Here is a 57,077-nt window from a genome sequence, read left to right as displayed (position 1 = left end):
CGCAGGGCCGGGTGGGCGCCGGCGGCGACGAGGTCGGCGACGGCGGACTTCGGGTCGCGGCCGGTCACGAGGGACTCGCCGACCAGGACCGCGTCGGCGCCGGCGTTGGCGTACGCGATGAGGTCGTGCGGCCCGCGGACGCCGGACTCGGCGATCTTGACGATGCCGGCCGGGATCTCCGGGGCGACCCGCTCGAAGGTGGAGCGGTCGACCTTGAGGGTCTTGAGGTTCCGCGCGTTGACGCCGATGATCCGGGCGCCCGCGTCGACGGCGCGCTCGACCTCGTCCTCGTCGTGGACCTCGACCAGCGGCGTGAGGCCGATGGACTCGGCGCGCTCGATGAGGGAGACGAGGGCCTCCTGCTCGAGGGCGGCGACGATCAGGAGCGCGAGGTCGGCGCCGTAGGCCCGGGCCTCCCACAGCTGGTACGCCGTGACGATGAAGTCCTTGCGCAGCACCGGGATGTCGACCCGGGCGCGGACGGCCTCCAGGTCGGCGAGCGAACCGCCGAAGCGGCGCTCCTCGGTGAGCACGGAGATGACGGCGGCGCCGCCCGCCTCGTAGTCGGCGGCGAGACCGGCCGGGTCGGCGATCGCGGCGAGTGCGCCCTTGGACGGGCTGGAGCGCTTGACCTCGCAGATCACGGTGACGCCCTCGCCGCGCAGTGCGGCGACGCCGTCCTTGGCCTGCGGCGCCTTGGCGGCGCGCTCCTTGAGCTCGTCGAGGGAGACCCGCGCCTGCCGCTCTGCGAGGTCGGCGCGTACGCCTTCGATGATCTCGTCGAGCACACTCACGCGAGAGGCCCCCTTCCGGGACGGTGATGGTGACGGTCGTGTGGATGAACCAGGTTCAGCCACGTCGATGGTATCCGCCCGAGGGCCCGGGACCCGCATCCGGCCGACGTGCGTCCCATCTGCTGGGACTTCCCCGGGGAGGTCATGGGGCGAGCGCGGAGCCGAAGGGGAGGTTCCGTACGACGCTGAAGAGGGCGAGAACGGCGCCGATCCCCCAGGCCCGGGCGGGGCTGATCGCGACCCTCATGGGCACGGCGCGTACGGCGCGAATCAGCCACACGGCCATGAGGACGGCGAAGAGGCCGTAGCCGACGACGGCGAGGGCGTTGGCGCCGAAGGCGGCGGTGAGGTCGCCGTGGATGAAGGCGTGGGCGCTGCGGAGGCCGCCGCAGCCGGGGCAGTACAGGCCGGTGAAGCGGAGGAGCGGGCAGACGGGATAGTGCCCGGGTTCGTTGGGGTCGACGGCCCCGACGTACGCGAACGCGGCGGCGACACCGGCGAGCGTCCCGAGCGGCGCGAGCAACCGCACCCCGAGCGCCCGAGGCGCCCGCCGGGGCGCCTGAGGCGCGAACGGGCCCCCAGGAGCGCCCACGGGCGCGTACGGGCCGTCCGCGCGCACGGGAGCCCCGGACGGCACCGGAGCCGGCCCCAGGCGCTCCGAGGCCTGCCCGGGCGGCACCGGAGGCGGACCGGGCGGCACCGCGTCCGGGCCCGGACGCGCCGAAGCCTCACACGGCGGCACCGAAGCCCCGCCAGGCTGGTCCGTGGCGGGGTCGTCGTGCTTCGCGGGCGTCGGCTTCGGGTTCACGCGGTGATTGTCGCGCCTGACGCGCGAAGGCGCAGCCCGGCCCCGCCGGACTGCGCCTTCGCGCGTGTCGTGTGTGCCGCTGCCGTCAGGCGCGTGCCTTCAGCGTCGCCGCCTCGCGGGCCGCGACGACCGCCGCCGACTCCTTGGGCATGCCCATGCCCGCCACCTTCATCGCCAGGCCGACCACACCGCCGAGGACGACGACGGCCATGCCGGCCCAGAAGCCGGCCGTGTTGGCGGCCACCATGAAGACTCCGGCGATGCAGAAGCCGATGAAGGAGATGATGACACCGGTCCAGGCGGCCGGGGTGTGTCCGTGGGCGCTGCCCGCCATGAGTTGCTCCTCGTTGCTGTTGCTCGGTGGTGGCTCGAAGGTGAGGTCTCGCGTGCGCGGACACTCGTGGTTCATTGTCCCGCACACAGGGGCGCGAGGATGAATCGGGGTGGCCCGACGATCACGCGTCGTGTCCGCCGCGGGCACCCGAGGCGCGTGCGACCCCGGGGTCAGTCCTCGCGGGTCGGGTCCTCGCCGCGGTCCAGGGCCTTCCACAGGTCCTCGGGCCGGTCCGCCGCCGTGCGGGGCGTGGGGCGCCCGGCTCGCGGGGCGCCCGCACGCTCGTAGCGGCCGCCCATCGCCGGCCAGCTCGTGCCGAAGCGCAGCGCGAGCAGCCCCGCGACGAGGATCAGCAGCGCGCCGCCGGCCGTGATGTACGGCCAGGCGGAGTGGGTGAGGTGGGCGACGGTCGCCGAGGTGTCGCCGGAGATCCGGGCGGCCTCCGCGTCAAGCGCGCCGCTGTCGGACGCGCCGAGGAACGCGGCCGCCGCCGCGCCCGCGCCGCTGAGCGCGAGCAGGCCGGCGACCAGGGTGCGTCCGGTGCGGCGGACGGCGAAGACGGCGACGAGCGCGGCGAGGCCGACGATCGCGAGCGCCGTCGGTACGCCCGTGACGGCGCCGCCGTCGGCCTCGACGGGCACCGTGCCGCCGCCGACCGACGCCGTGCCCTGGGCCCAGATCTGGCCCGAGGACAGCAGGACGACGGTGGCGCCGAGGGCGCCGAGGAGGAGAGCCGCGGCGAGGCTGCGGCGGCCGCCGGGCGCGGCGGCGCCGCCGCCCGCGCGAGCGGCTCGGGGCTGGGGTACGGGAACAGCACTCACGTACCCCACTATCCCTTACGCCGTCATGACGCGTTCATCCGGTTGGCGGTGTGTACGGCACGGAGCACCGCCGCGGCCTTGTTCCGGCACTCGTTGTCCTCGGCGACCGGGTCGGAGTCGGCGACGACACCCGCTCCGGCCTGCACGTACGCGGTGCCGTCGCGCAGCAGGGCGGTACGGATGGCGATGGCGGTGTCGGAGTCGCCGGCGAAGTCGAGGTAGCCGACGCACCCGCCGTACAGTCCGCGCCGGGACGGCTCCAGCTCCTCGATGATCTGCATCGCGCGCGGCTTCGGGGCGCCGGAGAGCGTGCCGGCGGGGAAGCAGGCGGTGAGGACGTCGAAGGCGGTGCGGCCCTCGGCGACCCGTCCGGTGACGGTCGAGACGATGTGCATGACGTGCGAGTACCGCTCGATCGACATGAAGTCGACGACCTCCACCGAGCCGGGCTCGCAGACCCGGCCGAGGTCGTTGCGGCCGAGGTCGACGAGCATCAGGTGCTCGGCGCGCTCCTTGGGGTCGGCGAGCAGCTCCTCGGCGAGGTCGTGGTCCTCCTGCGGGGTGGCGCCGCGGTGCCGGGTGCCGGCGATGGGGTGGACCATCGCCTGCCCGTCCTCGACCTTGACCAGGGCCTCGGGGCTGGATCCGACGACGTCGAAGCCGTTCTCGAAGCGGAAGAGGTACATGTACGGGGACGGGTTGGTGGCCCGCAGCACCCGGTAGACGTCGAGCGCGGAGGCGTGGCAGGGGGTCTCGAACCGCTGCGAGGGCACCACCTGGAAGGCCTCGCCCGCCCGGATCCGCTCCTTGATGTCCTCGACGGCGTCCTGGTAGGCCGGGCCGCCCCAGAGCGCGGAGAACTCGGGCAGTTCGGAGGGCGGGAGGGCGACGGGGACGGAGGCGACGGGGCGGGCCAGGTCGGCCTCCATCGCGTCGAGCCGGGTGACGGCGTCGGCGTAGGCCTCGTCGACGCCGGTCTCCAGGTCGTTGTGGTTGATCGCGTTGGCGATCAGCAGGACCGAGCCGTCCCAGTGGTCCAGGACGGCGAGGTCGCTGGTGAGGAGCATGGTCAGCTCGGGCAGCTCCAGGTCGTCGCGGGTGGAGTCCCCGATGCGCTCCAGGCGGCGGACGATGTCGTAGCCGAGGTAGCCGACCATGCCGCCGGTGAACGGCGGCATGCCCGAGGCCAGGTCGCGCGGGGTGTGGAGGGTCTCGACGGTGGCGCGGAGGGCGGCCAGCGGGTCGCCGTCGGTGGGGACGCCGACGGGCGGGGTGCCGAGCCAGTGGGCCTGCCCGTCGCGGACGGTGAGGGTGGCGTCGCTGCGGACGCCGATGAAGGAGTAGCGCGACCAGGAGCGGCCGTTCTCGGCGGATTCGAGGAGGAAGGTGCCGGGGCGCTCGGCGGCGAGCTTGCGGTAGAGCGCGACCGGGGTGTCGCCGTCCGCGAGGAGCCGGCGGCTGACGGGAATCACACGGCGGTCGGCCGCCAGCTTGCGGAAGGTCTCGAGATCCATGGCGCCAGACCCTACTTGCCCAGGGGCAGGACGTCGGCGTCGAAGCAGGTCCGCGCGCCGGTGTGGCAGGCGGCCCCCACCTGGTCGACCTTGACGAGCACGGTGTCGGCGTCGCAGTCGAGGGCGACGGACTTGACGTGCTGGACGTGGCCGGAGGTGTCGCCCTTGACCCAGTACTCCTGGCGGCTGCGGGACCAGTAGGTGCAGCGGCCGGTGGTGAGGGTGCGGTGGAGGGCCTCGTCGTCCATCCAGCCGAGCATCAGCACCTCGCCGGTGTCGTACTGCTGGGCGATGGCCGGGAGGAGTCCGTCCGGGCTGCGCTTGAGGCGGGCGGCGATGGCCGGGTCGAGATTGCTGCTCATGGGGCCATTGTGCCGTGGGCCCGGGGTATGCCCAGGTGGGCGTCCACTGGGCGGACCGCGGTCCGCGGTCGTACGCTGGCGGGCATGTCGACCCATGCCAAGCGTGAACGCCTTCTGCTCGCCGACCTGTTGGAGGCGGCCGGGCCCGATGCTCCGACGCTCTGCGAGGGCTGGCGGACCCGGGATCTCGCGGCCCATGTGGTGGTGCGCGAGCGCCGCCCGGACGCGGCCGCGGGAACGGTCGTGCCGGCGCTGAAGACGCGGCTCGACCGGGTGCAGGCGGAGTTCGCGGAGAAACCGTACGAGGAGCTGATCCAGCTCATCCGTACGGGGCCGCCGCGGATGTCGCCGTTCACCATCAAGCAGGTGGACGAGGGGGCGAACGTCGTCGAGTTCTACGTCCACACGGAGGACGTACGGCGCGCCCAGCCCGACTGGTCGCCGCGCGAGCTGGACCCGGTCTTCTCGGACGCGCTCTGGTCCCGCCTGGAGAAGGGCGCCCGTCTCCTCGGCCGCCGGGCCCCGGTGGGCCTGGTGCTCCGCCGCCCGAACGGTCAGACGGCGGTCGCGCACAAGGGCACCCCGGTGGTGACGGTCTCCGGCGAACCGGGCGAGCTGACCATGTTCGTCTTCGGCCGCCAGGACGTGGCGAAGGTGGAGCTGGACGGCGACCAGGACGCGATCGAGCGCTTGCACGACACCAAGCAGCTGGGGATCTAGGCGGTACCCGGGCGCTTGCCGCCCGGGAGCTCCGCCCGGCGCAGGGCGGTGACGGACAGGCCGTACACCCCGCCCAGCGCGCAGATCGCCGCGCTCGCCACGAACACCGGGCCGAGGCCCCACAGGCCGACCGCCGCGCCCGTGAGGGGGTAGCTCAGCGGGGCGAGGCCCAGGCTGACGAAGCTGGTCACCGCCGTCACCCGACCGAGGTACGCGGGGTCGCACTCGGTCTGGGTGAGCGCGCCGCACAGGGCGCCGCTGAGCCCCGCGAGCAGGCCCACGGAGAGCGCGAGGGCCACGGCGAACGGCAGCTCGGGCACGTACGCGAGGGCGCCCAGGGAGGCCGCGCCAAGGGTGATCGTCCAGCCCAGGACCGCCCCGGCGCGGGGTATTCGGCCCCGCACGGTCAGCAGCAGGGACGCGGCGCCCGCTCCCGTACCGAATCCGGCGAGGACCCAGCCGATGCCGGAGGCGCCCCAGCCGCGCGCGTCGGCGAGGAGGGCGAGGCCGACGTTGAGGGGGCCGACGAAGCCGAGGTCGCTGAGCGCGACGACGATCATCAGCGGGCCGAGGACGCGGTGCCGGCGGAGGTAGCGCAGGCCGTCCGTGAGGTCGCGCAGGGCCGTGCCGTCACGGGACGGCCCGCCGCCCGGCAGCGGGGCGATCCGCAGCGCGAGGAGCAGCGGCAGGGAGGCCGCGAAGAGGAGCCCGGCGACTCCGAACGCGGCGGCCGGCCCGCCGAGGGCGACGGCGAAGCCGCCGAGCGGGGCGCCGAGGACGAGCGCGCTCCGCTGGGCGAGGCCGCGCATGCCCTGGACCCTGGCGAGCTGGTCGCGGGCGGCGATCCGGGGCGGAAGGGCGCCGACGGCCGGCAGGAAGAGGGCGTCGACGGTGCCGAAGACGAGGGCGACGGTGGCGAGCACCCAGAGGGTCGGGCTGCTCAGCAGGAGCAGTCCCGCCACGCCCAGGACGACGAGGCAGCGGACGGCGTCGGAGACGATGACGACGCGGCGCGGTCCGAAGCGGTCGGCGATCACTCCCCCGCCGAGCATGAGCAGGGCGCGCGGGACGGCGCTGACGGCCATGACGAGCCCGGCCTGGGCGGGCGTGCCGCTGCGGACGGCGGTCCAGGAGAGGGCGAGGTAGTAGACGCTGTCGCCGAGGGTGGAGGCGGAGTACCCGCCGAGCCAGCGCAGGACGTTGCCGTCGCGGTGGGCGGGGACGGCGGCGGGCGGGGTCGCGGTGGCTGTCATGAGCGGTAGGGGAAGCCGTGGAGGTGGACGGCCACGTTCTCGCGGCCCTCGGTGTCGCCGGCCGCCTCGGCGGCCCGGGCGCGCTGGTCGTGCTTCCTGAGGACCGCCTCCAGCTCCTGGCCGAGGTCGGTGAGTTCGGCGGCGGTCATGCGGGGCAGCCACTCGGCGCTGACGGAGGCCGAGCGCCACTCGGCCGACCAGGTGAGCCGCTCGTCGAGGAAGCGCTCCAGGAGCGAGGCGCGCTGGTCGTTGATCGCGCGGCCGAGGGCGTCGCTCGCGGCGATCAGCTCGGGGGCGCCGCGCATGTCCTCGTCGTGGATGCTCAGCCCGTACGAGCTGGGCCGCCACCAGCGCTCGCGGCCGTCCGCCGACTGGGTCTCCGCCTCCTCGATGAGCCCGTGGTCGGCGAGCTTGCGCAGGTGGTAGCTGACGAGCGAGACGGCCTCGTCGACCTGGTCGGCGAGCTGGGAGGCGGTGGCCGTACGGGCCACGAACAGGGCTCGGTAGAGCCTCATGCGCAGCGGGTGCGAGAGGGCCTTGAGGGTGCCGAGGTCCGTGATCCGGCGACTGTCGGGCGAGGTCATGAAGCAACCGTAGATGCGAGAGAAAACTTGCGCAAGAGAAATTGCGCAACCAATCTTGCGCAACTGATCCTGTGTATCTGGTCCTGCGTGTCTCGTCCTGCGCATCCGACGGCATCCGGCAAAGAGAAAGGCCCCCGCCGGACGAACCGGCAGGGGCCCACGCCTGAGACGACTCAGCGGACCGGGTGGCCCGCCTCCCGCAGCGCGCCCTTGACCTCGGAGATCCGCAGGTCGCCGAAGTGGAAGACCGACGCGGCGAGCACCGCGTCCGCGCCCGCCTCGATGGCCGGCGGGAAGTCGGCCAGCCTGCCCGCACCGCCCGACGCGATCACCGGCACGGTCACGTGCTTGCGCACGGCCGCGATCATCTCCGTGTCGTAGCCGTCCTTCGTACCGTCCGCGTCCATCGAGTTGAGCAGGATCTCGCCCGCTCCCAGCTCGGCGGCCCGGTGGGCCCACTCGACGGCGTCGATGCCGGTGCCCTGGCGGCCGCCGTGCGTCGTCACCTCGAAGGAGCCCGATGCCGTGCGGCGGGCGTCCACCGAAAGCACGAGCACCTGGCGGCCGAAGCGCTCCGCGATCTCTCGGATCAGCTCGGGCCGGGCGATGGCCGCCGTGTTGACGCCGACCTTGTCGGCACCGGCGCGCAGCAGCTTGTCGACGTCCTCCGCCGAGCGCACCCCGCCGCCCACCGTCAGCGGGATGAAGACCTGCTCGGCGGTGCGGCGCACCACGTCGTAGGTCGTCTCCCGGTTGCCGGAGGAGGCGGTGATGTCGAGGAAGGTCAGCTCGTCGGCGCCCTCGGCGTCGTACAGCTTCGCCATCTCGACGGGGTCGCCCGCGTCCCGCAGGTTCTGGAAGTTGACGCCCTTGACGACCCGGCCGTTGTCCACGTCCAGGCAGGGGATCACCCGTACGGCGAGAGTCATGACGCCTCACTCCTGTACGCCTCGACCTCGACCTCGACGACCAGACTCGGGTCGACGAAGCCGGACACGATGATCATCGAGGCGGCCGGGCGGACGGCGTCGAACAGCTCCTTGTGGGCGCGGCCGACCTCGTCCACGTCCCGTGCGTGGGTGATGTACATCCGGGTCCGTACGACGTCCTGCGGGCCGAGGCCGAGCTTCTTCAGGGCGTCGAAGGCCACGTTGAAGGAGTTGATCGCCTGCTCGTACGGGCCTCCGCCGGCGATCTGGCCGCCGATCACCGACGTACAGCCGGCGACGAGGACCAGGCCGTTCGGCAGCTCCACCGCGCGGGAGTAGCCGAACTGCTCCTCCCAGGGCGCGCCGGTGACGACCTTCTTCACGCCGTCGGTCATACGGCAGCCACCGCCTCCAGCGCCTCTTCCAGGGTGAACGCCTTGGCGTACAGCGCCTTGCCGACGATCGCGCCCTCGACGCCCAGCGGCACGAGGCCGGACAGGGCGCGCAGGTCGTCCAGGGACGACACGCCGCCGGAGGCGACGACGGGCTTGTCGGTGGCCGCGCAGACGTTCTTCAGGAGCTCCAGGTTGGGGCCCTGCAGGGTGCCGTCCTTGGCGATGTCGGTGACGACGTAACGGGAGCAGCCCTCGGAGTCGAGGCGGGCGAGCGTCTCGTAGAGGTCGCCGCCGTCGCGGGTCCAGCCCCGGCCGCGGAGCGTGGTGCCGCGCACGTCGAGGCCGACGGCGATCTGGTCGCCGTGCTCGGCGATGACCTTGGCGACCCACTCGGGCGTCTCCAGGGCGGCGGTGCCCAGGTTGACGCGGGTGCAGCCGGTGGCGAGGGCGGCGGCGAGCGAGGCGTCGTCGCGGATGCCGCCGGAGAGCTCGACCTTGATGTCCATGGCCTTGGCGACCTCGGCGATCAGCTCGCGGTTGTCGCCGGTGCCGAAGGCGGCGTCCAGGTCGACCAGGTGCAGCCACTCGGCGCCGGAGCGCTGCCACGCGAGGGCGGCCTCGAGCGGGGAGCCGTAGGAGGTCTCCGTACCGGACTCGCCGTGCACGAGACGGACGGCCTGGCCGTCACGGACGTCGACGGCGGGAAGGAGTTCGAGCTTGCTCACAGCGTTCCGATCCAGTTCTTCAGCAGCTGGGCTCCGGCGTCGCCGGACTTCTCGGGGTGGAACTGGGTCGCCCACAGCGCGCCGTTCTCGACGGCGGCGACGAAGGTCTCGCCGTGGGTGGCCCAGGTGACCTTGGGGGCCCGCATGTTCGGGTTGCCGACCTCCAGGGTCCACTCCCGCACTCCGTAGGAGTGCACGAAGTAGAACCGGGCGTCGGCGTCGAGGCCCGCGAACAGCTCGCTGTCCTCGGGCGCGTCGACGGTGTTCCAGCCCATGTGGGGCACGATCGGGGCCTTCAGCGGCTCGACCGTACCGGGCCATTCGTCCAGACCCTCGGTCTCCACGCCGTGCTCGATGCCACGGGCGAAGAGGATCTGCATGCCGACGCAGATGCCCATGACGGGGCGTCCGCCGGAGAGCCGACGGTCGACGATCCACTCGCCGCGGGCCTCCTTGAGGCCCTTCATGCAGGCGGAGAAGGCGCCGACACCGGGGACGAGCAGTCCGTCGGCGTTCATCGCCCTGTCGTAGTCGCGGGTGATCTCGACGTCGGCGCCGACATGGGCGAGGGCGCGCTCGGCGGAGCGGACGTTTCCGAAGCCGTAGTCGAAGACGACGACCTTCTTGGACGGGCTCACAGTGCTCACTCCCAGATTCCCTGGATCCGCAGGACGCCCGCGACCAGGCACATCACGGAGGCGACGGCGAGGAGGACGATCACGCCCTTGGGCAGCTGCTGCTTGGAGAAGGAGTACACACCGCCGGCGAGGAAGAGCCCGACGACGATGAGGATGGTGGAGAGGCCGGTCATGGAGTTAGAGCGCGCCCTTCGTGGAAGGCAGGATGCCGGCCGCGCGCGGGTCGCGCTCGGAGGCGTAGCGCAGGGCCCGGGCCAGCGCCTTGAACTGGCACTCCACGATGTGGTGGGCGTTGCGCCCGTACGGCACGTGGATGTGGAGCGCGATCTGGGCCTGCGCGACGAAGGACTCGAAGATGTGCCGGGTCATCGTCGTGTCGTAGGAGCCGATCATCGGCGCCATGTTCTCGGGCTCGGTGTGCACCAGGTAGGGACGGCCGGAGAGGTCGACGGTGACCTGGGCGAGCGACTCGTCCAGGGGGACGGTGCAGTTGCCGAAGCGGTAGATGCCGACCTTGTCGCCGAGCGCCTGCTTGAAGGCGGCGCCGAGGGCGAGGGCGGTGTCCTCGATGGTGTGGTGCGAGTCGATGTGCAGGTCACCGTCGGTCTTGACGGTGAGGTCGAAGAGCCCGTGGCGGCCGAGCTGGTCGAGCATGTGGTCGTAGAAACCCACACCGGTCGACACGTCGACCTTTCCGGTGCCGTCGAGGTCGATCTCGACGACGACGGAGGTCTCCTTGGTGGTGCGCTCGACTCTTCCTACGCGGCTCATGCGCTCTGCTCCTTCGGGGGCGTGGGGGTGTCCCCCACAAAACACTGCAATTCACGGACCGCGTCGAGGAACGCGTCGTTCTCTTCAGGGGTGCCGGCGGTGACCCGCAGCCAGCCCGGTACGCCGTTGTCCCGGACCAGGACGCCCCGGTCGAGGATCTTCTGCCAGGTCTCGTGCGAGCCCGCGGCTCCGTCGAAGCGGCCGAACTGGACGAAGTTGGCGTCGGAATCGGTGACCTCGTAGCCGATCGCGCGCAGCTCGCCGACCAGGCGGTCCCGCTCGGTCTTGAGCTGTTCGACGTACCCGAGGAGCGTATCGGTGTGCTCCAGGGCGGCGAGCGCGGTGGCCTGCGTGACGGCGGACAGGTGGTACGGCAGGCGGACCAGCTGCACGGCGTCGACCACGGCCGGGTGGGCGGCCAGATAGCCGAGGCGAAGCCCGGCGGCGCCGAAGGCCTTGGACATGGTGCGGGAGACGACGAGGTTCGGGCGGCCCTCGATCAGCGGCAGGAGCGAGTCCCGGTGGCTGAACTCGACGTACGCCTCGTCGACGACCACCAGCGAGGGCTTGGCGGCCTGGGCGGCCTCGTAGAGCGCGAGGACCGTCTCGGCCGCGACCGCCGTGCCGGTGGGGTTGTTGGGCGAGGTGATGAAGACGACGTCGGGACGGTTCTCGGCGATCGCCTTCTCGGCCGCCTCGACGTCGATGGTGAAGTCCTCGTTGCGCGGTCCCGAGATCCAGCCCGTGCCGGTGCCGCGCGCGATGAGCGCGTGCATCGAGTACGAGGGCTCGAAGCCGATGGCCGTACGGCCGGGGCCGCCGAAGGTCTGCAACAGCTGCTGGAGGACCTCGTTGGAGCCGTTGGCGGCCCAGACGTTCTCGACGGCGACGGGGTGCTTGCCGGTACGGGTGAGGTAGCGGGCGAGCTCGGTGCGCAGCTCGATCGCGTCCCGGTCGGGGTAGCGGTTGAGGCCGCGGGCGGCCTCGGCGACCCGCTCCGCGATCCGGGCCACCAGGGGCTCGGGCAGCGGGTAGGGGTTCTCGTTGGTGTTCAGCTGGACGGGGACGTCGAGCTGGGGCGCGCCGTACGGGGACTTGCCGCGCAGCTCGTCCCGGATCGGAAGATCGTCAATACCGGTCACTTGCTCTCAGGCACCTTCCATCCGAACCGCGCCTTGAGCGCGGCGCCGTGCGCGGGCAGGTCCTCGGCCTCGGCGAGCGTGACCACGTGGTGGGTGACGTCGGCGAGGGCGTCGCGGGTGTAGTCCACGATGTGGACTCCGCGCAGGAAGGACTGGACGGACAGGCCGGAGGAGTGGCAGGCACAACCGCCGGTGGGCAGCACGTGGTTGGAGCCGGCGCAGTAGTCGCCGAGGGAGACCGGCGCCCAGGGGCCGACGAAGATCGCGCCCGCGTTGCGGACGCGCTCGGCGCGGGCGGCGGCGTCGGCGGTCTGGATCTCCAGGTGCTCGGCGCCGTACGCGTCGACGACCTTGAGGCCGTCCTCCAGGTCGTTGACGAGGACGATCGCGGACTGCTTTCCGGCCAGGGCCGGGACGATCCGGTCGTCGATGTGCTTGGTGGCGGCGACCTGGGTCTTCAGCTCGACCTCGGTGGCGGTGGCCAGTTCCTCGGAGTCGGTGACGAGGACGGCGGCGGCCATCGGGTCGTGCTCGGCCTGGCTGATGAGGTCGGCGGCGACGTGCACGGGGTCGGCGGTGGAGTCCGCGAGGATCGCGATCTCGGTCGGGCCGGCCTCGGCGTCGATGCCGATGCGGCCGGTGAAGTACCGCTTGGCGGCGGCGACCCAGATGTTCCCGGGCCCGGTGACCATGTTGGCGGGGGCGCAGGACTCGGTGCCGTACGCGAACATCGCGACGGCCTGGGCGCCTCCGGCGGCGTACACCTCGTCGACGCCGAGCAGCGCGCACGCGGCGAGGATCGTCGGGTGCGGCAGACCGCCGAACTCCTTCTGCGGCGGGGACGCCAGCGCGACGGACTCGACGCCCGCCTCCTGCGCCGGGACCGCGTTCATGATCACGGAGGAGGGGTAGACGGAGCGGCCGCCGGGCGCGTAGAGACCGACGCGCTGGACGGGGATCCACTTCTCGGTGACCGTGCCGCCGGGCACGACCTGGGTGGTGTGCGTCGAGCGGCGCTGGGCGCGGTGGACGATCCGGGTGCGCCGGATGGACTCCTCCAGGGCCTCACGGACGGCCGGGTCGAGCTGCTCCAGGGCCCGGGCAATCGCCTCGGCGGGCACGCGCACGTGCTCCAGGGTCACACCGTCGAACTTCTCCGCGTACTCGACCAGCGCCGCGTCGCCCCGATGATGGACGTCCTCGCAGATGGGCCGCACCTTCTCCAGGGCGGCTTCCACGTCGAACTCGGCACGGGGCAGCAGGTCGCGCAGTGCGCCACCCTCGGGGAGGGCGTCGCCGCGCAGGTCGATACGAGAGATCACGGGTCAATTCTCGCAGACGCCCCACAAGCGTCGGACGCCCGTATCACTGGCTGATACGAGCCACTCTGGCGTCTTGTCGCCACAGCTGACCGTTAGCGTTCACTCCGTCACTCAGCGGGAAGAACGGCTGTACGAATCCAGGGAAGCGGGTTCGTGGAAAGCGAGGGGGCGGCAGTGACCGAGCCGCACGAGGACGGAATGCCGGACGGGCTGACCGGCCCGGAGCGCGTCATGTGGCGGGCCTTCCGGATCGGCAGGACCTGTGATCTGAGCGAGGGGGACGCGACACGGGACGACCCTTTCGGGGCGCACGTCTGGGGTGAGGAGCGCAGTGTGCGCGCCGAGGTGGTGGCGCTGCTGCTGCTCGACGGCCCGCCGCCGCGCTCCGGGCGGGTCTCGGCGCTCAAGCTGCGGGGCGTGCGGATCACCGGCGTGCTCAATCTGGCCGGCGGGACCGTCGATCCGTACGTGGAGTGGAACCGCTGCCGGTTCGACCAGGAGATCGTGCTGCCGGAGGCCCGGTTCGGCACGGTGCGGATGGTGGAGTGCGCGATCCCCCGGATCGAGGCGGCGCGGCTGCACACCCAGGGCGATCTGCATCTGCCGAGGTGCCGGATCCAGCGCGGCATCCGGCTCACGGACGCGCAGATAGGGACGGATCTGCTGATCAACCAGATCCGGGTGTGGCCGGACCGGCGCGGCCGGGCGATCACGGCGGACGGTCTCGTGGTCGCGCAGGACCTGCAGGCCGAGCTGATCGAGACGTACGGCGAGCTGAGCCTGCGCGGGGCGAAGGTCGGGGTGTCGCTGAGCCTGCGGGGCAGCGTGCTGCGCGGGGCGCAGCAGCGCCGCGCGCTGAACGCGCCGCAGCTGACGGTGGAGCGCTCGCTCTATCTGAACGCGGCGTGGGTGTACGAGGGCACGGGGAACGCCACGGCCACTCCCCCGTACGGCATCGGGTACACCCCGGTGCGCGGGGCGCTGCGCAAGCCGGTGGAGTGCCACGGCGGAGTGCGCCTGGACGACGGGCGGTTCGGGGACGCGGTGGACCTGCACTACGCGCGGTTCGTCCTGGACGGGTCGAAGCGGGAGGAGGTGTCGCTGCGCCGGATAGTGACCCCGGAGCTGCGCTTCAACGGGGAGCAGCCGGAGGAGGGCCGGGTGGTGCTGAACGGCGCCCGGGTGGTGACCCTGATCGACCTCTCCACGAGCTGGCCGGGCCCTGGCGGCCTGTCGATGAACGGCTTCGTCTACGAGAACCTCGTGCCGTACGGCCACTTCCCGCTGGCGCGGCGCCTGGAGTGGGTGGCGGCGGCGACCCCGGAGTACGCGCCGGAGCCGTACGAACGCCTGGCGACGGTGCTGCGCAACAGCGGGGAGGACGCGGACGCCCGGGAGGTGCTGCTCGCCAAGCAGCGCAGACGCCGGGAGACCCTGCCGGTGGCCGGGAAGCTCTGGGGCTATCTCCAGGACTGGACGGTGGCGTACGGCTACCGCCCGGGCCGGGCGGCGCTGTGGATGGCGGTGCTCTGGGCGGCGGGCGCGCTGGCCTTCTCGCGCTACGACCCGGTGCCGCTGAAGGCGGAGGAGTCGCCGAACTGGAGCGCCACGCTGTACGCGCTGGATCTGCTGCTGCCGGTGATCAATCTCGGCCAGGACGGCTACTGGCGCCTGGAGGGCGTGTGGCAGTGGGGTGCGGCGGCGCTCATCCTGCTGGGCTGGGTGCTGGCGACGACGGTGGCGGCGGGGGCGTCGAGGCTGCTGCGGAGAGGGTGAGGCGGGCGGGCCGCGAAAGCGGAGGTGCACTGAGGCCCGTGGGGATAGTGGGGATGGTGTGACGCAGGGGATGGATTGCGCCAACCGTCGCCTCTTTCTTTACGGTGTCTTGACCATCTGGAGGACAACTTTCCCGCCGCTACCAAAGCTTCACAGTCCCCCACTGGCGCCGCTCCCACCTGCGGTTTTCAATGGTCCGCACCATGTCTTTGCTCCGCGCCCTGATCGGCACCGCCCGTCTGGTCCGGCACGCACCGCGGCTCACCGCCGCACTGCCGCCGGACGACGACGTGCTGCTCGACGCACCGGACGAGCGGCTCGCCCCCGCGCTGATCGCGGCCGCGCTCGCCGATCCCGAGCCGGCGGCCAAGCTGCTCGCGACGACCAGGGACGGCGCCGAGTGGGAGGCCAGGGACCGGTACGTGGCCCGGCTCGCCACCTTCGCGTACAGCCGTGACGAGTGGCTGACCCACTGGCTGGAGGCCACCCCGCGCGACCCGGACGCGCTGCTCGTGAAGGCCGAACTCGCGGTGCGCCGGGCCTGGGAGTCGCCGGCCCGTGCGGAGCGGCTGCGCGAACTGGGACCGCTGATCGACGCGGCGGCCGAGGCCTCGCCCCGTGACCCGGTGCCGTGGCGCCTCGCCCTGGACCACGCGCGCGGCACGCACGCCGGGCACGCGGCCTTCGAGTCGCTCTGGGAGCAGGCCGTGCGCCGCTCCCCGCACCACTACGGCTGCCACATCGCCGCGCTCCGCTACCTCTCGGCCCAGTGGTACGGCTCGCACCGCGAGTGCTTCGACTTCGCGGAACAGGCCGCCGAGGACGCCCCGCCCGGCTCGCTCGCCCGGGTGCTCCCGGTCAACGCGGCCTTCGCCCAGTACCTCACGGGCGCCGGCCCGATGCCGGACGACCGGATCGACGCGGCCGCGGACCGGGGCCTCGCGCTGTCGGCGGCGTACCCGGAGGGCGATCCCTGGCCGGCCGAGGTCCGCAACCTGCTGGTGTACGTCCTGGTCCGGCGCGGCCGCTGGGAGGAGGCGTTCGAGGAGTTCCGCAAGATCGGCCCGTACGCGACGTCGTTCCCGTGGGCGCTCGTCGGCGACGACCCGCTGCAGGGCTTCCTGGAGACGAGGGACGCGGTACGGGCGGAGGTGGCTCGGACGATGCCGCTGAGGGAGCCGGGGCGCGGGGGCAACGGGGGCGTCGGCATCTCGCACGGATCGGCCCTCGACAGCAGCCGCGCGACGACCTTCGACCCCGGTCGTGGAACGGGATGGCGGACCGGTCATGGACGGGCCGACCGCGGCGGCCCCGGCGGCCATTACGCTTGACCGCTGTGACCACCGCCAGCCTGCCTCTCTTCCCGCTCAACGCGGTGCTGTTCCCGGGCCTCGTGCTGCCCCTGAACGTGTTCGAGGAGCGGTATCGCGCCATGATGCGCGAGCTGCTCAAGACCGACGAGTCGGAGCCCCGCCGCTTCGCGGTCGTCGCGATCCGCGACGGCCGTGAGGTCGCGCCCACGGCGCCGGGGATGCCGGACCCGACGGCGATGCCGGAGAAGGGGCCCGCGGCGGGCTTCGGCCCGGACCCGATCCAGGCGTTCCACCGGGTCGGCTGCATCGCCGACGCGGCGACGATCCGGGAGCGGGCGAACGGCAGCTTCGAGGTGATGGCCACCGGGACGACCCGGGTGAAGCTGCTGTCGGTCGACGCGAGCGGTCCGTTCCTGGTGGCGGAGGTCGAGGAGATCCCCGAGGAGCAGGGCGACGAGGCGGGCACGCTCGCGGAGGGCGTGCTGCGGGCGTTCCGGAGCTACCAGAAGCGGCTGGCGGGGGCGCGGGAGCGGTCGCTGACGACGAGTGACCTGCCGGACGACCCGTCGGTGGTGTCGTACCTGGTGGCGGCGGCGGCCGTTCTGGACACCCCGGCGAAGCAGCGGCTGCTGCAGGCGCCGGACACGGCGACGCGGCTGCGGGAGGAGCTGACGCTGCTGCGGTCGGAGACGGCGGTGCTGCGGCACCTGCCGTCGCTGCCGGCGGTGGAGCTGACCCGGGCGCCGACGAGCCCGAACTGACGGAGGAGCGCGGAGTGGCGAAGAAGCAGAAGAAGCAGACGGGCGGCACTCCGGCGACGGTGGCCCTGACGGCGGCCGGGGTGGCGTACACCCTCCACTCCTACGACCACGACCCGGCGTCGCCGTCGTACGGCGAGGAGGCGGCGGAGGCGCTCGGCGTCTCGCCCGACCGGGTCTTCAAGACGCTGGTCGCGGACGTCGACGGCGAACTGACGGTCGCCGTCGTCCCGGTCGCCGGCCAGCTGGACCTGAAGGCCCTGGCCTCGGCGGTCGGCGGCAAGCGCGCGACGATGGCCGACCCGACCCTGGCGGAACGCACGACGGGCTACGTCCGAGGCGGCATCTCCCCCCTGGGCCAGCGCAAACGCCTCCGCACGGTCCTGGACGCCTCGGCCTCCACCCACGAGACGATCTGCATCTCGGCAGGCCGCAGAGGCCTGGAAGTAGAACTCACCCCCACGGCCCTGACGACCCTGACCTCAGCAGTCCTGGCCCACATCGGCCGAGGCTAGCGCCCCGCGCCGCCTACGCCGGCGGGCTCGCCTGGTCCTCGGGCCACGTCGGGTCCGGGTCCCTGGGGCCGAAGAGGGCCGTCAGGATCAGGTGGACGATCATGGCCGCCAAGGGCCATGCCAGGAGCGCGCCCGCCCACATCTCCAGCTTCAGGGGCGCGTCGAAGACCACGTTCGGGCCGACCTCCCGCGCGTGGGCGACCACGTCGTGGGTCGGGCCGAAGTACGTGCCCACGCCCCAACCAAGGGCGGAGCCCAGCACCCCGCCCACCGCCAGCGCGAGCACCAGCGCCACGCCACCGCGCCGGTGGATCAGGAAGACGAGCGCCGCCGCCAGCGCACCGAAGCCGAGCGCGATCAGCACGAACGTGCCGTCCGCCCCGACCGCCGACTCCCCCTCGCTGTCCCGCAGGAACACCGCCTTGCCGTCCGAGATCAGCGGAACCCTCGGCGCGAGCCACAGCCACAGCAGCCCCAGGGCCACACCGGCCACCGTCGAGACCGCGGCCACCACGGCGGCCTGCCGCAGCTCGGTGGCCGTGCTCGGGGCCCCGTCGTCCACGGGCAGGGAGGGCGGATACGGCGCCGGCCATCCCACAGCGTCGTGCGGAGGCTCGTGAGGCTGGTGAGGCGGTGTCAGGGGTGCGGTCACCCCGCCATCGTGCCAGGTCCGGAACCCGCCCGCCTCAGCGGACCGCCGCCCGGCGATACGCCCATGTCGCCACCGCGAGCGACACCACCCCGACCACCCCGCACACCGCGAGGTTCAGGCCGACCGCCGCCCAGTCCGGACGCGCGTCGAAGGTCCTGGCCAGCGCCTCCACCCCGTACGTCGACGGCAGCAGGTCCCGCGCCCAGCCGATCGGCACCGGCAACCGTTCCGCCGGCAGCACGCCGAGGAGCAGCGCGGCCGACATGCCCAGCTGCCCGAGCAGCGTCGCGAACTCCTGGCGCGGCGCGAGCAGCCCGAGCGCCGCGCCCAGACCGGCGAGCGCGGCCCCCGCCAGCGGCACGACCGCCGCGAGGATCCAGAGATGGCCGAGCGGCAGCCCGAAGAGCAGGGAGCCGATCACCGCGGTCACCACCGTCCCCGGCACGGTGAAGGACGCGTACGCCCCCGCCGCCCCGAGCACCACGGCCGCCGGCGGCACCGGCAGGGTGGCGTAGTGGTCGAGGCCGCCGGTCGCCCGCAGCTGTCCGAAGTACTGGGCGAGCAGGTTCAGCGCGACGAACGCGACGACGAGCACCGAGGAGCCCGCCACCACGGCGCGCGCCTCCGAGCCGCCGTCGACGACGCCCCGCATCAGGACCATGATCCCGACGGACTGGAACGTCGCCACGAAGAGCAGGGGGATACGGGAGACCCGGGCCCGCGAGAGCTGCGCGCGGTACACGGCGGCGAGCGCGGGCAGCAGCCGGGCGCGCGGCGCGAGCGGCCCGACCGGGCTCACGGCCGACGGCGCGTCGGAGCCAGGGGCCCCGGCCGCCGCCAGGCCCTCGGCCGAAGGGGACGACGACGCTGCCTGTGCGGGCACGATACTCACTCCGTACAGCTCCTCACGCCTTGACCAACCCCTGCGTCTCCCCGCCCAGCGCCAGATACACGTCCTCCAGGCTCGGCGTCGCCAGCGTGAAGTCGTCCAGGGCCGCGAACGCCGCCCCGCCCGTCACCGCGGCGACCGTCGCCCTGGCCTCGTCCGGGGCGAGCCGGAGGGTCCAGCGCCGCCCCGACTCCTGCGCGAGCCCGCGCAGCGCGGCGACCTCGGGCACCTCCAGCGGGGCGCGCTCGCGCCACACCAGGTCGACCCGGACCTCGCCCGCGACGCGCTCCTTGAGCCCGGCCGGGGTGTCGCAGGCGATGACCTTGCCCCGCTCCAGAACGGCGACCCGGTCCAGTACGGTCTCGGCCTCGATCACGTTGTGGGTGACGAGCAGCACGGTGGTGCCGAACTCGGCGCGCCGCCGGTCCACCGCCGACCAGACGGCCCGTCGGGCGACGGGGTCCATCCCGGTGGTGGGCTCGTCGAGGACCAGGACCGGCCGCTCGCCGACGAGCGCGGCCGCGACGCAGGCGAGCCGCCGCTGCCCGCCCGAGAGCTTCCTGAGCGGCCGCCCGGCGAGCTCGGTCAGCCCCAGCTCGGCGAGGACCGCGTCCTTCTCGGCCCGGGCGTCCCGCGCGGAGAGCCCGCGCAGCCGCGCGGTGGTCTCGGCGGCGAGCGAGACCGTCAGCTCGTCGAGCGCGGTGGACTCCTGGCCGAGGTAGGCGAGCAGGCGCGCGGCGCGCTCCGGGTGGCGTACGAGATCGTGGCCGAGCACCTCGACGGTGCCGGAGTCGGGGCGCATCAGCCCGGTCAGCTGGCGGACCAGCGTGGACTTGCCGGCGCCGTTGGGCCCGAGCAGGCCGAAGATCTCACCGCCCCTGACATCGAGGCTGATTCCGTCGGTGGCGCGGATCTCGGGCGTCGCGGGTGTCCCCCGCCGTGCGCGCGCGGCGGGGTACGTCTTGACCAGATCCCGCACCACGCACACCGTACTCACGGGGGGAGAGCCTACGGGGTCCCCCGCCCTACTCCCCAGCGGGGGCGCGTTCCGCGGCGGCCCGGACGTCGATCTCGCGCCAGAAACCGGCCCGGATCGCGTACCGGTCGTGCTCGTCGATCTGGTCGTCCTTGTGGGCGAGCAGGCCGAATCGGGCGGCGTACCGGAGCAGTTCGCCGTCGATGCGGTGCGGGATCCGCGGGTACATGAGGGAGAGCTTCTGGACGTGGCTCTGCTCGGGGAGCCGTTCCATCCAGCGACGGGCGAACACCTGCCCGACCTCGAAGGGGTCGCCGCCGACGGTGGTGATGTCCTCCTCGCGGTCCGCCCAGCGCTGTTCGGCGCTGGTGAGCTGGGCGAGGGTGGGCAGCGATGCGGTCTCGGGCGGCTCGCCGAGGGCAGCGGTGGGGCGGTCGATCCAGCCCTTGTCGGAGGACCAGCGGAGGGTGGCGGCGGGCTGGTGCGCGCCGGGCGCGCCCGGTCCGCCGGGTCCGGCGCCGGGCCCGCGCAGCCCGGCCAGGTCCTTGGGAGTGGGGACGCCCTTCCCGGTGGACGGCGCGGGCACCCCGCCGGCCGCCGGCCCGTCCTCGTCGGACGCGGGCGCCGGGGTCTCGGGGGCGGCGACCCCGTTGTGCCCGGCGGCCGCCGCGGCCGCCGCCTCGGCGGCCCGCTCGGCGGAGGCGGCGAGCGCCGACTCGGGCAGCGGGGCGGAGAGGATCGCGGCGATCTCGGGGCGCGGGGCGGGCGGGGGCGCGCAGATGCCGGTGAGGTCCTTGGCGCGGACGGCCCGGGTGATCCAGGCCCGGTCGAGGACGCGGCGCTCGTCGGCCTCGGCGACGAGGTCCTCGGACTGGTTGTAGTCGCCGTCGGCGGCCTGGACGGCCCAGAGGTGGACGGCGACGCCGTGCTCCTTGGCGGACATCAGGCCGGGCAGCAGGTCGCCGTCGCCGGTCACGAGGACCACGTCGGAGCAGGCCCGGTTCCTGGCCAGCTCGGTCAGCTCGGCGTGCATGGCGGCGTCGACGCCCTTCTGGGCCCAGCGGCCGTCGCTGCGGGTCAGGGCGCCGAGCCGGACGGTCACCCGGGGCATCACGCGGAGCCTGCGGTGTTCGGGCTGGGGCACCCGGTCGGGTGCGCCGTCGAACCAGTAGATGCGCAGCAGGGGCTGCTCGGTGTCGGCCTCGGCCCGTTCTCGGAGGTTCTGGATGAGGGCGGCGTGGTCGACGGTGATCCTGGAGCGGGCCGGTTCCCCGGCGAGAAGGCTCGCGGCGGCGCCCAGCAGATAGCCGGCGTCCACCAGAACGACGCAGCGGTCCACGTGTTCCACCCTCTTTCGGGAACCTCGGGATCGGAAGTTGCTTCGGATTTCCTTCGAGTCTGCCCGAACGTCGGGAGGTTGACGGCCGGAACTGGATCATCGGCGTGGCGAATGTCACTTCGCGGACGCTCGGTGGCCGACCGGTCTACCGATCACTGTCGGTAATGATCCAAAATGCGGCGTTTCACCCCATGTGTGAGTCTGACAGCGGCCCTGGCCCCGAGATCCCTTTGAGGAGGCATCACCATGGCCAAGAATCGCAAGCAGAACCGCAGTCAGCAGCAGTCCTCGCCGGCCGAGCGCGGCGCCCAGCAGGCGCAGCAGTCGTCGATGGAGTCGCAGGCCGAGCAGCGTGCCTCGCAGGTGACTCCCGGCGACATGGCTCGCAAGGGCCGTCAGAAGCGCTTCGGTCACAACTGACCGCGCGTAACCCCGGAAGGGGCGCACCCGTGACGACGGGCGCGCCCCTTCCGCGCGTACAAAAGCTCCCCGCTATCCCGCGAGGCAGGACGGCCCGAGCAGCACCTTCAGGTCGCCGAAGAGCGCCGGATCGGGCTGGACCCGGTGCCGGTCGAGCCGCAGGACGGTCGTGGTGCGGGGGCCCTGGAGCTTGATCCGTACCTCGGTGTTGCCCTTGTGGTGGCCCAGGATCTCGCCCAGTCGGCTGATCATGGGCGGGGTGACCTTGACCGTCGGGATGGTGAGGATGACGGGGGCGTTGGTCCCGGCGTTCGACAGGTCGGGGACCATCAGCTCCATGGCGACGAGCCGGGGCACGTCCTCGCGCTTGTCGAGGCGGCCCTTGACGAAGACGACCGTGTCCTCGACGAGCTGGGTGGAGACCAGCTGGTACGTGGCCGGGAAGAACATGCACTCGATGGAGCCGGCCAGGTCCTCGACGGTGGCGATGGCCCAGGCGTTGCCCTGCTTGGTCATCTTGCGCTGGAGGCCCGAGATGATGCCGCCGATGGTGACGACCGCGCCGTCCGCGTGCTCGCCGCCGGTGAGCTGGGAGATCGCCGCGTCCGTCTTGTCGGAGAGGACGTGCTCGATGCCGAAGAGCGGGTGGTCGGAGACGTAGAGGCCGAGCATCTCGCGCTCCTGGGCGAGCAGGTAGGACTTCTCCCACTCCAGGTCGGAGAACTCCACGTCCAGGCCGAAGCCGGGCTCGTCGCTCGTCTCGTCGCCCATGCCGCCGAAGAGGTCGAACTGTCCCTCGGCCTCCTTGCGCTTGACCGCGACCACGTTGTCGATCATCGGCTCGTGGTGCGCGACCAGGCTCTTGCGGGTGTGGCCCATCTCGTCGAAGGCGCCGGCCTTGATCAGCGACTCGATGGTCCGCTTGTTGCAGACGACGGCCTCGACCTTGTCGAGGAATTCGGGGAACGTCGCGTACTTCCCCTTGGCCTTGCGCGATTTGATGATCGACTCGACGACGTTGGTGCCGACGTTGCGGACGGCGGAGAGGCCGAAGAGGATCACGTCGTCGCCCTGGGCGGCGAAGTTCGACTCCGACTCGTTCACGTTCGGCGGCAGGACCTTGATGCCCATGCGGCGGCACTCGTTCAGATAGACCGCGGACTTGTCCTTGTCGTCCTTGACCGAGGTCAGCAGACCCGCCATGTACTCGGCGGGGTAGTTCGCCTTGAGGTACGCGGTCCAGTAGGAGACCAGGCCGTACGCGGCCGAGTGCGCCTTGTTGAAGGCGTAGCCGGCGAACGGCACCAGGACGTCCCACAGCGCCTGGATGGCCTCGTCGCTGTAGTCCCTCTTCCGGGCGCCCTCCTGGAAGATGGTGAAGTTCTTCGCCAGCTCGTCGGGCTTCTTCTTGCCCATCACGCGACGGAGGATGTCGGCCTCGCCGAGGGAGTACCCGGCGATGATCTGGGCGGCCTTCTGCACCTGCTCCTGGTAGACGATCAGGCCGTAGGTGACCGCGAGCACCTCTTCGAGCGGCTTCTCCAGCTCGGGGTGGATCGGGGTGATCTCCTGCTGCTTGTTCTTGCGCAGCGCGTAGTTCGTGTGCGAGTTCATGCCCATCGGGCCCGGCCGGTACAGGGCGGACACGGCGGAGATGTCTTCGAAGTTGTCGGGCTTCATCAGCCGCAGCAGCGACCGCATGGGTCCGCCGTCGAACTGGAAGACGCCGAGGGTGTCACCGCGCTGGAGCAGTTCGAAGGTCTTCGGGTCGTCCAGGGGCAGGGCCAGCAGGTCGAGGTCGATGCCCTTGTTGGTCTTCACCATCTTGACGGCGTCGTCCATGATCGTGAGGTTCCTGAGGCCCAGGAAGTCCATCTTGATCAGGCCGAGCGACTCGCACTGCGGGTAGTCCCACTGCGTGATCGTCACGCCGTCGGTGTGCCGCACCCAGATCGGGGCGTGGTCGACGATCGGCTCGCTGGACATGATCACGCCGGCCGCGTGCACACCCATCTGCCGGACCAGGCCCTCCACGCCCTTGGCGGTGTCGATGACCTTCTTGACGTCCGGCTCGTTCTCGTACATCGCCCGGATCTCGCCGGCCTCGCTGTAGCGCGGGTGCGAAGGGTCGGTGATGCCGTTGAGGTCGATGCCCTTGCCGAGGACGTCGGCGGGCATGGCCTTGGTGAGCCGGTCGCCCATGGCGTACGGGTAGCCGAGGACGCGGGCGGAGTCCTTGATGGCGTTCTTCGCCTTGATCTTTCCGTACGTGCCGATCATGGCGACCTTGTCGGCGCCGTACTTCTCGGTCACGTACCTGATCACCTCGACGCGCCGACGCTCGTCGAAGTCGATGTCGACATCGGGCATCGAGACGCGCTCGGGGTTGAGGAACCGCTCGAAGATCAGGCCGTGCGGGATGGGGTCGAGGTCGGTGATGCCCATGGCGTACGCGACGATCGAGCCGGCCGCGGAGCCTCGGCCGGGGCCGACGGCGATGCCCTGCTTCTTCGCCCACATGATGAAGTCGGCGACGACCAGGAAGTAGCCCGGGAACCCCATCTGGATGATGACGTCCATCTCGTACTCGGCCTGCTTCTGCCGGTCCTCGGGGACACCTCCGGGGAAGCGGCGGTCCATGCCGCGCCGCACTTCCTCCTTGAACCAGGTGGTGTTGGTGTAGCCCTCTTCCGGGATGTCGAACTTCGGCATGAGGTCGCGCGGCTCGAACATGCCGGAGGTGTCGATCTGCTCGGCGACCAGGAGGGTGTTGCGGCAGCCCTCCTGCCAGGCGTCCGAGGAGTCGATGGCGTACATCTCGTCCGTGGACTTCAGGTAGTAGCCGGTGCCGTCGAAGCGGAAGCGGTCCGGGTCGGAGAGGTTCTTGCCGGTCTGGATGCAGAGCAGGGCGTCGTGCGCGGTCGACTCGTGCGCGTACGTGTAGTGCGAGTCGTTGGTGACCAGCGGCGGGATGCCGAGCTTCTTGCCGATCTCCAGGAGCCCGTCACGGACCCGGCGCTCGATCTCGATGCCGTGGTCCATCAGCTCCAGGAAGTACCGGTCCTTGCCGAAGATGTCCTGGTACTCGGAGGCGGACTTCAGGGCCTCGTCGAACTGGCCGAGGCGCAGCCGGGTCTGCAGCTCTCCGGAGGGGCAGCCGGTGGAGGCGATCAGGCCCTCGGACCACTTTGAGATGGTCTCCTTGTCCATCCGGGGCCACTTCTGGAGCCAGCCCTCGGCGTAGGCGTCGGAGGAGAGCCGGAAGAGGTTGTGCAGTCCGGTGCTGTTCGCCGCCCAGATCGTCTTGTGGGTGTAACCACCGGAGCCGGAGACGTCGTCCCGCTTCTGGTGGGGCTGGCCCCACTGGATCTTCCGCTTGTTCCGCCGGGACTCGGGGGCGACGTACGCCTCGATGCCGATGATCGGCGTGACACCGGCCTTCTTGGCCGAGTGGAAGAAGTCGTACGCCCCGTGGAGGTTGCCGTGGTCGGACATGGCGATATGGGTCATGCCCATCTCGTTGCACGCGTTGAACATGTCCTTGAGCCGCGCGGCACCGTCCAGCAGCGAGTACTGGGTGTGTACGTGAAGGTGCGTGAAGGGCGGCTTGGTCACGGCGAGGAGCCTCCGGAGAACGGGGGATGGCAGGCTGCGAACAGTCTGGGGGAACAGCGTGGAAGTCTACGTCGGCGGACTGACAGTCGGTGGGCACTCGGCGGTACGGTCGCGCGTTGAGAGACAGAGAACGCGTGTACCAATTGTCATGAACAGTCTTGTCACAGGAGGCATCTCGATGTCGGTCCCCCAGCCCACCGCCACGGAGCGCGGTGAGCAGATCCTCACCGTCTTCGACACCGCCTTCGGCGAGCTCCTCGCGGCCGACCCCGCCGCCTTCCGCGTCAAGTTCCGGAAGATGGCCGGCTCCGCCTTCGCCTTCTACCGGGGCACGGCCTGTCTCTTCTACGCGGACCTGGAGGCCGAGCAGCACGGCGGCCCGTACCTGGACGAGCGGACCGGCCGGGTCTGGATCCACGGTGATCTGCACGCGGAGAACTTCGGCACGTACATGGACGCCAACGGCCGCCTGGTCTTCAACGTCAACGACTTCGACGAGGCGTACGTCGGCCCCTTCACCTGGGACCTGAAGCGGCTGGCCGCCTCGCTCGCCCTGATCGGCTACGCGAAGGCGCTCAGTGACGAGCAGATCACGGAGCTGGTACGGATCTACGCCGCCGCCTACCGGGAGCGCATCCACGCCCTGGCGACCGGCGCCAAGGACGACGAGCTGCCGCCCTTCACGCTGGACACGGCCGAGGGCCCGCTCCTGGACGCGCTGCGCGTGGCCCGCTCCCTGACCCGCTTCGGGCTGCTCGACTCGATGACGGAGATCCGCGAGTTCGAGCGGCGCTTCTCCTCCGGCGGCGGCTCCATCGAGCTGGACGCGGCGACCCGCTACAAGGTGCTCGCGGCCTTCGACGGCTATCTGGAGACCCTGCCGGAGTCCTCGCTCGCGCGCCCCGACTCGTACCGGGTCAAGGACGTCGTCGGCCGGCGCGGGATCGGCATCGGCTCGGCCGGCCTCCCGTCGTACAACATCCTCCTGGAGGGCAACAGCGACGCCCTGGAGAACGATGTCGTGATCTACATGAAGCAGGCCCAGACGCCGGCCGTCTCGCGCCACGTGACGGACGCGGCGGTACGGGACTACTTCCAGCACGAGGGCCACCGCACGGTCATCTCGCAGCGGGCGCTGCAGGCGCACGCGGACCCGTGGCTGGGCTGGACGGAGCTGGACGGCTCCGGGCAGCTGGTCGCGGAGGTCTCGCCGTACGCGGTGGACCTGGACTGGTCGGACATCGACGACCCGGAGGAGATCGCGGCGACCGTGGCCGACCTCGGGCGGGCGACGGCGACGATGCACGCGGCGGCCGACGACTCCAGCGGCCACTCCCTGGTCCCGTTCTCCACGGAGCGGGCCATCGACGCGGCGATCGCGGCGGACGAGGAGGGCTTCGCGGACCTGCTCGTCGACTTCGCCCACAGCTACGGGGCACGCGCGCGTGCGGACCACCAGGTCTTCGTGGACCTGTTCCGCAACGGCCGGATCCCGGGCCTCTAGGCCATTCGATCGGGCCTCTAGGCCGTCCGATCCCGGGCCTGCAGGCCGTTCGCAGCCGGCCCCCGAGCAGGCTCACATCGGGGCCTTAAGGACCTCTTACAGGAAGGCATGGCACACTCTCCAGCGACTATGGACATATCAGGGAAGCGGCTCAGGGGGCTGCGGGCGGCGCTCTTCACGGCACTGGTCGTGACGCTGTCCGCCGGTTCCCATGTCCTGCTGTCCCAGGTGCCTCTGCCGCTGCTGACCGTGGGGCTGCTCTCGGCCGGCGTCTTCGCCGTCGCGTACGCGCTGGCCGGCCGGGAGCGCGGCTTCGGCCCGATCGCCGGGCTGCTCGTCCCGCTGGAGCTGGCCGCCGACACGATCTTCACCACCGGCCAGGCGGTCTGTTACGGCCCCGCCGGCGGCCCGGTCGCCGGTTCACTGCGCGCGGTCGGCGTGGATGTGCTCTGCGGCGGCGCCGTCGGCACCCCGCTGCCGGGCGTCGCCGCGCCGGAGAGCGGGACCGCCGCCGCCCTGCTCAGCTCCCCCGCGCCGGCCCTGCCGTGGCTGCTGCTCGCCGCCCATGTGGCGGTCGGGCTGTTCGCGGCGGCCTGGCTGCGGCACGGCGAGCGGGCGCTCGCCCGGCTGATCGGCGCCGTCGCGGCCTTCGCGTTCCGGCCGCTGATGGTCGTCGCCGCGTTCTTCGGCACGCCGCGCGCGGTGTCCGGGCGCGCGGGACGTCCGGTGGACCGGCCCCGCCCGTCCCGTACGCGCCTTCTCGTGCACTCCGTCGGACGGCGCGGACCGCCGCGCTCGGGCTTCGCCCTCGCCTGAGCACCGCAGTCCCCCCTTCCTGCCCTTTCGCCCTTCCGGGCTCGGGCTCTCGACTTCACGGAGATCACGATCATGAGCGCACGCAACAGCCAGTCCAACAAGGCCGCCGCCCGCGAGCGGCTGCGCGTCGAGCGCGAACGTCAGGCCAAGAAGGAGAAGGTGCGCCGCCAGGTGACCGTCGCCGTGTCGGCGGTCGCGGTCCTGGCGGTCGCCGGCGGCGTCGGCTACGCCGTCGTCCAGTCCAACAAGCCGTCGGCATGGGAGGCGGCCAAGGACGCGAAGGTCACCGCGCCCAAGAACACCGAGGGCACGGACGGCACGACGGTGGTCGTCGGCAAGCCGACCGCCAAGAAGACCCTGGAGATCTACGAGGACTCGCGCTGCCCGGTCTGCGCGCAGTTCGAGCAGCAGGTGGGCGCGACCGTCGACAAGGACGTGACGGACGGCAAGTACAAGCTCAAGTACGTCGGCGCCACCTTCATCGACAACTCCGACCAGGGCGAGGGCTCGAAGAACGCCCTCTCCGCCCTGGGCGCGGCCCTGGACGTGAGCCCCGAGGCATTCCTGAAGTACAAGGCGGCGCTCTACTCCACGGAGTTCCACCCGGAGGAGAGCAAGGACGAGTTCGCCAAGGACTCGTACCTGCTGAAGGTCGCGGACTCGGTCCCGGCGCTGAAGGGGAACGCCGAGTTCAAGAAGAACGTGGAGAGCGGCACCTTCGACGCCTGGGCGATGAAGATGTCGGCGGCGTTCGACAAGAGCGGTGTGACGGGCACGCCGACGCTGAAGATGGACGGCAAGACGCTGACCGCCCAGGGCAGCCAGAACCCGCCGCTGACGGTCGACGAGTTCAACGCGGCGCTCACGCCCGCGCTGAAGGGCTAGCCCTTCTCGTCGGGATCATGACGGCTCGGGTCCGTGGGAGGCGCTCCCACGGACCCGCCCGTCCAGGCGGCCCGGGGCCCGATTCATCCGCCATGCCCGGGTCATCCCGACCACTGGGCGACGAGTGCGCGAACTTTCCGGTATTCGTCTGCCCGTTCGCCATACTGGTCAGTAATCTGACTGCCCGTGACCAGTCGACACATATCCCCCGCCCCCACCCGCAGAACCGTCGTGAAGGCCGCCGCTGTCACGGCCGTCGTCACCCCTGCCCTGGTGGGCGCCGCCTCCCCCGCGCTCGCGGGCTCCGAGGCCCCCGCGTTCCAGCACGGTGTCGCCTCCGGCGACCCGCTGCCCGACGGCGTCCTGCTCTGGACGCGCGTCACCCCCACTCCCGACGCCACGCCGGGTTCCGGCAAGGGCCCCGCCGTCACGGTCCGTTGGGAGGTCTCCGAGGACCGCGCCTTCACCCGGACCGCGGCCCAGGGCGCCGCCACCGCGAGCGCCGCGAGCGACCACACGGTGAAGGTGGACGTCCGGGGCCTGCGCCCGGAGACCCCGTACTGGTTCCGCTTCTCCGCCGGCGACACCGTCTCGCCGATCGGCCGCACCAAGACCACCCCCACCGCCGACGCCACCACGCCGGGCGTCCGCTTCGGCGTGGTCTCCTGCTCCAACTGGGAGGCCGGCCACTTCTCCGCCTACCGTCACCTGGCGGCCCGCACGGACCTGGACGCGATCCTCCACCTCGGCGACTACATCTACGAGTACGCGAGCGGCGCCTACCCCACGGCCCCGTACACGGTCCGGCAGCACGAGCCGAAGCACGAGATCGTCTCGCTGGCCGACTACCGGCTCCGGCACGCCACGTACAAGACGGACGCCGACCTCCAGGACCTGCACGCGACGCACCCGATGGTCGCGATCTGGGACGACCACGAGGTCGCCAACGACACCTGGTCGGGCGGCGCGGAGAACCACACGCCGGGCACCGAGGGCGACTGGGCGGCCCGCGTGGCGGCCGCCAAGCAGGCGTACTTCGAGTGGATGCCGGTCCGCGCGTCGACCGAGGGCACGGTCTACCGGCGGCTGCGCTTCGGCAAGCTGGCCGATCTGCACCTGCTCGACCTGCGTTCCTTCCGCTCCCAGCAGTCGTCGGTCGGCAAGGGCGAGGTCGACGACCCGGAGCGTACGATCACCGGCCGCGCCCAGCTGGACTGGCTGAAGTCGGGGCTCGCGGGCTCGGACGCGACCTGGAAGCTGGTCGGCACCTCGGTGATGATCTCGCCGGTCGCCTTCGGCGCGCTCCCGGCCCACCTCCTGGCCCCGCTCGCCGAGCTGCTCGGCCTGCCGAAGGAGGGGCTCGCGGTCAACGTCGACCAGTGGGACGGCTACACGGACGACCGCAAGGAGCTCCTCGCGCACCTGACCCAGCGGTCCATCCGGAACACCGTCTTCCTGACCGGTGACATCCACATGGCGTGGGCCAACGACGTGCCGGTGAAGGCGGCGACGTACCCGCTGTCGCAGTCGGCCGCGACCGAGTTCGTGGTGACCTCGGTGACCTCGGACACCGTCGCCGACCTGCTGCACGTGCCGCCGGGCACGGTCTCGCTCGTGGCGTCCGGCGCCATCAAGGCCGCCAACCGCCATGTGAAGTGGGTGGACATGGACCACCACGGCTACGGCGTGCTCGACGTGACCACCGAGCGGACGCAGATGGACTACTACACGGTCTCCGACCGCACGAAGCCGGACGCCACGACCGCGTGGCAGCGCTCGTACCGGACGAAGACCGGGACGCAGAAGATCGAGCGCGTGTACCAGCCGGTGCGATGAGCTGACCGCATGGTCGATTTTCGGCCATGATCCGTTCTGTTAACGGGAGATCACATCGCCACGACGGGTGGTGAGTTCGGTCGGCCGAATCCGGACACACCACCCGTCGATGCCGCACGCATTGTTTCGTATCCCCGTTCAAACTCCGGAGCGGACCGGAGACTTTCTTCCCGATGCCCCGATATGCGCCATGAATGATTGGGCTTGATCAATGCTCATGAAGCTCTGACATGGACGCGTAATCTCCCCGCCGTGGCGAGGAATCACCTCTCCGCACACCCCCCGCGAGGAGTCACCATGCGTGCTCTTGTCCGTATATCACCGCGTCTGACACGTCGTATGCTCGGCACTGCCGTCATGGCCGGAACCCTGGCCCTGGCCCCGCTCTCGGCCCCCTCGGTCGCCCAGACGCCCACCACCACGAACGCCGCGGCCGGCGCCGAAGAGTGCGACCCGCACGAGGGCGAAGCCCTCTCCGGCGCCCGCAAGGCCCGTGGCGCCGACAAGCACGGCGCCGAGCCCAACGAGGTCACCGCGACCCAGGCCAAGGCCATGGACGCCGACCTCAACGAGAGACTGGCCGCGGCCCGTTCGAACGGGCGCGCCTCCGCCACCGCCGCCGCGGCCGCGGTGACGATCCCGGTCCACTTCCACGTCGTCCACAGCGGTACGGCGGGCAAGCTGACGGCCACGGACATCAACAACCAGCTGGCGGTCCTCAACGCGGCCTACGCCGGCCAGGGCACCGGCAACGTGAACACCAACTTCCAGTTCACGCTGGCCTCGACCGACTACACGGACAACGCGTCCTGGTACAACCTGGCCTCCGGCTCCACCGCCGAGAAGCAGATGAAGCAGACCCTGCGCAAGGGCGGCGCCGGCGCGCTGAACTTCTACACCGCCAAGCTCAGCGGCGGCCTGCTCGGCTGGGCGACCTTCCCGTCCTCGTACGCCTCCAACCCGTCCATGGACGGTGTGGTGGTCCTCGACTCCTCGCTGCCGGGCGGCTCCGCGGCCAACTACAACGAGGGCGACACCGCGACGCACGAGGTCGGCCACTGGATGGGGCTGTACCACACGTTCCAGGGCGGCTGCAACGGAGCCGGTGACTCCGTGAGCGACACCCCGGCCGAGAAGAGCCCGGCGTACGAGTGCCCGACGGGCCGCGACAGCTGCGCCAACAAGGCCGGCCTGGACCCGATCAAGAACTTCATGGACTACACGTACGACTCCTGCATGACCCAGTTCACCCCGGGCCAGGTCACGCGGATGAACGACTTCTGGACGGCGTACCGCGCCTGACCCATCGCCTGACGGCAGAGGGTGTGGCGGGAGAGCCCCCGCCGCACCCTCGCGCGTGTCCGCTCGGCCCTCCTGCTCAGCCCTCCTGAAGGCTCTCCAGGAACGCGAGCGCGATCGTCCAGGTCTGCTCGGCCGCGGCCTCGTCCCAGTCCGGCAGGTCGGGGTCGGTGAACAGGTGCCCGGCGCCCGGGTAGCGGTACACCTCGACGTCGGCGCCCGCCTTGCCCATCTGCAGGTACCAGGACGTCAGCCAGTCGTGCGGCTCGAAGGGGTCCGGGTCGGCGAGGTGCAGCTGTACGGGAAGGTCGTCGGCGGAGGCGTTCTCCGCGATGTCCGAGGTGCCGTGCAGCATGAGCAGACCGCGCGCCTTGTCGTCGCCGAGGGCGAGCGTCTGCGCGACCGAGGCGCCGAACGAGAAGCCCGCGTAGACCAGGCCGCGTTCCGAGTAGGGAGCGGCGGCCAGGATCGCCCGCTTCAGGAGCTCCTCCTTGCCGATCTCCTTCTGGAGCGCCATGCCCTCCTCGACGGTGTCGGCGGTCCGGCCCCCGAAGAGGTCCGGCACGTGCACCTGGTGGCCGGCGGCCCGCAGCCGTTCGGCCGCGGCCTCGACCGCCGGGCGGAGACCGTAGGTCGAGTGGAAGAGCATGATGTCCATGCGGTCCATCCTGCCAGCCGCCCCCGACAACCGGCGCTCACCGCATGCTGCGCACATCCAGCTGGCGCAGCACCCGGTCCACGACCTCGGGGTCGGCGCCCGGCTCGCTGCGCGCCGCGAGCACCTCGTGCCGGGCGGCGGACATCATCTCCCGCTGGATCCGCTGGACTGCCCTGAGCCGCCCGGCCCGCTCGGCGAAGGCCGCCCGCCGCTCCTCGTCCACCAGGTCCGGGCTGATCCGGGCCCCGATGTCGAACGCGCCGCGCTGGAGCCGCTCCTGGACCTCCTCCGGCAGCTCCTCGGTCTCCTCGACCTCCTTGAGGCGCCGCTTGGCCGCCTTGAACGCGCGCATCGCGAGCTCCCGCTCCAGGGCGCGCTCGGCGTCCGTGTCGGCGCGTACACCGAGCCGCTTGACCAGCCAGGGCAGGGTGAGCCCCTGGAGGACGAGTGTGGTCATGATCACGCAGAAGGCGATGAAGATGATCTCCTCGCGGAGCGGGAAGGGCTGTCCGTCGTCCGTACGCAGCGGGATGGCGAGCGCGAGCGCCACGGAGGCCACCCCGCGCATCCCGGACCACCACATGACGACGGTCTCCCGCCAGCTGACGGGGATCTCCTCGTCGTAGTCGCGCAGGGTGTGCAGCCGCTTGGCCAGCCAGGTGGCGGGCAGCAGCCACAGCAGCCGTACGACGATCACGACACCGGTCACGGCGGCGCCCCAGCCGATCATCTCGCCGAGCCGGCCGTCGGCGGTGCCGAAGACGTTGTGGAGCTCCAGGCCGATGAGCCCGAAGGCGATGCCGGTGACGAGGGTGTCGACGATCTGCCAGAAGGTCTGCCCGGCGAGCCGCCCCATCACGTCGTCGGCGTCGAGGGCGTTCTCCGCCAGGTAGAGGGCGACGACCAGGACGGCCAGGACGCCCGAGCCCCGCAGCTCCTCGGCGAGGACGTAGGCGACGAAGGGGACGAGGAGGGTGAGCCCGGTCTGCAGGGTGGCCTCGCCGAGGAGGCCCATGAGCTTGTTGCTGAGCCAGCCGAGGACGAGGCCGACGGCCACGGCGACGACGGCGGAGAGGACGAGTTCGAGGCCCGCGCCCTCCCAGCTGAAGCTGCCGCCGACGGCCGCGGCGATCGCCACGTGGTAGAGGACGATCGCGGTGACGTCGTTGAAGAGCCCCTCGCCCTCCAGGATCGAGACGAGCCGGCGCGGGAGGCCGAGCGAGCCGGCGACGGCGGTCGCGGCGACCGGGTCGGGCGGCGCGACCAGCGCGCCGAGGGCGACGGCGGCGGCGAGCGGGAGCGCCGGGAGGAGCGCGTCGGCGGTGGCGGCGACGGCGGCCGTGGTGACGAAGACCAGGGCGACGGCGAGCAGGAAGATGGGCCGCCGGTTGGCCGCGAACTGCCGCCAGGACGTGCGCTGCACGGAGGCGTAGAGCAGCGGCGGGAGGACGAGCGGAAGGATGTACTCGGGCGGGATGTCAACGTTCGGCACGAAGGGCAGGAACGCCATGACGACCCCGATGACCGTCATGAGCACCGGGGCCGGAAGACCGAGCCGGTCCCCGAGCGGCACGGTGAGCACCGCGCCCAGCAACAGCAGGAACAACAGGGCCAATTGATCCACGGGGCGCCCTCCCGGCCGCCCGACGGCAGGCACGGTCGATGATCGGGCCTCAACCCTGCCACGCCAGGGGGCGAATCCCCCCAAACCGCCGTGCGGCGCCACTCACGTGACGCCCCGGACCCTGCCTAGAGCGCCCGCCGCATCGCGCGGTGCGGGATGCCCGCGTCCGGGAACTCGGGGCCGTACACCTCGTAGCCGAGCCGCTCGTAGAAGCCGAGCGCGTGGGTCTGCGCGTGCAGGTCCACGGCCGTCAGGCCACGCTCACGGGCCGCGTCCTCGATGGCGCGCACCAGCGCCGCGCCAACCCCGAGGCCGCGCGCGGCCTTGGAGACCGCGAGCCGGCCGAGCGAGCCGACGGAGGCGTCGCCCCCGGTCTTGCCGACCGCGTCGGCGCCGTGCAGCAGCCTGCCTGTGCCGAGCGGAAGACCGTCCTCGCGCACGGCGAGGACGTGCACGGCCGTCACGTCGTACGCGTCGTACTCGATCTCCTGCGGCACGTTCTGCTCGACGACGAAGACCTCGCGGCGGACCGCGAAGCAGGCCTCCCGGTCCTCGTCCCCGATCGCCTCGCGGACCTCGTAGGCGGTGCTCACGCGCTCTCCGCCTCGATCCGGTCCAGCGCGTTCTGCAGGTCCGCCGGGTACGTGGACGAGAACTCGACCCAGCGCCCGTCGGAGGGGTGCTCGAAGCCGAGGCGCACGGCGTGCAGCCACTGGCGCGTCAGGCCGAGCCGCTTGGCCATCGTCGGGTCCGCCCCGTAGGTGAGGTCGCCGACGCAGGGGTGGCGGTGGGCCGACATGTGCACGCGGATCTGGTGGGTCCGGCCGGTCTCCAGCTTGATGTCGAGCAGGGAGGCGGCGCGGTAGGCCTCGATCAGGTCGTAGTGCGTGACCGACGCCTTGCCGTCGGCGGTCACGGCCCACTTGTAGTCGTGGTGGGGGTGGCGCCCGATCGGCGCGTCGATCGTGCCGCTCATCGGGTCCGGGTGGCCCTGGACGAGCGCGTGGTAGCGCTTGTCGACGACCCGCTCCTTGAACTGGGCCTTGAGCAGCGTGTACGCCCGCTCCGACTTGGCGACGACCATGAGCCCCGAGGTGCCGACGTCGAGCCGGTGCACGATGCCCTGGCGCTCGGCGGCCCCGGACGTGGAGATGCGGTACCCGGCGGCGGCGAGGCCACCGATGACCGTCGTCCCGGTCCAGCCGGGGCTCGGGTGGGCGGCGACCCCGACCGGCTTCATGATCACGACGATGTCCTCGTCGTCGTGGACGATCTCCATGCCCTCGACCGGCTCGGCGACGATCTGCACGGGCGCCGGGGCGCCGGGCATCTCGACCTCCAGCCACGCGCCACCGCTGACCCGTTCGGACTTGCCGACGACCGCGCCGTCGACCTGGACCTTCCCGGCGGCGGCCAGCTCGGCCGCCTTCGTACGGGAGAACCCGAACATACGGGCGATGGCGGCGTCGACGCGCTCGCCCTCCAGGCCATCGGGAACGGGCAGGGTGCGGATCTCGGGACTCGTACTCACCCGTCGAGTATGCCTTGTGCCGGGAGTGCTCAGTCCTTGTGGACGGTGCCGTCCGGGTCCAGGCCCCGGAAGGACAGGATCACGATCAGGAAGCCGCCGCAGACGATCGCCGAGTCCGCGAGGTTGAAGACGGCGAAGTGCGCGGGGGCGATGAAGTCGACGACCGCGCCCTCGAAGACGCCCGGGGAACGGAAGATCCGGTCGGTCAGGTTGCCCAGCGCACCGCCGAGCAGCAGACCGAGCGCGACCGCCCACCACGTGCTGTAGAGCTTGCGCGCGAGCCGGATGATCACGACGATCACCACGGCCGCGATGCAGGTGAAGATGATCGTGAAGGCCTCGCCCATGCCGAAGGCGGCGCCCGGGTTCCGGATCGCCTCGAACCTCAGCAGGTCGCCGATCACCTGGATCGGCTCGTGGCCCTCCAGCCTGGCGACCACGAGCATCTTGCTGCCGAGGTCGAGCAGGTACGCGATGAGCGCGACCACGAGCAGCGCGACGATCTTGCGCTTGCCCTTCGGCCGCTCGGCCGGAGCCTGGGCCTCGGCCGAGGCCTCCTCGCCCGAACCCGAGGCCGCTCCGCCCGTGGGTGCCCCACCCGAGCCGACCACGCCGTCAGCGTCGTCCGAATCCGGCGTACCGATGATGCGCTCCGCCTCTGCCACGTGAGTCCCTCAACCTAGGTGCCTGACTGTGCACGAGGGTACGGCACACCCCTTCGCGCCCGTCAGCCGCGGCGCTCCTGCTTCTGCTTGTCCTCGACGCAGAGCGTGGCCCTCGGGAAGGCCTGCATGCGCGCCTTGCCGATCGGCTTGCCGCAGACCTCGCAGAGGCCGTACGTGCCCGCGTCGAGCCGCTCCAGGGCGTGCTCGGACTGCTCCAGCATCTCGCGGGCGTTCGCGGCCAGGGCGAGCTCGTGCTCGCGCGTGATGTTCTTCGTACCGGTGTCGGCCTGGTCGTCGCCCGCGCCGTCCCCGGAGTCCCGCATGAGGCCGGTCAGCTCCTCCTTGGAGTGCAGCAGCTCGGCCCGCAGCCGGAGGACCTCGCTCTCCAGCTCGGCCCGGGCCTCGGCGACCTCCTCGGGCGTCCAGGGGTCCTCACCGGGCCGTACGGCCAGCTCGCCGGTGCGCGCCTGGGGAACCGCGGCCTCGCTCTCGGCCGTCGTGACGCCACCCGCGGTCTTCTTCGCTGCCACTGTCGCGGCTCCTGTCTGCTGCGCCTGCGCCGCGGAAGCGGCCTTCTTCTTGACTGCGCTCTTCTTCGCGGCGGCCTTCTTGGTCGCCGACGCCTTCTTCGCGGCCGCCTTCTTCGCCGGCGGCGCCTCGGTGGCCGGTGCCTTCGCGGCGTCGGCCTCGGCGGCGGCCTCGGTGACGGCCTTCTCGGCGGCGGGTGCCTTGGCGGCCTTCTTCGCCGCCGTCTTCCTGGCCGCGGCCTTCTTGCCCACCGCCTTGTTGTCCACCGCCTCCTCGACCACCGCCTTCTTGGCGACCGACTTCTTGGCGGCCGCCTTCGTCGTCGCCTTCTTCGCGACCGTCGACTTCTTGCCGGTGACGTCCTTGGCCGCCCCGCCGGTTCCGCCCGTGGAACCGTTGGAACCGGCGGTCGAGGTCTTCTTCGCGGCGGTCTTCTTCGCCACCATGTCGCGGCCCCTTCACATTTTGTGATCTTGCTCGCGAATCGTGCTGGGACGATAAATCGGCCCAAGGCCCGCGGCAACGGGGCACGCCGCCGTTCGCACCCGTCCCGTGCCGGTGGCAAGGCGAGTCTGCATCCGTTGTGCCCAGCTCCCCGCCCCGTAATCCGCCCCGCGACGACCTGCGAACTCCGGCCACGCCCGTATGCCCATTCGGGTCACGTCCGGCCGCCTCCCGTACCCCCCGAAAAGCGGTCTGCCGAGCCGCCCCCGGCCCCGTACACTGTGGGGGTACCCCCTTGCTCGAGCGCAGCCGAGAGCTTGGGGGAGAGCGAAAGGCTTGGATGGGGACGAGTAGCGTCGTACGCAGCCATGAGCGACCCGGGGACGGTGAGAGCCCGGGGGCGAGCCCGATGTGAACCATCACCCCGGAGCCGCCGGAAGAAAGCCGTCAGGCGACTAGAACCGGCATCGCGACCCCAATGAGGGGGCCGCGGGCGACGCACGCCCGGGGCCAAGGAGGGTGGTACCGCGGGAGCCGCGCAGCACGGCGCTCTCGTCCCTCCGGACGGAAACGAAGCAGTCCGCCGGAGGAAGCTCGCCGATGAAACCGCCGCAGTACCGCCAGGTACCCGCCCAGGTCGACCTGCCCGCCCTCGAGCACGCCGTGCTCGATTTCTGGCGCGAGAGCAAGGTCTTCGCCAAGACCCTGGAGCAGTCCGAGGGCCGCCCCGAGTGGGTCTTCTACGAGGGCCCGCCGACCGCCAACGGCATGCCCGGCGCCCACCACATCGAGGCCCGCGTCTTCAAGGACGTCTTCCCCCGCTTCCGGACCATGCGCGGCTACCACGTGGCCCGCAAGGCCGGCTGGGACTGCCACGGCCTGCCGGTCGAGCTCGCCGTCGAGAAGGAGCTCGGCTTCGCCGGCAAGAAGGACATCGAGGAATACGGCATCGCCGCGTTCAACGACAAGTGCCGCGAGTCCGTGACCCGCCACACCGACGCCTTCGCCGAGCTCACGACCCGCATGGGCTACTGGGTCGACCTGGACGACGCGTACCGGACGATGGACCCCGAGTACATCGAGTCGGTCTGGTGGTCGCTCAAGCAGATCTTCGACAAGGGCCTGCTGGTCCAGGACCACCGCGTCGCCCCCTGGTGCCCGCGCTGCGGCACCGGCCTCTCGGACCACGAGCTGGCCCAGGGCTACGAGACGGTCGTCGACCCCTCCGTCTTCGTCCGCTTCCCTCTGACCTCCGGCCCGCTGGCCGGCCAGGCCGCGCTCCTGGTCTGGACGACGACCCCGTGGACCCTGGTGTCCAACACGGCCGTCGCCGCGCACCCCGAGGTCACCTACGTCGTCGCGACCGACGGCGACGAGAAGCTCGTCGTCGCCGCGCCGCTGGTCGAGAAGGCGCTCGGCGAGGGCTGGGTGACCACCGGCGAGTCCTTCACGGGCGCGGAGATGGAGCGCTGGACGTACCAGCGCCCCTTCGAGCTGGTGGAGTTCCCCGCCGAGGCGCACTACGTCGTCAACGCGGAGTACGTGACGACCGAGGACGGTACGGGTCTGGTCCACCAGTCCCCCGCCTTCGGTGAGGACGACCTCAAGGTCTGCCGCTCCTACGGCCTGCCGGTCGTGAACCCGGTCCGCCCCGACGGCACCTTCGAGGAGGACGTGCCGCTGGTCGGCGGCGTCTTCTTCAAGAAGGCCGACGAGCAGCTGACCGCCGACCTGGACGCGCGCGGCCTGCTCTTCCGTCACGTCCCGTACGAGCACAGCTACCCGCACTGCTGGCGCTGCCACACGGCGCTGCTCTACTACGCGCAGCCGTCCTGGTACATCCGTACGACCGCCGTCAAGGACCGCCTTCTCGAGGAGAACGAGAAGACGAACTGGTTCCCCGACTCGGTCAAGCACGGCCGCTTCGGCGACTGGCTGAACAACAACATCGACTGGGCGCTCTCCCGCAGCCGCTACTGGGGCACCCCGCTGCCGCTGTGGCGCTGCGAGGACGGCCACCTGACGTGCGTGGGCTCGCGCGCCGAGCTGTCCGAGCTGACGGGCACGGACCAGGCGGAGCTCGACCCGCACCGCCCGTACATCGACGCGGTCACCTTCCCCTGCCCGGGCTGCTCGAAGACGGCGACGCGCGTGCCGGAGGTCATCGACGCCTGGTACGACTCGGGCTCGATGCCGTTCGCGCAGTGGGGCTACCCGCACAAGAACAAGGAACTCTTCGAGTCCCGCTACCCGGCGCAGTTCATCAGCGAGGCGATCGACCAGACGCGAGGCTGGTTCTACACGCTGATGGCCGTCGGCACGCTGGTCTTCGACAAGTCCTCGTACGAGAACGTGGTCTGCCTGGGCCACATCCTCGCCGAGGACGGCCGCAAGATGTCCAAGCACCTGGGCAACACCCTGGAGCCGATCGCGCTGATGGACCAGCACGGCGCGGACGCGGTGCGCTGGTTCATGGCGGCCGGCGGCTCCCCGTGGGCGGCCCGCCGGGTCGGCCACGGCACGATCCAGGAGGTGGTGCGCAAGACCCTCCTCACCTACTGGAACACGGTCGCCTTCCAGGCGCTGTACGCCCGTACGTCCGGCTGGGCGCCGAGCGCGGCCGACCCGGCGCCGGCGGACCGCACGGTCCTGGACAAGTGGCTCCTGTCCGAGCTGAACACGCTGGTGACCGAGGTCACCGGGGCGCTGGAGTCGTACGACACCCAGCGTGCGGGCAAGCTGATCTCCGCCTTCGTGGACGACCTGTCGAACTGGTACGTGCGCCGGTCGCGCCGCCGCTTCTGGCAGGGCGACAAGGCGGCGCTGCGCACCCTGCACGACGTGGTGGAGACGGTGACGCGGCTGATGGCCCCGCTCACCCCGTTCATCACCGAGCGGGTGTGGCAGGACCTGGTGGTTCCGGTGACCCCGGAGGCCCCGGAGTCGGTCCACCTGTCCACCTGGCCGGAGCCGGACGCGACGCTGGTCGACCCGACGCTCTCCACGCAGATGACGCTGGTCCGCAGGCTGGTCGAGCTGGGCCGGGCGACGCGGGCGGAGTCGGGCGTGAAGACCCGGCAGCCGCTCTCCCGCGCGCTCGTCGCGGCGACGGGCTTCACGGAGCTGTCCGACGAGCTTCAGGCCCAGATCACGGAGGAGCTGAACGTCACCTCGGTGGCCTCGCTCTCCGAGGTCGGCGGCAGCCTGGTCGACACGACCGCGAAGGCGAACTTCCGCGCGCTGGGCAAGCGCTTCGGCAAGGGCGTCCAGGACGTGGCGAAGGCCGTCGCGGCGGCGGACGCGGCAGCGCTGTCGCTGGCGCTGCGCAGCGGCGAGGCGACGCTCGAGGTCAACGGCGAGACCATCACGGTCGGCCCGGAGGAGATCATCATCACGGAGACTCCCCGGGAGGGCTGGTCGGTCGCGTCGGACGCGGGCGCGACGGTGGCCCTGGACCTGGAGATCACTCCGGAACTCCGCAAGGCCGGCCTGGCGCGCGACGCGATCCGTCTGATCCAGGAGGCCCGCAAGAACAGCGGCCTGGACGTGGCGGACCGGATCGCCCTGCGCTGGACGTCGGAGTCGGCGGAGACGACGGAGGCCCTGGCGGCCCACGCGACCCTGATCGCGGACGAGGTCCTGGCGACGGACTTCGCCGAGGGCGGCGCCGACGACAGCTACGGCGCCCCGTTCACCGACGAGGGCCTTGCCCTCACCTTCCGCCTCCGCAAGGCGTAAGCGGTACGCGAGGAAGGCCCGGCACCCCCAGAGGGTGCCGGGCCTTCGTCGTTCCCCGGAGGAGGGCGCCTCGCGCACGGCAAAAGGGCCGGGCCCCGGTTTCCCGGGGCCCGGCCCTTGCAGCCTGCCGACGGCTACGCGCTCATCGCGCGAACCGCCGCCGTCAGTTGTCGTCCTCGTCGATCAGGAAGCCACGCATCGGTGCGGGCGCCTGCTGCATCGGCTGCGGCGCCTGCGGCCGCACCGGTGCCATCGGCTGGGTCATAGCCGGGGACATCTGCTGCTGGCCACCGTAGGACGGGGCACCGCCCATGGACGGCGCGCCGCCCATGGTGCCGTTGCCGCCGTACGACGGGGCGCTCGCGCCGGCCGAGGCCATCGAGGGCGACGGCGGCAGCGAAGCCGTGGCCGGCGTCCGCGGCGGGGCGAGGGAGTCGTCCGCCTGGGTCTCCAGCTGACGCAGCTGCGACTCCAGGTACGACTTCAGTCGCGTCCGGTACTCACGCTCGAAGCCTCGCAGGTCCTCGACCTTGCGCTCCAGCGTCGCGCGGGCGGACTCCAGCGAGCCCATCGCCACGCGGTGCTTCTCCTGCGCGTCCCGCTCCAGCGCGTCCGCCTTGGCGCGGGCGTCCCGCTCCAGGCCCTCGGCGCGCGAACGCGCCTCGCCGACGATCTTGTTGGCCTCGGAACGGGCCTCCGCGATCGCCTGGTCGGCCGTCTGCTGGGCCAGCGAGAGAACCCGGGCGGCGCTGTCGCCACCGGGACCCTGCTGGGGCTGCTGCATCGGCTGCTGCATCTGCTGCGGGTGCCCCATGGGGCCACCCATCGGCTGGCCCATCGGGCCGCCCTGCATCTGACCGCCCTGCATCTGGCCGGGGCCGGGGCCCATCGGGCCGCCCTGCATCGGACCGGGGCCGTGGCCACCGGGACCGGCGGGGAGCTGCGGGGCACCGGACGGCAGCTGCGGCGGACCCATCTGCGGGGGCTGCTGCTGGACCGGCGGACCGGATATGGCGGCGGGCACCGGGGCGCCGGGACCGACGGGACGATCCTGCTGCTCCGGGGGCTTGCGCATGCCCTGCTGCTGCTGGTTCTGCGCGGCGGCACGCGTCGCGGCGGCCAGCTTGGCGCGCAGGTCCTCGTTCTCGCGGAGCAGGCGGGTCAGTTCGGCTTCGACCTCGTCGAGGAAGGCATCGACCTCGTCCTCGTCATAGCCTTCTCGAAGGCGGACGGTCGTGAACTGCTTGTTCCGCACGTCCTCGGGGGTCAGCGGCATCTCTTCTTCACCTCTACGTAGTCGTCGGCAGTCGGCAAGACCGTATCGTCCACATTCACCTCGCGAAGCCGCTCACGATGGAGATCAGGATGTAGACGATGATCATCAGAACGAAGAAGGACAGGTCGAGTGCCACGCCCCCGAGACGCAGCGGCGGGATGAACCGCCGCAGAAGCTTGAGCGGTGGATCGGTGACAGTGTAGGTGGCCTCCAGAACGACCACCATCGCCTTGCCGGGTTGCCATGAACGCGCGAACTGGAACACGTAGTCCATGACCAACCGGAAGATCAGCACGATGAGGAAGCACATCAGCGCGATATAGACCACCTGCAGTGCGACGCCCATCCCGCGCTTCCCTCTCCCCTGACTCTCGTGCTCTCGCTTGTCCGGCCTTCCGGCCGGCCGTTCCGGTCTTCGTTGTCTCAGCTCTGGTTGAAGAATCCGCCCTCTGCGATCCGGGCCTTGTCCTCCGCCGTGACATCGACGTTAGCAGGCGACAACAGGAACACCTTCTGCGTCACGCGCTCAATGCTGCCATGGAGCCCGAAGACGAGTCCGGCGGCAAAGTCGACAAGTCGCTTCGCGTCGGTGTCGTCCATCTCCGTGAGGTTCATGATCACCGGAGTGCCCTCACGGAAGTGTTCCCCGATGGTACGGGCTTCGTTGTAGGTCCGGGGGTGCAGTGTGGTGATGCGGTACGGCTCCCGCTCGGACACGACCTTGGGCATGATCACCGGCGCGTTCTTCTCCAGGCTCGGACGTTCGGGTGTGATGGACGCCACGGGGGCGATTCGTGCCGGACGTCCGCTTTCAGCGGAAAGCGGGGCGGCGTGCGCGACCGGCTCGCGGGGCGCGGGCTGCTGCACCACGCGCACCGGTTCCTCCCGCTCCACCTGGCGCGGGGGCTGATGGCGCCGCTCACGCTCGGGTTCCGGTTCCAGCTCGGGTTCGAAGTCGTCGTCGGGGTCAAAACCCCGGCCGTCGTACCCATCGTCCTCCACGAGGCCGAGGTAGACCGCCATCTTGCGCATCGCGCCGGCCATTCTCTGAGTCCTCCGCTCTGTGGTGGATCGGCCTCGTCGCCAAGTGCCCGTGATCCACGCGGTCCGCCCCCGCCGACCGGCGGGAATGACCATATTTTCTGCTGTGGTCCGACTTGCTTCGCGACGTTACCCGAGCCTGGGGCGGACACCCAGTACCGCCGTACCGATGCGCACATGTGTCGCTCCGGCAGCCACGGCGTCCTCGAGGTCCGCACTCATTCCCGCGGACACCATGTTCGCAGCCGGGCGGTTCGCGCGCAGGAGAGTCGACAAATCCATCAGGCGGTCGAACGCCGCACGTTGGCGCCCCGCGTAGGGCCCCGCGAGCGGCGCGACGGTCATCAGTCCGTCCAGCCGGAGCCCGGGTGCCGCGTCCACGGCGGCGGCCAACTCCTCGATGCCGTCAGGCCCGACGCCACCGCGCTCGCCGCGCTCGCCCGACTCGGCGTCGAGCGCGACCTGGACGAGACATCCCAGCTCGCGACCGGTCTTCTCGGCCGCGGCCGAGAGGGAGCCGACGAGCTTCAAGCGGTCGACAGACTGCACGACATCCGCATAACTCGTCACAGAACGGACCTTGTTGGTCTGCAACTGGCCGACGAAGTGCCAGCGGAGGTCCAGATCCGCGCAGGCCGCCGCCTTGGGGGCGGCGTCCTGGTCGCGGTTCTCCGCCACGTCCCGCACCCCGAGTTCGTGCAAGATCCGCACATCGCTCGCGGGGTAGGTCTTCGTGACCACGATCAGGGTCACTTCGGATCGCTCGCGCCCGGCGGCGGCGCAGGCCGCGGAGATTCGTTCCTCCACCCGCGCCAGATTCTCGGCGAGTTCCGTCTTACGATCCGTCATTTCCGTTCCAACCAGACATATCCCGCGAGTCGCCCTGTGGTGCGATCGCGGCGGTACGAGAAGTGGTCGCCCGACTCGAGAGTGCAGACTTCACTGGCCCGCCGGTCCTTGATCCCGAGCCGCTCCAACTGCGCGTGGACCCCGGCGGTGACGTCGACGGCGGGGGTCCCCCAGCTCGTCTCGGCGAAGGCGGCCGGTTCGACGGCGGCCACATCGGCCCGCATCGCCTCCGGGACCTCGTAGCAGCGCCCGCAGACGGCGGGGCCGGTACGGGCGGTGATCCGGGCCGGATCGGCGCCCAGTTCGATCATGGCCCGCACCGCGGCCGGTACGACCCCGGCGACCATCCCGGGCCGCCCCGCGTGGGCCGCGGCGACGACCCCGGCCACGGGGTCGGCGAGGAGCACCGGGGTGCAGTCGGCGGTCAGGACGGCGAGGGCGAGTCCGCGCCGGGCGGTGACGATCGCGTCGACCTCCGGAACCGGCCGGTCGCCCCAGGGCCCGTCGACCACCGCGACGTCGGGGCCGTGCACCTGGTTCATCCAGACGACCTGCCCGGGGTCGAGCCCGAGCTCCCCCGCGGCTCGCGCCCGGTTGGCCCGGACGGCCTGGGGGTCGTCCCCCACGGCGCCGCCGAGGTTGAGCTCCTCGTACGGAACGGCGCTCACCCCGCCCCACCTGTCGGTGAAGGCGAAGTGCGCGCCGCTCACGGGTTCGAGCCGGTCTATCACTTCAAGAAGTCCGGGACATCCAGCTCTTCGGCCTGGGTGTCCGGGTACGGGCGGGCCGTCGGGACCACCGGCGGGGTGACCGGCGGCAGCGTGCTCTCGGCCGAGGCGACCGGGGCCGGCTCGGCCGGGGCGGACGGCTCGTCGCGCGGGGCGACGGTGCCGAGGCCGCCGAGCGGGCGCTCGGTGGCGCGGGGCGCCGGGGCCGGCTCCTCGCGCTTGGCCGAGGCCGAGCTGAGGATGTTGTCCCGGCGGGCCGGCGGCTGGCCGCCGTCGAACCCGGCCGCGATGACCGTGACCCGTACCTCGTCGCCCAGGGCGTCGTCGATGACGGCGCCGAAGATGATGTTGGCCTCGGGGTGAGCCGCCTCGCTGACCAGCTGCGCGGCCTCGTTGATCTCGAAGAGACCGAGGTCCGAGCCGCCGGAGATGGAGAGCAGGACGCCCCGGGCGCCGTCGATGGAGGCCTCGAGGAGCGGCGAGGAGATCGCCATCTCGGCCGCCGCCACCGCGCGGTCGTCGCCGCGGGCGGAGCCGATCCCCATGAGGGCCGAACCGGCCTCGGACATGACCGACTTGACGTCGGCGAAGTCGAGGTTGATCAGACCGGGGGTGGTGATGAGATCGGTGATGCCCTGCACACCGCTCAGCAGCACCTGGTCGGCCGACTTGAAGGCGTCGAGCACGGAGACCTGACGGTCCGAGATCGAGAGCAGCCGGTCGTTCGGGATGACGATGAGGGTGTCGACCTCTTCGCGGAGCTCGGCGATGCCGTCCTCCGCCTGGTTGGCCCGACGGCGTCCCTCGAAGGTGAACGGCCGGGTGACCACACCGATCGTCAGGGCGCCGAGCGAGCGCGCGATGTTGGCCACGACGGGTGCGCCGCCGGTGCCGGTGCCGCCACCTTCGCCGGCGGTGACGAAGACCATGTCGGCCCCCTTGAGGACCTCCTCGATCTCCTCACGGTGGTCCTCTGCCGCCTTGCGACCGACTGCCGGGTTGGCCCCGGCCCCGAGGCCGCGGGTGAGTTCACGGCCGACGTCGAGCTTGACGTCGGCGTCGCTCATCAACAGCGCTTGCGCGTCGGTGTTGATCGCGATGAACTCGACGCCCTTGAGACCGACCTCGATCATTCGGTTGATGGCATTGACACCACCGCCGCCGACACCGATGACCTTGATGACTGCGAGGTAGTTCTGCGGTGCTGCCACGTCGAAGGCCTCTCGCCTCGAGTTACGTGTCGCCGCTTCGCGGTAGTCGCGCTGCGACGACGGATGCCGATTGGGACGGTCCGAAACGCCGACCCAAACCCTAACGTTGAAGTTTAGGGTTACCAGTGTCTCTGTTCGCTGGACTCTTCCGAACAGGACACTAAGTCGACAAGTGGCGCACGTTCAACGAACACGCCGAACCTCCCGTTTTTCTTTTCACCCTATGTGATCACCCATGTCGCTGGCCAACCAGGGCACTGGCCAGCGGGTATGCGCGTCAACTCCCCGACGCGGCGGGGGCCGTGGGGGCGCTTACATCGAAGTGCCCCGCTTTGGGCACCGCCTTCATCAGAGCGGTCAGGACCCGCGCCTTGACGGCACCGTCCTCGCCGCTGCCCCAGAAGACCGTGCGGCCGCCGCTGAGCTCCAGAGTGATGGAGTCGTACGAGGTGACGCCGACGACACGAGTGTCCCGGGCGATTTTCTCGGGGAGTTCGCCCGTCACGCCCACGGCCTCGCGCAGCAGCCGGTCCTCGTCGAAGCGGCGCAGGCTCGGTGCGGAGCCGGCTTTCAGGACGAGCTCCGGCACGCCGGACGGGGCTTTGTCCACGGTCGCGAATCGCGTTCCGGCGGAGTCCACTTCAATGAACTTTCCGCCCTTTTCCACCACGAGAACGGGCTGCCGTTCCGTCACTTTCAGACCGATTCCGTGCGGCCAGGACCGAAAGACCTCGACCGTGTCGATTCGGGGCAGTTTCCGCAGCAGTCGCGCCTCGATGGCGTCCATGTCGACCGAGACGAGCGGGGACCCGATCGGTACGGCGGCGACCTCCTCCACCTCACGAGGCGTCAGAACCCGCGTGCCGGAGGTCGACACCCGCTCCACCCGCAGCCAGCTGGAGCCGTAGAGCGCCCAGATTCCACCGGCCACGATCAGGACGAGGCCGAGCACGATCAGCAGCAGGCGCGTCCCAGGCGCCCGGAATCCCTGATTCCGGGCGCCTGGACGGGAGGAGTCCGGTTCCGACGACCCCTTCGGCTCGCGTGTGCCACGCTTCTCCGCTGTCGTCGGTCCCGACACGTGCCCTGCCTCCTGTGCTGTGCGGGCGCGGCCCGCCGCCTACGAGCGCCGCGCGGCGATCGCCTCGTACACCATGCCGACGAGCAGGTCGTCGGCGTCCCGGCGGCCGAACTCGGCGGCGGCGCGGGACATCTCGTACAAGCGGTGCGGATCGGCCAGTACGGGCAGGACGTTGCCCTGCACCCACTGCGGCGACAGCTCCGCGTCGTCGACGAGCAGTCCGCCGCCCGCCTTGACCACCGGCTGGGCGTTGAGCCGCTGTTCGCCGTTGCCGATCGGCAGCGGGACGTACGCGGCGGGCAGCCCGACGGCCGAGAGCTCGGCGACGGTCATCGCGCCCGCGCGGCAGAGCATCATGTCCGCCGCCGCGTACGCGAGGTCCATCCGGTCCACGTACGGTACCGGGACGTACGGCGGCATCCCCGGCATGTTGTCGACACGCGGCACCTCGTTCTTCGGGCCGACCGCGTGCAGGATCTGGATGCCCGAGCGCTGGAGCACCGGGGCGATCTGCTGGATGACCTCGTTGAGGCGCCGGGCGCCCTGCGAGCCGCCCGAGACGAGCAGGGTCGGCAGGTTCGGGTCGAGACCGAAGGCGGCGCGCGCCTCGGGCCGGACCCGGGCCCGGTCGAGGGTGGCGATCGTGTGCCGCAGCGGGATGCCGATGTAACGGGCGCCCCGGAGCTTGGAGTCCGGGGTGGCGACGCCGACCCCGGCCGCGTACCGCGAGCCGATCTTGTTGGCCAGGCCCGGCCGGGCGTTGGCCTCGTGGACCACGATCGGCACCCCGAGGCGCTTGGCCGCCAGGTAGCCGGGCAGCGCCACGTAGCCGCCGAAGCCGACCACGCAGTCCGCCTTGGTGCGCTCCAGGATCTGCTCGGCCGCCTTGATGGTGCCGCGCAGCCGTCCGGGGACGGTGATCAGCTCAGGGGTGGGCTTGCGCGGCAGCGGCACGGCGGGGATGAGCGCCAGCTCGTAGCCCCGCTCGGGCACGAGCCGGGTCTCCAGACCCTTCTCCGTCCCGAGCGCCGTGATCCCCACGCTCGGGTCCTGCCTGCGCAGGGCGTCCGCGAGGGCGAGCGCGGGCTCGATGTGGCCGGCGGTCCCCCCACCGGCGAGTACGACATGCACCGAAATTCACCGCTCTCCGGACGGACGCTTCTTGACGCGCCGTCGCATCGACTTCCCAATCATCCCGGTCCGCTTGCCCCAACCGGGGCGCCGCATGGCCAGGGCCGCTTTCGCGGCGGGATCCTGTCGCGCGAAGGCGATGAGGAGCCCGACGGCGAACATGGTCGGCAGCAGGGCCGACCCTCCGTAGGAGAACAGCGGGAGCGGGACACCGGCGATCGGCAGCAGACCGAGCACCGCACCGATGTTGATCACGGCCTGCGCCGTGATCCAGGTGGTCACACCTCCCGCGGCGTACCTCACGAAGGGGTCCTCCGTGCGTCCGGCCACGCGGATACCCGCATAGCCTAGAGCCGCGAACAGGGCGAGTACCGACAGCGTCCCCGCCAGCCCCAGTTCCTCCCCGGTGACGGCGAAGATGAAGTCGGTGTGCGCTTCGGGTAGTTGGCCCCATTTTTCCACACTGGCGCCCAGTCCGGAACCGAACCATCCGCCCGAGGCCAGAGCATAGATGCCGTGGGCCGCCTGGAGGCAGGGCGCACCCTCTCCCCCGGGGTCGGTGGCGCCGATGCAGGCGAAGCGCTTCAGCCGGTTGTCGCTGGTCCTGATCAGCAGGAAGCCGATCGTCCCCGCGACCGCGAGCACGCCGACGAAGAGCCGGGTGGGCGCGCCGGCGGTCCACAGCAGGCCGAAGAGGATCGCGGCGAGCACGATCGCCGTGCCCATGTCCCCGCCGAGCATGATGAGGCCGAGCAGCAGGAACGTTCCGGGCACCAGCGGGACCAGCATGTGCTTCCACTGGGTGAGCAGTTTCATGTCCTGCTTGCGGGCGAGCAGGTCCGCGCCCCACAGGATGAGCGCCAGCTTGCCGAACTCGCTGGGCTGGAGCATGAACGGTCCGCCCAGCGAGATCCAGTTCTGGTTGCCGCCGACGGCCTTCCCTATCCCGGGGATCTGCACGAGCACCATGAGGAAGACCGCGCCGACGAGGATCGGGTACGCGAGCGCCCGGTGCAGCTTCACCGGCATCCGGGAGGCCACCAGGAGCAGCGCGGCGCCGAGGACCGCGGCGAAGAACTGCTTGCGGAAGAAGTACGAGGGCACCAGGTCGTAGCGGAGCGCCGTGATCATCGAGGCGCTGTAGACCATCACCAGGCCGAGCGTGGTGATGAGCAGCGCGGCGCCGAGGATGACGTAGTACGCGGTGAGCGGCCGGTCCCAGGCCCGCCGTGCCTGCTCGTACATCCGCCGTACGCCGGCGGCGCGGGGTGGGCGGGACGGCGCGGGCGCGCGGCCTCCGCCGCGGTCGGCGGAGGGCCTGCGGGTCCCGGCGGTTCTGCTCGGCATGGTCGCTGTCCCCTCCAGTCGGGCCCGGCGTCGCCGGACCTCCTTGCCCGCAGGTCAGCGCCCGGTGGCGGCGAGGGCGCGGACGGCGTCCGCGAAGGCCTCGCCCCGCTTGTTGTAGTTGGTGAACATGTCCATCGAGGCGCAGGCCGGGGCCAGCAGGACGGTGTCGCCCGGCTGCGCGAGTCGCGCCGCCTCCTGGACCGCCTCGGACATCGCCCCAGTGTCGGTCCGGTCGAGGTCCACGACCGGGACCTCGGGGGCGTGTCGCGCCAGGGCTTCGCGGATCAGCGCGCGGTCGGCGCCGATCAGGACGACCCCGCGCAGCCGCTGCGCCGACTTGGCCACGATCTCGTCGAAGGTGGCGCCCTTGGCGAGACCGCCGGCGATCCAGACGATCGGGTCGTAGGCCGCCAACGAGGCTTCCGCGGCGTGGGTGTTGGTGGCCTTGGAGTCGTCGACGTAGGCCACGCCCTGGATCTCCTCGACCAGCTCGATGCGGTGCGGGTCGGGCCGGAAGGCCCGCAGTCCGTCCCGTACGGCCTTCGGCTCGACGCCGAAGGCGCGGGCGAGGGCGGCCGCGGCGAGCGCGTTGGCGATGTTGTGCGGGGCGGGCGGCTGGACGTCCGCGACGTCGGCGAGCTCCTGGGCCTGCTTCTGCCGGTTCTCGACGAAGGCCCGGTCGACGAGGATGTCCTCGACGACGCCGAGCTGGGACGGACCGGGCGTACCGAGGGTGAAGCCGATCGCGCGGCAGCCCTCCTCGACGTCGGCCTCGCGGACCAGGTCCTCGGTGGCCTTGTCGGCGACGTTGTAGACGCAGGCGACGGTGTTGCCCTCGTAGATCCGGCCCTTGTCGGCGGCGTACGCCTCCATGGAGCCGTGCCAGTCGAGGTGGTCGGGCGCCAGGTTGAGCACGACGGCCGAGTGGGCGCGCAGGGAGGGCGCCCAGTGGAGCTGGTAGCTGGAGAGTTCGACGGCGAGGACGTCGTACGTCTCCTCGCCGAGGACGGCGTCGAGGAGCGAGACGCCGATGTTCCCGACGGCGGCGGTACGCAGCCCGGCGGCCTCCAGGATCGAGGCGAGCATCCGGACGGTCGTGGTCTTGCCGTTGGTGCCGGTGACGGCGAGCCAAGGAGCGGCATCGGGGCCCCGGAGTCGCCACGCGAGCTCGACGTCGCCCCAGACCTCCACGCCCGCCTCGGCGGCGGCCGCGAAGAGCGGCTTGTCGGGCCGCCAGCCGGGGGTCGTGACGATCAGCTCGGTGCCTTCCGGCAGGGTGTCGCCGTCGCCGAGGCGGACAGTGATCCCCTCGGCCCGCAGCTCCTCCGCCTGCGCCCGGGAGCGCTCGTCGTCGCCGTCGTTGACGACGGTCACGACGGCGCCGAGGCCGTGCAGGACGCGGGCGGCCGGGATCCCGGAGACCCCGAGACCCGCGACGGTGACCCTCTTGCCGTTCCAGCTCACTTTTCGGATGCCCATCCCGCGTAGAAGAGGCCCAGGCCCACGATCACGCACATGCCCTGGATGATCCAGAACCGGACGACGACCAGCACTTCCGACCACCCCTTGAGTTCGAAGTGGTGCTGGAGCGGGGCCATCCGGAAGACGCGCTTGCCGGTCATCTTGAACGAGCCGACCTGGATGACCACCGACATGGTGATCAGCACGAACAGGCCGCCGAGCAGGGCGAGCAGCAGCTCGGTGCGGGAGCAGATGGCGAGACCGGCCAGCGCGCCGCCGAGGGCCAGCGAGCCGGTGTCACCCATGAAGATCTTGGCCGGCGAGGTGTTCCACCACAGGAAGCCGAAGCAGGCACCCATGAGGGCGGAGGCGACGACCGCGAGGTCGAGCGGGTCGCGGACCTCGAAGCAGGCGTTGGGGTTGGTCAGGGTGACCGCGTTGGCGCAGGACTCCTGGAACTGCCACAGGCCGATGAACGTGTACGCGCCGAAGACCATCACCGACGCGCCGGTGGCCAGGCCGTCCAGACCGTCCGTCAGGTTCACGCCGTTGGACATGGCGAGAATCATGAAGAGCGCCCAGACCACGAACAGGACCGGCCCGATGGCCCAGCCGAAGTCCGTGATGAAGGAGAGCTTCGTGGAGGCGGGCGTGAGCCCGCGCAGGTCCGCGAACTGCAGCGAGAGCACGGCGAAGGCGATGCCGACGATCAGCTGGCCGGCCATCTTCGCCTTGGCCCGCAGACCGAGCGACCGCTGCTTGACGATCTTGATGTAGTCGTCGAGGAAGCCGACGAGACCCATGCCGGCCATCAGGAAGAGGACGAGGACGCCCGAGTACGTCGGGTCCTCACCGGTGATGACCTTGGCGAGGGCGTACGCGATGAGCGTGGCCAGGATGAAGGAGATGCCGCCCATGGTGGGCGTGCCCTTCTTCCCGGCGTGGCCGCGCGGGCCGTCGTCACGGATGAACTGCCCGTACCCCTTGCGGGCAAGGAGCTTGATGAGCAGCGGAGTGCCGATCAGGGTCAGGAAGAGCCCGATGGCGCCCGCGAAGAGGATCTGCCTCATCGGCCCGTGACCTCGCTCTCGGAGTCGAGGAGAGCAAGGGCGACCTGCTCCAGACCGACCGACCTGGACGCCTTCACAAGGACGACATCCCCCGGGCGCAGCTCACTGCGCAACAGGTCGACCGCCGCCTGCGCGTCGGACACGTGCACCGACTCCTCACCCCACGAACCCTCGTTATATGCGCCCAGTTGCAACCAGGACGCTTCCCTGTCCCCGACCGCGACGAGCTTGCTGACGTTGAGCCGGACGGCCAGCCGTCCGACCGCGTCGTGCTCGGCGAGCGATGCGTCCCCGAGCTCGGCCATCTTGCCGAGCACCGCCCACGTACGGCCCCCCTGGGCCTGTGCGGCCCGGCCCATGGCCGCGAGCGCGCGCAGAGCGGCTCGCATGGACTCGGGGTTCGCGTTGTAGGCGTCGTTGACGATCGTCACGCCGTCCGGACGCTCGGTGACCTCCATGCGCCAGCGCGACAGGGTGCCCGCCTCGGAGAGCGCGGTGGCGATCTCCTCCACGGGCATGCCCAGCTCATGGGCGACGGCGGCCGCGGCGAGCGCGTTCGACACGTGGTGCTCACCGTACAGGCGCAAGGTCACGTCACTGCACCCGGTGGGTGTGTGAAGCCGGAATGAGGGCTGTCCGGCAGCGGTGAGGTGCACGTTCTCGGCACGTACGACCGCTTCGTCCGACTCTCCGAACAGGGTCACGCGCGCGTGGGTCCGTGCGGCCATGGCGCGGACGAGCGGGTCGTCGGCGTTGAGGACCGCCACTCCGCCCTTGTCGGCGGGCGGCAGGGCCTCGACGAGTTCGCCCTTCGCCTGGGCGATCTGCTCGCGGCCGCCGAACTCGCCGATGTGGGCGGTGCCCACGTTCAGGACGAGTCCGATCCGCGGCGGGGTCAGTCCGGTGAGGTAGCGGATGTGACCGATGCCGCGGGCGCCCATCTCGAGGACGAGGTGCTGGGTGTCGTCGCTCGCGCGCAGCGCCGTCAGCGGCAGCCCGATCTCGTTGTTGAGCGAGCCGGGCGTCCAGACGGTGGGCGCGTGGCGCTCCAGGACCTGGGCGATCAGGTCCTTGGTGGAGGTCTTGCCGGCCGAGCCGGTCAGCGCGACGACATCGGTGCCGAGGCGTTCGACGACGGCGCGGGCGAGCGCGCCGAGCGCCGCCTGGACGTCGTCCACGACGATCGCGGGCACACCGACGGGGCGGGCGGCCAGCACCGCTGCCGCGCCCGCCTCGACGGCGCGGGCCGCGTAGTCGTGGCCGTCGACCTGTTCGCCGGCGAAGGCGGCGAACAGGCTGCCGGGCTTCACCTCACGGGAGTCGATGACGACGGGACCGGTGATCCGGACGGCCGGATCCGGTATGTCGTACGACTGCCCGCCGACGATTTCGGCGATCTCGGCGAGAGAGAGGGCGATCACAACTTATCCCTGACTGTTCTTGAGGCTGCGTTCAATCGCTTCGTGCAGGACCTGGCGGTCGTCGAAGGGGCGGACCACCCCGGCGATGTCCTGGCCCTGCTCGTGGCCCTTGCCGGCGACGAGCACGGTGTCGCCCGACTGCGCGCGGGCCACGACCGCCGCGATGGCGGAGGCCCGGTCGGCGTCGACCAGGACGTCGCCGCGCTCGTGGGCGGGCACCTCTGCGGCGCCCGCGAGCATCGCGGCCAGGATCGCGAGGGGGTCCTCGGAACGGGGGTTGTCGGAGGTCAGTACGGCGGTGTCGGCGAGGCGCGCCGCGGCGGCGCCCATCGGGCCGCGCTTGGTGGTGTCCCGGTCGCCTCCGCAGCCGAGGACGATGTGCAGCTTGCCCTCGGTGACCTTGCGCAGCGAGCGCAGGACCGATTCGACGGCGTCCGTCTTGTGGGCGTAGTCGACGACCGCGAGGTACGGCTGGCCGGCGTCGACGCGCTCCAGGCGGCCCGGGACGCCGGGCACGGCGGCGATGCCGTCGGCGGCGGTCTGCGGGTCGATCCCGGCGACGGCCAGGGTGACGATCGCGGCCAGGGTGTTGGCGACGTTGAACGGGCCGGGCAGCGGGGCGGCGGCGGAGATCCGCTCGCCCTCGGGGCCGAGGACGGTGAACGTGGAGCCGTGGGAGCCGATCTCGACGGACTCGGCGCGCCAGTCGGCGTCCGGGTGGCCCTCGGCGGAGAAGGTGACGACCGGGATGCCGGACTCGGTGGAGAGCCTGCGGCCGTACGCGTCGTCGAGGTTGACCACGCCCCGCTTGCTGCGCTCGGGCGTGAACAGCCGCGCCTTGGCCTGGAAGTAGTCCTCCATGTCGGAGTGGAACTCCATGTGCTCCGGGCTGAGGTTGTTGAAGACGGCGACGTCGAAGACGCAGCCGTCGACCCGGCCGAGCACGAGCGCGTGGCTGGAGACCTCCATGGCGACCGCCTCGACACCGCGTTCGCGCATGACGGCGAAGAGCGCCTGGAGGTCGGTGGCCTCGGGGGTCGTCCGTTCGGACTTGATGCGCTCGTCGCCGATCCGCATCTCGACCGTGCCGATGAGGCCGCTCCTGCGGCCGGCCGCCTTGAGGCCGCCCTCCACCAGGTAGGCGGTGGTGGTCTTGCCGGAGGTGCCGGTGATGCCGATCTGGAGGAGGTCCTCACCCGGCCGGCCGTAGATCTCCGCGGCGAGCTCGCCCATCCGGCCGCGCGGCTCCTCCACGACCAGGACCGGCAGGCCGGTCGCGGCGGCGCGGTCGGCGCCGGCCGGGTCGGTGAGGATCGCGGCGGCGCCGAGACCGGCGGCCTGGTCGGCGAAGTCGGCGCCGTGCAGCCGGGCGCCGGGGAGGGCCGCGTAGACGTCGCCGGGGCGTACCGCCCGCGAGTCGTGGGTGATGCCCGTGACGTCCGTGTCGCCGGGCGTCTCGATTCCGAGCCGTGCGGCCAGGTCGCCCAGGGGTGTCGGGCGGGCCTGCTCCGGGCGGGGCGGGGTGGTTCGGTACTGATCAGCGTGTGGCACGGCGGTGAGCGTACCGGGCCCACCCGCCGCGGGGCCAAAAGAGGCCCGGCCGTCGCCGGAGTTCGATTTCCGGTTCCCGGAATCGGGGGTGATCGTGCTCACTGGTGCTCCCGGGGTGTCACTCGCTGTCCTTGAACGTGACCGGCAGTCGGGCGGGCTCGCTGCCGGTGGGGGCCACATGGAGCGTCTTGAGGGCGAACTCCATGACCTTCTTGTAGATGGGGCCGCAGATCTGGCCGCCGAATTCGCTGCCCTTGGTGGGGTTCTGGATCGCGCAGTAGACCGTGATCTGCGGGTCGTCGGCGGGCGCGAACCCGGCGAAGGAGGCCGTGTACCCCCAGTAGCCGCCGCGTTCGGGGTCGAAGCGGTTGGCGGTGCCCGTCTTGCCCGCGACCCGGTAGCCGGGGATGCGGGCCTTGGTGCCGGTGCCCTCGCGGTCGTCGACCACGGACTCCAGCATCTGCGCGAGGGACTTGGCGGTCTTCTCGCTGACCACCCGGGTCTGCTCCGGAGCGGGCGCCGGGGTGAACCGGCCGTCGGGCCCCTTGGTGCCGCGGACGAGCGTCGGCTCGATCCGTACGCCTCCGTTGGCGATGGTCGAGTAGACCGAGGTGGCCTGCATGGCGTTGATCGACAGTCCCTGGCCGAAGGGGATCGTGTACTGCTGCGAGGTCGACCAGTCCTGGGGCTTGGCGAGGATGCCCGGGGTCTCGCCGGGGTAGCCGAGTCCGGTGGGGCTGCCGATGCCGAACTTGCGCAGGTAGGAGTGGAGGACCTGGTTGGCCTCGGCCTGGGTCTTGCCGAGCTGGCCGGCCGCCAGGATCGTGCCGATGTTGCTGGACTTGGCGAGGACGCCGTTGAGCGTCAGGTACCAGGTCGGGTGGACGATGTCGTCCTTGAAGCTCCGGTCGCCGCGGTGGAGCCGGTTGGGCACGACGACATGGGTGTCGGGGGTCGCCACGCCCTCCTCCAGGACGGCGGCCATGGACATGACCTTGCTGGTGGAGCCGGGCTCGTAGGCGTCCTGGAGGGCCGCGTTGCCCATCGCGGCGGCGTTGGCCGCGGAGAGGTCGTTGGGGTCGAAGCCGGGGGCGTTGGCCATGGCCAGGACCTCGCCGGTCCTGGTGTTCTGCACTATCACGTAGCCGCGGTCGGCCTTGGACTTCCGCACCTGCTCGGTGATGGCCTTCTGCGCGGCCCACTGGATGTCCCGGTCGATGGTCAGCTCGATGTCGGAGCCGGGCACGGCCGGGGTGCCCTGGGAGCCCGCGGTGGGCACCTGGCGCCCGCCGGACTGGGCGAACTTGATCTTGCCGTCCTCACCGGCCAGTTCCTTGTCGAGCTGGGACTCCAGGCCGCTGGCGCCCCGGCCCTCGGCGTTGACGTACCCCAGTATCCCGGCGGCCAGCTCCCCGTTGGGGTACACGCGCTTGGTGCTGGGCTCGCTGAGGATCCCGCCGAGCAGGTTGATCCCGTTGCCGCCCGCGGAGGCCTTGGCCTTCTCCCCGTAGACCTTCTTGAGGTCCTTGATCTGGTTCCAGACCTGGGGGGTCTGCTTACGGGCGAGCAGGGTGTAGCGGGACTTGGGGGTACGGAGCTTCTTGGCGAGCTCTGCGGGCTCCTTGCCCAGGAGCGGCGCGAGGAGCGCGGCGGCCTGCTCGGGGGCGTCCTTGACCTTGCTGTCCTCGAGGGTGAAGAGCTTGGGGTCGGCGGTGATGTCGTACGCGTCGACGCTGGAGGCGAGCGCGACTCCGGAGCGGTCGGTGATCTCGCCCCGCTCGGCGGAGAGCGTGTACTCCTGGAAGCGGTGGGCCTCGGCCTTGGCGGCCAGCGTGTTGGCGTCGACGGCCTGCACCTGGAGCAGCCGGACGACGAAGGCCAGCATGACGAGGGTCAGGCCCAGGGAGACGAGCCGCAGCCGGGGCTTGGGGCTGCCGAGCCGGATCGTGCGCACCTTCCGCGCCGGCGGGCGGGGCGCGGGCCTGCGCGGGGCGCCGGAGCGGGCGGCGGCGGCCGG

General features: G+C 71.4%; 53 protein-coding genes (1 of these 53 running past the window's edge). 12 read left to right on the top strand and 41 right to left on the bottom strand.

What is annotated here, in order from left to right; translation table 11 throughout:
• The 6 genes from trpC to hisI all read right to left on the bottom strand — a co-directional run.
• Positions 1–794: the 5' portion of an indole-3-glycerol phosphate synthase TrpC gene (gene trpC / locus AB0F56_RS31725; RefSeq protein ID WP_362015968.1), read on the bottom strand. The gene continues 16 nt to the left of window position 1, outside the view; the window shows 794 of its 810 coding nt (coding positions 1–794); its start codon is at positions 792–794; its stop codon lies beyond the left edge, outside the window.
• Positions 795–936: 142 nt separating this feature from the next.
• On the bottom strand, positions 937–1,323 hold the full coding sequence (locus AB0F56_RS31720) for a DUF2752 domain-containing protein (RefSeq protein WP_362016046.1): 387 nt from the start codon (positions 1,321–1,323) through the stop codon (positions 937–939).
• Between the two features lie 364 nt (positions 1,324–1,687).
• Positions 1,688–1,936, bottom strand: a complete 249-nt coding sequence (locus tag AB0F56_RS31715) for an HGxxPAAW family protein (protein ID WP_362015966.1) — start codon at positions 1,934–1,936, stop codon at positions 1,688–1,690.
• Positions 1,937–2,106: 170 nt separating this feature from the next.
• Positions 2,107–2,766, bottom strand: a complete 660-nt coding sequence (locus tag AB0F56_RS31710) for a TIGR02234 family membrane protein (RefSeq protein WP_362015964.1) — start codon at positions 2,764–2,766, stop codon at positions 2,107–2,109.
• A 14-nt stretch (positions 2,767–2,780) separates the two neighbouring features.
• Entirely contained in the window at positions 2,781–4,271 is a 1,491-nt protein-coding gene (locus AB0F56_RS31705) for an anthranilate synthase component I (RefSeq protein ID WP_362015962.1), read from the bottom strand.
• A gap of 11 nt (positions 4,272–4,282) precedes the next feature.
• Complete coding sequence (hisI, locus tag AB0F56_RS31700; protein ID WP_362015960.1) at positions 4,283–4,633, bottom strand: phosphoribosyl-AMP cyclohydrolase; 351 nt, start codon at positions 4,631–4,633, stop codon at positions 4,283–4,285.
• An 84-nt stretch (positions 4,634–4,717) separates the two neighbouring features.
• Between hisI and AB0F56_RS31695 the strand changes: the two genes are divergently transcribed.
• Positions 4,718–5,353 (top strand): TIGR03085 family metal-binding protein, encoded by a 636-nt coding sequence (locus AB0F56_RS31695; protein WP_362015958.1) that lies wholly within the window; start codon positions 4,718–4,720, stop codon positions 5,351–5,353.
• On the opposite strand, the gene AB0F56_RS31690 is transcribed toward AB0F56_RS31695, so the two are convergent.
• The 10 genes from AB0F56_RS31690 to hisD all read right to left on the bottom strand — a co-directional run bounded on the left by AB0F56_RS31690 (position 5,350) and on the right by hisD (position 13,112).
• The gene (locus tag AB0F56_RS31690) at positions 5,350–6,606 is read right to left on the bottom strand and encodes an MFS transporter (protein WP_362015956.1); all 1,257 of its coding nucleotides are present in this window, start codon (positions 6,604–6,606) and stop codon (positions 5,350–5,352) included. The two genes, AB0F56_RS31695 and AB0F56_RS31690, sit on opposite strands and share 4 nt — an antisense overlap.
• Positions 6,603–7,190 carry a helix-turn-helix domain-containing protein gene (locus tag AB0F56_RS31685; protein ID WP_362015954.1) on the bottom strand — a complete coding sequence of 196 codons (588 nt, stop codon included), beginning with the start codon at positions 7,188–7,190 and terminating at the stop codon, positions 6,603–6,605. The genes AB0F56_RS31690 and AB0F56_RS31685 overlap by 4 nt, the downstream gene beginning before the upstream one ends.
• A gap of 173 nt (positions 7,191–7,363) precedes the next feature.
• Positions 7,364–8,119 (bottom strand): imidazole glycerol phosphate synthase subunit HisF, encoded by a 756-nt coding sequence (gene hisF, locus AB0F56_RS31680; RefSeq protein ID WP_362015952.1) that lies wholly within the window; start codon positions 8,117–8,119, stop codon positions 7,364–7,366.
• Entirely contained in the window at positions 8,116–8,514 is a 399-nt protein-coding gene (locus AB0F56_RS31675) for a RidA family protein (RefSeq protein WP_362015950.1), read from the bottom strand. The genes hisF and AB0F56_RS31675 overlap by 4 nt, the downstream gene beginning before the upstream one ends.
• A complete protein-coding gene (priA, locus tag AB0F56_RS31670; RefSeq protein ID WP_362015948.1) occupies positions 8,511–9,239 on the bottom strand; it encodes a bifunctional 1-(5-phosphoribosyl)-5-((5-phosphoribosylamino)methylideneamino)imidazole-4-carboxamide isomerase/phosphoribosylanthranilate isomerase PriA in 729 nt (242 codons plus the stop codon). The genes AB0F56_RS31675 and priA overlap by 4 nt, the downstream gene beginning before the upstream one ends.
• Complete coding sequence (gene hisH, locus AB0F56_RS31665) at positions 9,236–9,877, bottom strand: imidazole glycerol phosphate synthase subunit HisH (protein WP_362016044.1); 642 nt, start codon at positions 9,875–9,877, stop codon at positions 9,236–9,238. Before hisH ends, priA begins: the two co-directional genes overlap by 4 nt.
• Before the next feature lie 5 nt (positions 9,878–9,882).
• Positions 9,883–10,050 carry a hypothetical protein gene (locus AB0F56_RS31660; protein ID WP_362015946.1) on the bottom strand — a complete coding sequence of 56 codons (168 nt, stop codon included), beginning with the start codon at positions 10,048–10,050 and terminating at the stop codon, positions 9,883–9,885.
• Between the two features lie 4 nt (positions 10,051–10,054).
• Positions 10,055–10,648, bottom strand: coding sequence for an imidazoleglycerol-phosphate dehydratase HisB (gene hisB, locus AB0F56_RS31655; protein ID WP_030205445.1), 594 nt, complete (start codon positions 10,646–10,648; stop codon positions 10,055–10,057).
• Positions 10,645–11,790: a histidinol-phosphate transaminase gene (locus AB0F56_RS31650; protein ID WP_362015944.1), complete on the bottom strand. Its 1,146-nt coding sequence runs from the start codon at positions 11,788–11,790 to the stop codon at positions 10,645–10,647. Before AB0F56_RS31650 ends, hisB begins: the two co-directional genes overlap by 4 nt.
• Positions 11,787–13,112 carry a histidinol dehydrogenase gene (hisD, locus tag AB0F56_RS31645; protein ID WP_362015943.1) on the bottom strand — a complete coding sequence of 442 codons (1,326 nt, stop codon included), beginning with the start codon at positions 13,110–13,112 and terminating at the stop codon, positions 11,787–11,789. The genes AB0F56_RS31650 and hisD overlap by 4 nt, the downstream gene beginning before the upstream one ends.
• Positions 13,113–13,286: 174 nt before the next feature.
• On the opposite strand from hisD, the gene AB0F56_RS31640 reads away from it, so the two are divergent.
• From AB0F56_RS31640 to ybaK, 4 genes are all read left to right on the top strand, one after another.
• Positions 13,287–14,888: an oxidoreductase gene (locus AB0F56_RS31640; RefSeq protein ID WP_362015941.1), complete on the top strand. Its 1,602-nt coding sequence runs from the start codon at positions 13,287–13,289 to the stop codon at positions 14,886–14,888.
• 191 nt (positions 14,889–15,079) lie between these two features.
• Entirely contained in the window at positions 15,080–16,219 is a 1,140-nt protein-coding gene (locus AB0F56_RS31635) for a hypothetical protein (RefSeq protein ID WP_362015939.1), read from the top strand.
• A gap of 5 nt (positions 16,220–16,224) precedes the next feature.
• Positions 16,225–16,962 carry an LON peptidase substrate-binding domain-containing protein gene (locus tag AB0F56_RS31630; protein ID WP_362015937.1) on the top strand — a complete coding sequence of 246 codons (738 nt, stop codon included), beginning with the start codon at positions 16,225–16,227 and terminating at the stop codon, positions 16,960–16,962.
• Between the two features lie 14 nt (positions 16,963–16,976).
• On the top strand, positions 16,977–17,474 hold the full coding sequence (gene ybaK / locus AB0F56_RS31625) for a Cys-tRNA(Pro) deacylase (protein ID WP_362015935.1): 498 nt from the start codon (positions 16,977–16,979) through the stop codon (positions 17,472–17,474).
• 13 nt (positions 17,475–17,487) lie between these two features.
• Here ybaK and AB0F56_RS31620 read toward each other — a convergent pair whose 3' ends face one another.
• The 4 genes from AB0F56_RS31620 to AB0F56_RS31605 form a co-directional block, all read right to left on the bottom strand.
• A complete protein-coding gene (locus AB0F56_RS31620) occupies positions 17,488–18,126 on the bottom strand; it encodes a DUF2567 domain-containing protein (RefSeq protein ID WP_362015933.1) in 639 nt (212 codons plus the stop codon).
• A gap of 34 nt (positions 18,127–18,160) precedes the next feature.
• Positions 18,161–18,967 carry an ABC transporter permease gene (locus AB0F56_RS31615; protein WP_362016042.1) on the bottom strand — a complete coding sequence of 269 codons (807 nt, stop codon included), beginning with the start codon at positions 18,965–18,967 and terminating at the stop codon, positions 18,161–18,163.
• 64 nt (positions 18,968–19,031) lie between these two features.
• Positions 19,032–20,003, bottom strand: coding sequence for an ABC transporter ATP-binding protein (locus AB0F56_RS31610; RefSeq protein WP_362016040.1), 972 nt, complete (start codon positions 20,001–20,003; stop codon positions 19,032–19,034).
• A gap of 37 nt (positions 20,004–20,040) precedes the next feature.
• Positions 20,041–21,330: an NYN domain-containing protein gene (locus tag AB0F56_RS31605; RefSeq protein WP_362015931.1), complete on the bottom strand. Its 1,290-nt coding sequence runs from the start codon at positions 21,328–21,330 to the stop codon at positions 20,041–20,043.
• Positions 21,331–21,576: 246 nt separating this feature from the next.
• On the opposite strand from AB0F56_RS31605, the gene AB0F56_RS31600 reads away from it, so the two are divergent.
• Complete coding sequence (locus AB0F56_RS31600; RefSeq protein WP_175439074.1) at positions 21,577–21,750, top strand: hypothetical protein; 174 nt, start codon at positions 21,577–21,579, stop codon at positions 21,748–21,750.
• A gap of 72 nt (positions 21,751–21,822) precedes the next feature.
• Here AB0F56_RS31600 and dnaE read toward each other — a convergent pair whose 3' ends face one another.
• The gene (dnaE, locus tag AB0F56_RS31595; protein WP_362015929.1) at positions 21,823–25,365 is read right to left on the bottom strand and encodes a DNA polymerase III subunit alpha; all 3,543 of its coding nucleotides are present in this window, start codon (positions 25,363–25,365) and stop codon (positions 21,823–21,825) included.
• A gap of 178 nt (positions 25,366–25,543) precedes the next feature.
• Here dnaE and AB0F56_RS31590 point away from each other — a divergent pair, with 178 nt between their 5' ends.
• The 5 genes from AB0F56_RS31590 (at position 25,544) to AB0F56_RS31570 (ending at position 31,708) form a co-directional block, all read left to right on the top strand.
• Positions 25,544–26,869 (top strand): DUF2252 domain-containing protein, encoded by a 1,326-nt coding sequence (locus AB0F56_RS31590; RefSeq protein WP_362015927.1) that lies wholly within the window; start codon positions 25,544–25,546, stop codon positions 26,867–26,869.
• Positions 26,870–26,998: 129 nt separating this feature from the next.
• Positions 26,999–27,685 carry a hypothetical protein gene (locus AB0F56_RS31585; RefSeq protein WP_362015925.1) on the top strand — a complete coding sequence of 229 codons (687 nt, stop codon included), beginning with the start codon at positions 26,999–27,001 and terminating at the stop codon, positions 27,683–27,685.
• 72 nt (positions 27,686–27,757) lie between these two features.
• Positions 27,758–28,570 (top strand): DsbA family protein, encoded by an 813-nt coding sequence (locus AB0F56_RS31580; RefSeq protein ID WP_362015923.1) that lies wholly within the window; start codon positions 27,758–27,760, stop codon positions 28,568–28,570.
• A gap of 186 nt (positions 28,571–28,756) precedes the next feature.
• Entirely contained in the window at positions 28,757–30,406 is a 1,650-nt protein-coding gene (locus tag AB0F56_RS31575) for an alkaline phosphatase D family protein (protein ID WP_362015921.1), read from the top strand.
• A gap of 357 nt (positions 30,407–30,763) precedes the next feature.
• Positions 30,764–31,708, top strand: a complete 945-nt coding sequence (locus AB0F56_RS31570; RefSeq protein ID WP_362015919.1) for a zinc metalloprotease — start codon at positions 30,764–30,766, stop codon at positions 31,706–31,708.
• Between the two features lie 76 nt (positions 31,709–31,784).
• On the opposite strand, the gene AB0F56_RS31565 is transcribed toward AB0F56_RS31570, so the two are convergent.
• From AB0F56_RS31565 to AB0F56_RS31540, 6 genes are all read right to left on the bottom strand, one after another.
• Complete coding sequence (locus AB0F56_RS31565; protein ID WP_362015917.1) at positions 31,785–32,363, bottom strand: dienelactone hydrolase family protein; 579 nt, start codon at positions 32,361–32,363, stop codon at positions 31,785–31,787.
• Positions 32,364–32,400: 37 nt separating this feature from the next.
• Complete coding sequence (locus AB0F56_RS31560; protein WP_362015915.1) at positions 32,401–33,987, bottom strand: Na+/H+ antiporter; 1,587 nt, start codon at positions 33,985–33,987, stop codon at positions 32,401–32,403.
• 125 nt (positions 33,988–34,112) lie between these two features.
• Positions 34,113–34,580, bottom strand: a complete 468-nt coding sequence (locus AB0F56_RS31555) for a GNAT family N-acetyltransferase (protein WP_362015913.1) — start codon at positions 34,578–34,580, stop codon at positions 34,113–34,115.
• The gene (locus AB0F56_RS31550) at positions 34,577–35,518 is read right to left on the bottom strand and encodes an RluA family pseudouridine synthase (protein ID WP_362015910.1); all 942 of its coding nucleotides are present in this window, start codon (positions 35,516–35,518) and stop codon (positions 34,577–34,579) included. The genes AB0F56_RS31555 and AB0F56_RS31550 overlap by 4 nt, the downstream gene beginning before the upstream one ends.
• Before the next feature lie 29 nt (positions 35,519–35,547).
• The gene (gene lspA, locus AB0F56_RS31545; RefSeq protein ID WP_362015908.1) at positions 35,548–36,183 is read right to left on the bottom strand and encodes a signal peptidase II; all 636 of its coding nucleotides are present in this window, start codon (positions 36,181–36,183) and stop codon (positions 35,548–35,550) included.
• 62 nt (positions 36,184–36,245) lie between these two features.
• Complete coding sequence (locus tag AB0F56_RS31540) at positions 36,246–37,157, bottom strand: TraR/DksA family transcriptional regulator (protein ID WP_362015906.1); 912 nt, start codon at positions 37,155–37,157, stop codon at positions 36,246–36,248.
• Positions 37,158–37,755: 598 nt separating this feature from the next.
• Between AB0F56_RS31540 and ileS the strand changes: the two genes are divergently transcribed.
• Positions 37,756–40,893 (top strand): isoleucine--tRNA ligase, encoded by a 3,138-nt coding sequence (gene ileS / locus AB0F56_RS31535; RefSeq protein WP_362015904.1) that lies wholly within the window; start codon positions 37,756–37,758, stop codon positions 40,891–40,893.
• Between the two features lie 163 nt (positions 40,894–41,056).
• On the opposite strand, the gene AB0F56_RS31530 is transcribed toward ileS, so the two are convergent.
• From AB0F56_RS31530 to AB0F56_RS31465, 14 genes are all read right to left on the bottom strand, one after another.
• The gene (locus tag AB0F56_RS31530) at positions 41,057–42,169 is read right to left on the bottom strand and encodes a DivIVA domain-containing protein (protein ID WP_362015902.1); all 1,113 of its coding nucleotides are present in this window, start codon (positions 42,167–42,169) and stop codon (positions 41,057–41,059) included.
• A 55-nt stretch (positions 42,170–42,224) separates the two neighbouring features.
• Entirely contained in the window at positions 42,225–42,515 is a 291-nt protein-coding gene (locus tag AB0F56_RS31525) for a YggT family protein (RefSeq protein WP_352190508.1), read from the bottom strand.
• A gap of 77 nt (positions 42,516–42,592) precedes the next feature.
• Positions 42,593–43,213 (bottom strand): cell division protein SepF, encoded by a 621-nt coding sequence (sepF, locus tag AB0F56_RS31520; protein WP_362015899.1) that lies wholly within the window; start codon positions 43,211–43,213, stop codon positions 42,593–42,595.
• Between the two features lie 126 nt (positions 43,214–43,339).
• On the bottom strand, positions 43,340–44,059 hold the full coding sequence (locus AB0F56_RS31515) for a YggS family pyridoxal phosphate-dependent enzyme (protein WP_362015896.1): 720 nt from the start codon (positions 44,057–44,059) through the stop codon (positions 43,340–43,342).
• Positions 44,056–44,790 (bottom strand): peptidoglycan editing factor PgeF, encoded by a 735-nt coding sequence (pgeF, locus tag AB0F56_RS31510; RefSeq protein WP_362015893.1) that lies wholly within the window; start codon positions 44,788–44,790, stop codon positions 44,056–44,058. Before pgeF ends, AB0F56_RS31515 begins: the two co-directional genes overlap by 4 nt.
• On the bottom strand, positions 44,787–45,998 hold the full coding sequence (ftsZ, locus tag AB0F56_RS31505; protein WP_362015890.1) for a cell division protein FtsZ: 1,212 nt from the start codon (positions 45,996–45,998) through the stop codon (positions 44,787–44,789). Before ftsZ ends, pgeF begins: the two co-directional genes overlap by 4 nt.
• Before the next feature lie 277 nt (positions 45,999–46,275).
• Positions 46,276–47,079, bottom strand: coding sequence for an FtsQ-type POTRA domain-containing protein (locus tag AB0F56_RS31500; RefSeq protein ID WP_362015887.1), 804 nt, complete (start codon positions 47,077–47,079; stop codon positions 46,276–46,278).
• A gap of 39 nt (positions 47,080–47,118) precedes the next feature.
• Positions 47,119–48,210 carry an undecaprenyldiphospho-muramoylpentapeptide beta-N-acetylglucosaminyltransferase gene (gene murG / locus AB0F56_RS31495; protein ID WP_362015884.1) on the bottom strand — a complete coding sequence of 364 codons (1,092 nt, stop codon included), beginning with the start codon at positions 48,208–48,210 and terminating at the stop codon, positions 47,119–47,121.
• Positions 48,211–48,216: 6 nt separating this feature from the next.
• On the bottom strand, positions 48,217–49,557 hold the full coding sequence (gene ftsW, locus AB0F56_RS31490; protein ID WP_362015881.1) for a putative lipid II flippase FtsW: 1,341 nt from the start codon (positions 49,555–49,557) through the stop codon (positions 48,217–48,219).
• 54 nt (positions 49,558–49,611) lie between these two features.
• Positions 49,612–51,036, bottom strand: coding sequence for a UDP-N-acetylmuramoyl-L-alanine--D-glutamate ligase (gene murD / locus AB0F56_RS31485; RefSeq protein WP_362015878.1), 1,425 nt, complete (start codon positions 51,034–51,036; stop codon positions 49,612–49,614).
• Positions 51,018–52,088 (bottom strand): phospho-N-acetylmuramoyl-pentapeptide-transferase, encoded by a 1,071-nt coding sequence (mraY, locus tag AB0F56_RS31480; RefSeq protein WP_189802264.1) that lies wholly within the window; start codon positions 52,086–52,088, stop codon positions 51,018–51,020. The genes murD and mraY overlap by 19 nt, the downstream gene beginning before the upstream one ends.
• On the bottom strand, positions 52,085–53,509 hold the full coding sequence (gene murF / locus AB0F56_RS31475; RefSeq protein ID WP_362015875.1) for a UDP-N-acetylmuramoyl-tripeptide--D-alanyl-D-alanine ligase: 1,425 nt from the start codon (positions 53,507–53,509) through the stop codon (positions 52,085–52,087). Before murF ends, mraY begins: the two co-directional genes overlap by 4 nt.
• Positions 53,510–53,512: 3 nt before the next feature.
• Positions 53,513–55,060 carry a UDP-N-acetylmuramoyl-L-alanyl-D-glutamate--2,6-diaminopimelate ligase gene (locus AB0F56_RS31470; RefSeq protein ID WP_362015872.1) on the bottom strand — a complete coding sequence of 516 codons (1,548 nt, stop codon included), beginning with the start codon at positions 55,058–55,060 and terminating at the stop codon, positions 53,513–53,515.
• Positions 55,061–55,178: 118 nt separating this feature from the next.
• Positions 55,179–57,077 (bottom strand): penicillin-binding protein 2 (locus tag AB0F56_RS31465; protein WP_362015870.1); only part of this gene is annotated, 1,899 nt, incomplete at its 5' end.

Origin of the sequence: Streptomyces sp. NPDC026092, assembly GCF_040638605.1 — a bacterium.
Taxonomy (GTDB): Bacteria; Actinomycetota; Actinomycetes; order Streptomycetales; family Streptomycetaceae; genus Streptomyces.
The sequence above is the reverse complement of the archived record's forward strand: the minus strand, read 5'-3'. Positions and strand labels throughout refer to the sequence as shown.

What these genes read in the sequence shown, in the direction of transcription:
- AB0F56_RS31715 (WP_362015966.1), bottom strand. Translation starts at nt 1,936, where the DNA reads ATGGCGGGCAGCGCCCACGGACACACCCCGGCCGCCTGGACCGGTGTC.
- AB0F56_RS31705 (WP_362015962.1), bottom strand. Translation starts at nt 4,271, where the DNA reads ATGGATCTCGAGACCTTCCGCAAGCTGGCGGCCGACCGCCGTGTGATT.
- hisI (WP_362015960.1), bottom strand. Translation starts at nt 4,633, where the DNA reads ATGAGCAGCAATCTCGACCCGGCCATCGCCGCCCGCCTCAAGCGCAGC.
- AB0F56_RS31695 (WP_362015958.1), top strand. Translation starts at nt 4,718, where the DNA reads ATGTCGACCCATGCCAAGCGTGAACGCCTTCTGCTCGCCGACCTGTTG.
- AB0F56_RS31690 (WP_362015956.1), bottom strand. Translation starts at nt 6,606, where the DNA reads ATGACAGCCACCGCGACCCCGCCCGCCGCCGTCCCCGCCCACCGCGAC.
- AB0F56_RS31685 (WP_362015954.1), bottom strand. Translation starts at nt 7,190, where the DNA reads ATGACCTCGCCCGACAGTCGCCGGATCACGGACCTCGGCACCCTCAAG.
- hisF (WP_362015952.1), bottom strand. Translation starts at nt 8,119, where the DNA reads ATGACTCTCGCCGTACGGGTGATCCCCTGCCTGGACGTGGACAACGGC.
- AB0F56_RS31675 (WP_362015950.1), bottom strand. Translation starts at nt 8,514, where the DNA reads ATGACCGACGGCGTGAAGAAGGTCGTCACCGGCGCGCCCTGGGAGGAG.
- AB0F56_RS31660 (WP_362015946.1), bottom strand. Translation starts at nt 10,050, where the DNA reads ATGACCGGCCTCTCCACCATCCTCATCGTCGTCGGGCTCTTCCTCGCC.
- hisB (WP_030205445.1), bottom strand. Translation starts at nt 10,648, where the DNA reads ATGAGCCGCGTAGGAAGAGTCGAGCGCACCACCAAGGAGACCTCCGTC.
- AB0F56_RS31635 (WP_362015939.1), top strand. Translation starts at nt 15,080, where the DNA reads ATGGTCCGCACCATGTCTTTGCTCCGCGCCCTGATCGGCACCGCCCGT.
- AB0F56_RS31600 (WP_175439074.1), top strand. Translation starts at nt 21,577, where the DNA reads ATGGCCAAGAATCGCAAGCAGAACCGCAGTCAGCAGCAGTCCTCGCCG.
- AB0F56_RS31590 (WP_362015927.1), top strand. Translation starts at nt 25,544, where the DNA reads ATGTCGGTCCCCCAGCCCACCGCCACGGAGCGCGGTGAGCAGATCCTC.
- AB0F56_RS31585 (WP_362015925.1), top strand. Translation starts at nt 26,999, where the DNA reads ATGGACATATCAGGGAAGCGGCTCAGGGGGCTGCGGGCGGCGCTCTTC.
- AB0F56_RS31580 (WP_362015923.1), top strand. Translation starts at nt 27,758, where the DNA reads ATGAGCGCACGCAACAGCCAGTCCAACAAGGCCGCCGCCCGCGAGCGG.
- AB0F56_RS31570 (WP_362015919.1), top strand. Translation starts at nt 30,764, where the DNA reads ATGGCCGGAACCCTGGCCCTGGCCCCGCTCTCGGCCCCCTCGGTCGCC.
- AB0F56_RS31565 (WP_362015917.1), bottom strand. Translation starts at nt 32,363, where the DNA reads ATGGACATCATGCTCTTCCACTCGACCTACGGTCTCCGCCCGGCGGTC.
- AB0F56_RS31540 (WP_362015906.1), bottom strand. Translation starts at nt 37,157, where the DNA reads ATGGTGGCGAAGAAGACCGCCGCGAAGAAGACCTCGACCGCCGGTTCC.
- ileS (WP_362015904.1), top strand. Translation starts at nt 37,756, where the DNA reads ATGAAACCGCCGCAGTACCGCCAGGTACCCGCCCAGGTCGACCTGCCC.
- AB0F56_RS31530 (WP_362015902.1), bottom strand. Translation starts at nt 42,169, where the DNA reads ATGCCGCTGACCCCCGAGGACGTGCGGAACAAGCAGTTCACGACCGTC.
- AB0F56_RS31525 (WP_352190508.1), bottom strand. Translation starts at nt 42,515, where the DNA reads ATGGGCGTCGCACTGCAGGTGGTCTATATCGCGCTGATGTGCTTCCTC.
- sepF (WP_362015899.1), bottom strand. Translation starts at nt 43,213, where the DNA reads ATGGCCGGCGCGATGCGCAAGATGGCGGTCTACCTCGGCCTCGTGGAG.
- AB0F56_RS31515 (WP_362015896.1), bottom strand. Translation starts at nt 44,059, where the DNA reads ATGACGGATCGTAAGACGGAACTCGCCGAGAATCTGGCGCGGGTGGAG.
- ftsW (WP_362015881.1), bottom strand. Translation starts at nt 49,557, where the DNA reads ATGCCGAGCAGAACCGCCGGGACCCGCAGGCCCTCCGCCGACCGCGGC.
- murD (WP_362015878.1), bottom strand. Translation starts at nt 51,036, where the DNA reads ATGGGCATCCGAAAAGTGAGCTGGAACGGCAAGAGGGTCACCGTCGCG.
- mraY (WP_189802264.1), bottom strand. Translation starts at nt 52,088, where the DNA reads ATGAGGCAGATCCTCTTCGCGGGCGCCATCGGGCTCTTCCTGACCCTG.